The organism is Achromobacter sp. D7-1, assembly GCF_059760445.1.
In genome coordinates this window covers 57,489-112,427 of sequence record NZ_JCBAMT010000011.1, presented here as the reverse complement: position 1 = coordinate 112,427, position 54,939 = coordinate 57,489, and the positions used below count along the sequence as shown (strand labels likewise).

56 protein-coding genes (2 of these 56 running past the window's edge) are annotated in these 54,939 nt (G+C 65.6%); 26 read left to right on the top strand and 30 right to left on the bottom strand.

Features of this window, described 5'->3' with window-relative positions; translation table 11 throughout:
• The 7 genes from acpP to AC6LKD_RS07470 form a co-directional block, all read right to left on the bottom strand.
• On the bottom strand, positions 1-170 hold the 5' portion of the coding sequence (gene acpP, locus AC6LKD_RS07500) for an acyl carrier protein (protein ID WP_003813816.1). Its footprint begins 70 nt before the window's first position; only the first 170 of its 240 coding nucleotides appear in the window; it begins with the start codon at positions 168-170; its stop codon lies off the left edge, out of view.
• A 215-nt stretch (positions 171-385) separates the two neighbouring features.
• Positions 386-1,138, bottom strand: a complete 753-nt coding sequence (gene fabG / locus AC6LKD_RS07495; RefSeq protein WP_013392227.1) for a 3-oxoacyl-ACP reductase FabG — start codon at positions 1,136-1,138, stop codon at positions 386-388.
• Positions 1,139-1,142: 4 nt separating this feature from the next.
• Positions 1,143-2,078 (bottom strand): ACP S-malonyltransferase, encoded by a 936-nt coding sequence (gene fabD / locus AC6LKD_RS07490; RefSeq protein ID WP_498115685.1) that lies wholly within the window; start codon positions 2,076-2,078, stop codon positions 1,143-1,145.
• Between the two features lie 97 nt (positions 2,079-2,175).
• On the bottom strand, positions 2,176-3,162 hold the full coding sequence (locus tag AC6LKD_RS07485; protein ID WP_013392225.1) for a beta-ketoacyl-ACP synthase III: 987 nt from the start codon (positions 3,160-3,162) through the stop codon (positions 2,176-2,178).
• Positions 3,162-4,229, bottom strand: coding sequence for a phosphate acyltransferase PlsX (plsX, locus tag AC6LKD_RS07480; protein WP_013392224.1), 1,068 nt, complete (start codon positions 4,227-4,229; stop codon positions 3,162-3,164). The genes AC6LKD_RS07485 and plsX overlap by 1 nt, the downstream gene beginning before the upstream one ends.
• 59 nt (positions 4,230-4,288) lie before the next feature.
• Entirely contained in the window at positions 4,289-4,471 is a 183-nt protein-coding gene (gene rpmF, locus AC6LKD_RS07475) for a 50S ribosomal protein L32 (protein ID WP_013392223.1), read from the bottom strand.
• Positions 4,472-4,523: 52 nt separating this feature from the next.
• Positions 4,524-5,072, bottom strand: a complete 549-nt coding sequence (locus tag AC6LKD_RS07470) for a YceD family protein (protein WP_013392222.1) — start codon at positions 5,070-5,072, stop codon at positions 4,524-4,526.
• 181 nt (positions 5,073-5,253) lie between these two features.
• On the opposite strand from AC6LKD_RS07470, the gene AC6LKD_RS07465 reads away from it, so the two are divergent.
• Genes AC6LKD_RS07465 through AC6LKD_RS07455 form a run of 3 tightly spaced genes read left to right on the top strand, consistent with a single transcriptional unit; the run spans position 5,254 to position 7,352 of the window.
• Positions 5,254-5,856, top strand: a complete 603-nt coding sequence (locus tag AC6LKD_RS07465) for a Maf-like protein (RefSeq protein WP_013392221.1) — start codon at positions 5,254-5,256, stop codon at positions 5,854-5,856.
• Complete coding sequence (locus AC6LKD_RS07460; protein WP_498115683.1) at positions 5,853-6,563, top strand: SAM-dependent methyltransferase; 711 nt, start codon at positions 5,853-5,855, stop codon at positions 6,561-6,563. The genes AC6LKD_RS07465 and AC6LKD_RS07460 overlap by 4 nt, the downstream gene beginning before the upstream one ends.
• A 3-nt stretch (positions 6,564-6,566) precedes the next feature.
• Positions 6,567-7,352 carry an N-acetylmuramoyl-L-alanine amidase gene (locus tag AC6LKD_RS07455; RefSeq protein WP_498115681.1) on the top strand — a complete coding sequence of 262 codons (786 nt, stop codon included), beginning with the start codon at positions 6,567-6,569 and terminating at the stop codon, positions 7,350-7,352.
• A 12-nt stretch (positions 7,353-7,364) separates the two neighbouring features.
• Here AC6LKD_RS07455 and msrQ read toward each other — a convergent pair whose 3' ends face one another.
• The 4 genes from msrQ to AC6LKD_RS07435 all read right to left on the bottom strand — a co-directional run bounded on the left by msrQ (position 7,365) and on the right by AC6LKD_RS07435 (position 10,773).
• Positions 7,365-8,015 (bottom strand): protein-methionine-sulfoxide reductase heme-binding subunit MsrQ, encoded by a 651-nt coding sequence (msrQ, locus tag AC6LKD_RS07450; protein WP_013392218.1) that lies wholly within the window; start codon positions 8,013-8,015, stop codon positions 7,365-7,367.
• A gap of 9 nt (positions 8,016-8,024) precedes the next feature.
• The gene (gene msrP / locus AC6LKD_RS07445) at positions 8,025-8,987 is read right to left on the bottom strand and encodes a protein-methionine-sulfoxide reductase catalytic subunit MsrP (protein WP_013392217.1); all 963 of its coding nucleotides are present in this window, start codon (positions 8,985-8,987) and stop codon (positions 8,025-8,027) included.
• Positions 8,988-9,157: 170 nt separating this feature from the next.
• Positions 9,158-9,808 carry an HAD family hydrolase gene (locus tag AC6LKD_RS07440; protein WP_013392216.1) on the bottom strand — a complete coding sequence of 217 codons (651 nt, stop codon included), beginning with the start codon at positions 9,806-9,808 and terminating at the stop codon, positions 9,158-9,160.
• Positions 9,809-9,810: 2 nt separating this feature from the next.
• Positions 9,811-10,773 (bottom strand): RluA family pseudouridine synthase, encoded by a 963-nt coding sequence (locus tag AC6LKD_RS07435; protein WP_492274816.1) that lies wholly within the window; start codon positions 10,771-10,773, stop codon positions 9,811-9,813.
• Positions 10,774-11,295: 522 nt separating this feature from the next.
• Here AC6LKD_RS07435 and AC6LKD_RS07430 point away from each other — a divergent pair.
• Positions 11,296-14,379 (top strand): Rne/Rng family ribonuclease, encoded by a 3,084-nt coding sequence (locus AC6LKD_RS07430; RefSeq protein ID WP_498115679.1) that lies wholly within the window; start codon positions 11,296-11,298, stop codon positions 14,377-14,379.
• 168 nt (positions 14,380-14,547) lie between these two features.
• On the opposite strand, the gene AC6LKD_RS07425 is transcribed toward AC6LKD_RS07430, so the two are convergent.
• Positions 14,548-15,444, bottom strand: coding sequence for a LysR family transcriptional regulator (locus tag AC6LKD_RS07425; protein WP_498115678.1), 897 nt, complete (start codon positions 15,442-15,444; stop codon positions 14,548-14,550).
• 172 nt (positions 15,445-15,616) lie between these two features.
• Between AC6LKD_RS07425 and AC6LKD_RS07420 the strand changes: the two genes are divergently transcribed.
• Positions 15,617-16,552 carry a dihydrodipicolinate synthase family protein gene (locus tag AC6LKD_RS07420; protein ID WP_498115677.1) on the top strand — a complete coding sequence of 312 codons (936 nt, stop codon included), beginning with the start codon at positions 15,617-15,619 and terminating at the stop codon, positions 16,550-16,552.
• Between the two features lie 134 nt (positions 16,553-16,686).
• Here AC6LKD_RS07420 and AC6LKD_RS07415 read toward each other — a convergent pair whose 3' ends face one another.
• From AC6LKD_RS07415 to argE, 7 genes are all read right to left on the bottom strand, one after another.
• Positions 16,687-18,234 (bottom strand): UxaA family hydrolase, encoded by a 1,548-nt coding sequence (locus tag AC6LKD_RS07415; protein ID WP_013392211.1) that lies wholly within the window; start codon positions 18,232-18,234, stop codon positions 16,687-16,689.
• Between the two features lie 63 nt (positions 18,235-18,297).
• Positions 18,298-19,314, bottom strand: a complete 1,017-nt coding sequence (locus tag AC6LKD_RS07410; protein WP_498115676.1) for a Bug family tripartite tricarboxylate transporter substrate binding protein — start codon at positions 19,312-19,314, stop codon at positions 18,298-18,300.
• A 294-nt stretch (positions 19,315-19,608) separates the two neighbouring features.
• Entirely contained in the window at positions 19,609-20,157 is a 549-nt protein-coding gene (locus tag AC6LKD_RS07405) for an acyloxyacyl hydrolase (protein WP_013392209.1), read from the bottom strand.
• A 241-nt stretch (positions 20,158-20,398) separates the two neighbouring features.
• Positions 20,399-21,274, bottom strand: a complete 876-nt coding sequence (gene accD / locus AC6LKD_RS07400) for an acetyl-CoA carboxylase, carboxyltransferase subunit beta (RefSeq protein WP_013392208.1) — start codon at positions 21,272-21,274, stop codon at positions 20,399-20,401.
• A gap of 35 nt (positions 21,275-21,309) precedes the next feature.
• Complete coding sequence (trpA, locus tag AC6LKD_RS07395) at positions 21,310-22,173, bottom strand: tryptophan synthase subunit alpha (RefSeq protein WP_207470093.1); 864 nt, start codon at positions 22,171-22,173, stop codon at positions 21,310-21,312.
• A 10-nt stretch (positions 22,174-22,183) separates the two neighbouring features.
• Positions 22,184-23,383 carry a tryptophan synthase subunit beta gene (trpB, locus tag AC6LKD_RS07390; protein WP_013392206.1) on the bottom strand — a complete coding sequence of 400 codons (1,200 nt, stop codon included), beginning with the start codon at positions 23,381-23,383 and terminating at the stop codon, positions 22,184-22,186.
• A gap of 130 nt (positions 23,384-23,513) precedes the next feature.
• Complete coding sequence (argE, locus tag AC6LKD_RS07385) at positions 23,514-24,665, bottom strand: acetylornithine deacetylase (protein ID WP_013392205.1); 1,152 nt, start codon at positions 24,663-24,665, stop codon at positions 23,514-23,516.
• 121 nt (positions 24,666-24,786) lie between these two features.
• Here argE and AC6LKD_RS07380 point away from each other — a divergent pair, with 121 nt between their 5' ends.
• On the top strand, positions 24,787-26,100 hold the full coding sequence (locus tag AC6LKD_RS07380; RefSeq protein ID WP_492274819.1) for an MFS transporter: 1,314 nt from the start codon (positions 24,787-24,789) through the stop codon (positions 26,098-26,100).
• Between the two features lie 40 nt (positions 26,101-26,140).
• Here the strand turns inward: AC6LKD_RS07380 and AC6LKD_RS07375 are convergent, their stop codons facing one another.
• Positions 26,141-28,408 (bottom strand): RelA/SpoT family protein, encoded by a 2,268-nt coding sequence (locus AC6LKD_RS07375; RefSeq protein ID WP_498115674.1) that lies wholly within the window; start codon positions 28,406-28,408, stop codon positions 26,141-26,143.
• A 105-nt stretch (positions 28,409-28,513) separates the two neighbouring features.
• Between AC6LKD_RS07375 and AC6LKD_RS07370 the strand changes: the two genes are divergently transcribed.
• Together AC6LKD_RS07370 and AC6LKD_RS07365 are read left to right on the top strand one after the other, a co-directional pair.
• Positions 28,514-29,347, top strand: a complete 834-nt coding sequence (locus AC6LKD_RS07370) for a M90 family metallopeptidase (RefSeq protein ID WP_492274821.1) — start codon at positions 28,514-28,516, stop codon at positions 29,345-29,347.
• Positions 29,344-29,853, top strand: a complete 510-nt coding sequence (locus AC6LKD_RS07365; protein ID WP_013392201.1) for an NAD(P)H-dependent oxidoreductase — start codon at positions 29,344-29,346, stop codon at positions 29,851-29,853. Before AC6LKD_RS07370 ends, AC6LKD_RS07365 begins: the two co-directional genes overlap by 4 nt.
• Before the next feature lie 89 nt (positions 29,854-29,942).
• Here AC6LKD_RS07365 and AC6LKD_RS07360 read toward each other — a convergent pair whose 3' ends face one another.
• A complete protein-coding gene (locus tag AC6LKD_RS07360) occupies positions 29,943-30,293 on the bottom strand; it encodes a RidA family protein (RefSeq protein ID WP_013392200.1) in 351 nt (116 codons plus the stop codon).
• 72 nt (positions 30,294-30,365) lie between these two features.
• Entirely contained in the window at positions 30,366-31,541 is a 1,176-nt protein-coding gene (pncB, locus tag AC6LKD_RS07355; RefSeq protein WP_041652688.1) for a nicotinate phosphoribosyltransferase, read from the bottom strand.
• A gap of 156 nt (positions 31,542-31,697) precedes the next feature.
• Here pncB and fdxA point away from each other — a divergent pair, with 156 nt between their 5' ends.
• From fdxA to AC6LKD_RS07285, 14 genes are all read left to right on the top strand, one after another.
• Positions 31,698-32,021 (top strand): ferredoxin FdxA, encoded by a 324-nt coding sequence (gene fdxA, locus AC6LKD_RS07350; RefSeq protein ID WP_013392198.1) that lies wholly within the window; start codon positions 31,698-31,700, stop codon positions 32,019-32,021.
• Positions 32,022-32,070: 49 nt separating this feature from the next.
• Positions 32,071-32,871, top strand: a complete 801-nt coding sequence (locus AC6LKD_RS07345) for a ferredoxin--NADP reductase (RefSeq protein ID WP_013392197.1) — start codon at positions 32,071-32,073, stop codon at positions 32,869-32,871.
• 212 nt (positions 32,872-33,083) lie between these two features.
• Positions 33,084-34,310: a polyhydroxyalkanoate depolymerase gene (locus AC6LKD_RS07340; protein WP_013392196.1), complete on the top strand. Its 1,227-nt coding sequence runs from the start codon at positions 33,084-33,086 to the stop codon at positions 34,308-34,310.
• A gap of 174 nt (positions 34,311-34,484) precedes the next feature.
• The gene (gene rsxB / locus AC6LKD_RS07335; RefSeq protein WP_498115671.1) at positions 34,485-35,129 is read left to right on the top strand and encodes an electron transport complex subunit RsxB; all 645 of its coding nucleotides are present in this window, start codon (positions 34,485-34,487) and stop codon (positions 35,127-35,129) included.
• Complete coding sequence (gene nth, locus AC6LKD_RS07330; protein ID WP_013392194.1) at positions 35,126-35,761, top strand: endonuclease III; 636 nt, start codon at positions 35,126-35,128, stop codon at positions 35,759-35,761. The genes rsxB and nth overlap by 4 nt, the downstream gene beginning before the upstream one ends.
• A gap of 358 nt (positions 35,762-36,119) precedes the next feature.
• On the top strand, positions 36,120-36,893 hold the full coding sequence (locus AC6LKD_RS07325; protein ID WP_013392193.1) for an ABC transporter ATP-binding protein: 774 nt from the start codon (positions 36,120-36,122) through the stop codon (positions 36,891-36,893).
• Entirely contained in the window at positions 36,890-37,600 is a 711-nt protein-coding gene (locus AC6LKD_RS07320) for an ABC transporter ATP-binding protein (protein WP_013392192.1), read from the top strand. The genes AC6LKD_RS07325 and AC6LKD_RS07320 overlap by 4 nt, the downstream gene beginning before the upstream one ends.
• A 62-nt stretch (positions 37,601-37,662) precedes the next feature.
• Complete coding sequence (locus AC6LKD_RS07315) at positions 37,663-38,877, top strand: ABC transporter substrate-binding protein (protein ID WP_013392191.1); 1,215 nt, start codon at positions 37,663-37,665, stop codon at positions 38,875-38,877.
• 148 nt (positions 38,878-39,025) lie between these two features.
• Positions 39,026-39,913 carry a branched-chain amino acid ABC transporter permease gene (locus AC6LKD_RS07310; RefSeq protein ID WP_013392190.1) on the top strand — a complete coding sequence of 296 codons (888 nt, stop codon included), beginning with the start codon at positions 39,026-39,028 and terminating at the stop codon, positions 39,911-39,913.
• Complete coding sequence (locus tag AC6LKD_RS07305; RefSeq protein ID WP_013392189.1) at positions 39,910-40,893, top strand: branched-chain amino acid ABC transporter permease; 984 nt, start codon at positions 39,910-39,912, stop codon at positions 40,891-40,893. Before AC6LKD_RS07310 ends, AC6LKD_RS07305 begins: the two co-directional genes overlap by 4 nt.
• A 108-nt stretch (positions 40,894-41,001) precedes the next feature.
• On the top strand, positions 41,002-42,027 hold the full coding sequence (locus tag AC6LKD_RS07300) for an ABC transporter substrate-binding protein (protein WP_492274960.1): 1,026 nt from the start codon (positions 41,002-41,004) through the stop codon (positions 42,025-42,027).
• An 86-nt stretch (positions 42,028-42,113) separates the two neighbouring features.
• Positions 42,114-42,959, top strand: a complete 846-nt coding sequence (locus tag AC6LKD_RS07295) for a branched-chain amino acid aminotransferase (protein ID WP_498115669.1) — start codon at positions 42,114-42,116, stop codon at positions 42,957-42,959.
• Between the two features lie 73 nt (positions 42,960-43,032).
• A complete protein-coding gene (locus AC6LKD_RS07290) occupies positions 43,033-45,177 on the top strand; it encodes a phosphocholine-specific phospholipase C (protein WP_498115667.1) in 2,145 nt (714 codons plus the stop codon).
• Entirely contained in the window at positions 45,174-45,572 is a 399-nt protein-coding gene (locus AC6LKD_RS07285; RefSeq protein ID WP_242702628.1) for an ASCH domain-containing protein, read from the top strand. The genes AC6LKD_RS07290 and AC6LKD_RS07285 overlap by 4 nt, the downstream gene beginning before the upstream one ends.
• A 51-nt stretch (positions 45,573-45,623) precedes the next feature.
• On the opposite strand, the gene AC6LKD_RS07280 is transcribed toward AC6LKD_RS07285, so the two are convergent.
• The 7 genes from AC6LKD_RS07280 to AC6LKD_RS07250 form a co-directional block, all read right to left on the bottom strand.
• Positions 45,624-46,376 carry an ABC transporter ATP-binding protein gene (locus tag AC6LKD_RS07280; protein WP_013392184.1) on the bottom strand — a complete coding sequence of 251 codons (753 nt, stop codon included), beginning with the start codon at positions 46,374-46,376 and terminating at the stop codon, positions 45,624-45,626.
• Complete coding sequence (locus tag AC6LKD_RS07275) at positions 46,376-48,211, bottom strand: branched-chain amino acid ABC transporter ATP-binding protein/permease (protein WP_013392183.1); 1,836 nt, start codon at positions 48,209-48,211, stop codon at positions 46,376-46,378. Before AC6LKD_RS07275 ends, AC6LKD_RS07280 begins: the two co-directional genes overlap by 1 nt.
• A gap of 5 nt (positions 48,212-48,216) precedes the next feature.
• On the bottom strand, positions 48,217-49,254 hold the full coding sequence (locus tag AC6LKD_RS07270) for a branched-chain amino acid ABC transporter permease (protein ID WP_013392182.1): 1,038 nt from the start codon (positions 49,252-49,254) through the stop codon (positions 48,217-48,219).
• 150 nt (positions 49,255-49,404) lie between these two features.
• Entirely contained in the window at positions 49,405-50,568 is a 1,164-nt protein-coding gene (locus AC6LKD_RS07265; RefSeq protein ID WP_013392181.1) for an ABC transporter substrate-binding protein, read from the bottom strand.
• 243 nt (positions 50,569-50,811) lie between these two features.
• Positions 50,812-51,369, bottom strand: coding sequence for a biotin transporter BioY (locus AC6LKD_RS07260; protein WP_013392180.1), 558 nt, complete (start codon positions 51,367-51,369; stop codon positions 50,812-50,814).
• A gap of 40 nt (positions 51,370-51,409) precedes the next feature.
• Entirely contained in the window at positions 51,410-52,006 is a 597-nt protein-coding gene (locus tag AC6LKD_RS07255) for an energy-coupling factor transporter transmembrane component T family protein (RefSeq protein ID WP_013392179.1), read from the bottom strand.
• The gene (locus AC6LKD_RS07250; RefSeq protein WP_013392178.1) at positions 52,003-52,680 is read right to left on the bottom strand and encodes an energy-coupling factor ABC transporter ATP-binding protein; all 678 of its coding nucleotides are present in this window, start codon (positions 52,678-52,680) and stop codon (positions 52,003-52,005) included. Before AC6LKD_RS07250 ends, AC6LKD_RS07255 begins: the two co-directional genes overlap by 4 nt.
• A gap of 52 nt (positions 52,681-52,732) precedes the next feature.
• On the opposite strand from AC6LKD_RS07250, the gene msrB reads away from it, so the two are divergent.
• The 4 genes from msrB to AC6LKD_RS07230 are packed head-to-tail and all read left to right on the top strand — an operon-like array spanning position 52,733 to position 54,833.
• The gene (gene msrB / locus AC6LKD_RS07245; protein WP_013392177.1) at positions 52,733-53,131 is read left to right on the top strand and encodes a peptide-methionine (R)-S-oxide reductase MsrB; all 399 of its coding nucleotides are present in this window, start codon (positions 52,733-52,735) and stop codon (positions 53,129-53,131) included.
• Positions 53,132-53,710: a septation protein A gene (locus AC6LKD_RS07240; protein WP_013392176.1), complete on the top strand. Its 579-nt coding sequence runs from the start codon at positions 53,132-53,134 to the stop codon at positions 53,708-53,710.
• 59 nt (positions 53,711-53,769) lie between these two features.
• Positions 53,770-54,039 (top strand): BolA family protein, encoded by a 270-nt coding sequence (locus AC6LKD_RS07235; RefSeq protein WP_013392175.1) that lies wholly within the window; start codon positions 53,770-53,772, stop codon positions 54,037-54,039.
• 17 nt (positions 54,040-54,056) lie between these two features.
• Positions 54,057-54,833, top strand: a complete 777-nt coding sequence (locus AC6LKD_RS07230; protein ID WP_013392174.1) for a peptidylprolyl isomerase — start codon at positions 54,057-54,059, stop codon at positions 54,831-54,833.
• Positions 54,834-54,916: 83 nt separating this feature from the next.
• On the opposite strand, the gene AC6LKD_RS07225 is transcribed toward AC6LKD_RS07230, so the two are convergent.
• On the bottom strand, positions 54,917-54,939 hold the 3' portion of the coding sequence (locus AC6LKD_RS07225) for an alpha/beta fold hydrolase (protein ID WP_498115664.1). The gene runs 967 nt beyond the window's last position; only the last 23 of its 990 coding nucleotides appear in the window; its start codon lies beyond the right edge, outside the window — the gene reads right to left on this strand; it ends in the stop codon at positions 54,917-54,919.

The following is a 54,939-nucleotide window of genomic DNA, read 5'->3' as shown; positions in this document are numbered from 1 at the left end:
TCGGGGATCTCGGTCTCGAATTCGTCTTCGAGCGCCATGACCAGTTCGACCATGTCGAGCGAATCGGCACCGAGGTCGTCAAGGAAGGAGGATTCGTTCTTGATCTCGGCTTCGTTGACGCCAAGTTGTTCAGCGACGATCTTCTTGACGCGCTGTTCGATGCTTTCCATGCAGATCTCCAAATGGGAAAAATCCCGCGAATTATAGCCAAGCGCTGAGTTTTGCGACGCCTGGCCGTGAGAAAAATAACACCGCGCACTTGATCTGTCGCCGGGAGTGGCGCAGGAAACCGGTGTGCGGCGTTTCCGGTTGAATCTCGCGTTGCCGCGCCGATCGAGTCCGGCGGCGGCGCGGCGGAACTGGCCGCCTACGCGCGATTCGTGACTTATTGCATGTACATCCCGCCGTTGACGTGCAGGGTGGTGCCGGTAATGTAACCCGCCTGCGGTCCGGACAAAAACGCCACTGCGTGGGCGATGTCGGCGGGCGAACCCAGGCGGCCGAGCGGAATCTGCTGCAACAGAGCCGCAGTCTGATTTTCGCCCAACGCGCGCGTCATGTCGGTATCGATGAAACCGGGGGCGACGCAGTTCACGGTGATGTTGCGGCTGCCCAGCTCGCGCGCCAGGGCGCGCGACATGCCAGCCACGCCGGCCTTGGCGGCCGCGTAGTTGGCCTGGCCGGGGTTGCCGCTGGAACCTACCACCGACGTGACGTTGATGATGCGTCCCCAGCGGGCCTTCATCATGTTGCGCAGCACGGCGCGCGACAGGCGGAAAACCGAAGCCAGATTGGTGTCGATGACCGCCAACCAGTCCTCGTCCTTCATGCGCATTGCCAGCGTATCACGGGTGATGCCGGCGTTATTGACGAGGATATGGGGACCACCGCCTTCCTTGCCCAGCGCATCGATCAGCGCATCGCAGGCAGCGGCGTCGGTCACGTCCAGCACCACGCCGCGGCCGCCCAACGGCGCCAGCGCTTCGGTAATGGCGGCAGCGCCCGATTCGGAGGTGGCGGTGCCGACGACCGTGGCGCCGCGCGCAGCCAGTTCCTGGGCAATGGCGCGGCCGATGCCGCGCGTGGCGCCGGTCACCAGCGCGATCTTGCCCTGCAGTTCGATCGAGGTGTTGTCCATGTTCTTAATTTCCGTTGACGGCGGCCAACGCGGCTTCAAGCGAAGCAGGATCGGTAATGGCCATGCCCGTGAGTTCGGGGTCGATGCGCTTGGTCAGGCCGGCCAGCACCTTGCCGGGACCGCATTCGATGATGTGCGTGACGCCCTGCGCCTTCATCTCGCGCAGGGTTTCAACCCAGCGCACAGGATGCCATGCCTGGCGCACCAGCGCATCCCGGATTGCCCCGGGTTCGACAGGCGAAGCCACGTCGACGTTGTTGATCACTTGCACTTGCGGCGCGGACACCGTCACGCCAGCCAGCGCGCCGGCCAGCACTTCGGCGGCGGGCTTGAGCAGGCTGGAATGGAACGGTGCGGACACCGGCAGCAGCAGCGCGCGCTTGGCGCCCGCCGCCTTGGCCAGTTCGCAGGCGCGTTCGACCGCGGCCTTGTGGCCTGCGATCACGACCTGCGCGGGCGCGTTGAAGTTCACGGCCTCGACGACCTCGCCCTGGGCAGCAGCCTCGCAGGCAGCGCGCACGGCGTCGTCGTCCAGGCCCAGGATGGCGGCCATGGCGCCGGTGCCCACCGGTACGGCAGCCTGCATGGCATCAGCGCGCACTCGCACCAGGCGCACGGCATCTTCGAGCGCGAGCGAGCCCGCGGCCGTCAATGCGGCGTACTCGCCCAGGCTGTGGCCGGCCACGACATCGGGCTTGCGGCCGCCCGCGGCACACCAGGCCGCGTACATCGCGACACCGGCGGTCAGCATGGCGGGCTGGGTATTGGTGGTCAGGTTGAGCTGTTCTGCGGGACCTTGCGCGATCAGCGCGCCCAGATCCTGCCCCAGCGCCTGGCTGGCCCGCGCCACGGTGTCCGTGACGGCCGCGACGCCGGACCAGGCGTCCAGCATGCCGACAGCTTGGGAACCTTGGCCAGGAAAGACAAAAGCGATTTTCATGATGGACCGTATGGATTGATTCAGTGTCTGTGTGGAATGCCAGGCACATCGTTCCGGCGGCCGCGGCGCATGCGCCACGCCACGCCGGAGCGCGCCCTTACATGCGGGCCAGTACCGAGCCCCAGGTGAATCCGCCGCCCACGCCTTGCATCAGGATCAACTGGCCCGGCTTGACGCGGCCGTCGCGGCGCGCGGCATCCAGGGCCAGCGGCACGCTGGCCGCCGAGGTGTTGGCGTGGCTGTCGACGGTGACGACGACCTTCTCGACCGGCACGGCAAGCTTGCGCGCCAGGAAATTCAGGATGCGCACGTTGGCCTGGTGCGGGATCAGCCAATCGACGTCGGCGATCTCGACGCCCGCTTCGGCGCAGGTATCGCGCGCGGAACGGTCCAGCACCGTGACGGCCTGCTTGAACACAGCCTGTCCGTCCATGCGCAGGAACGGATCGCCGGTCACGTCGCCATAGGCGACGTTGCCCGCGGCGTTCAGGATCTTGGCCTGGCTGCCGTCGGCGTGCAATTGCGCGGCCAGGATGCCGGGCTTGTCGGAAGCCTTGAGCACCACGGCGCCGGCGCCGTCACCGAACAGCACGCAGGTGCCGCGATCGTTCCAGTCCAGGATGCGCGAGAAGACTTCGGCGCCGATGACCAGCGCGCAGCGCGCGCGGCCGGCGCGGATGAAGCTGTCGGCGGTGGTCATGGCGTAGACGAAACCGCTGCACACGGCCTGCACGTCAAATGCCGCCGAACCCTTGGCGCCGAGATTGGCCTGCACGATGCAGGCGGTGCTCGGGAACACGAAATCAGGAGTTGACGTGGCCAGCACGATCAGGTCGACCTCGGACGCGTCCACGCCCGCGTCGGCCAGCGCGCGGCGCGAGGCCTCGGTGGCAAGCTGGCTGGTGGTCACGCCGCGTTCGGCCAGGTGGCGCTGGCGGATGCCGGTGCGCTCGACGATCCATTCGTCGGAAGTGGCGATGTCGCGCGTCGCCAGTTCCGCCGCCAGTTCGTCATTCGAAACCACGCGTTCCGGCAGGAAGCTGCCGGTGCCCGCGATCACGGAATATTTCATTGCGGTATCCATCAAGCGGTGTCCCCAGCCACGTTCGGCGGCGATGCCGTTGGGCCCTCGCCAGACTGAACGCGCTTGGTAATCTGAGCGACCGTCTCGGCGGTGCGCTCCAGCAGTTTACTCACTACGGCTTCGCGGGCGCGCTGCAACGCAAATCCATAGGCGTAGACGTCCGCGGAACCATGGCTCTTGATGACCACGCCGCGCAGGCCCAACAAGGCGGCGCCGTTATAGCGGCGGTTGTCGACGCGGGTGCGCAGGCGGTTGAGCACCGGCTTGGCCACCGCGCCGGCCAGCAGCGTGATCAGATTGCGTTTGAACTCTTCGCGAATGACGCTGGACAACATCTTCGCCAGCCCTTCGACGGACTTGAGCACGACGTTGCCGACGAAACCGTCGCAGACGACGACGTCGACCGTGCCCTTGAATATGTCATTGCCTTCCACGTTGCCGTAGAAGTTGAGCGGGCTGCTTCGAAGAAGCTCAGCGGCTTCCTTGACGACTTCGTTGCCCTTGATGACCTCTTCGCCGATATTGAGCAAGCCCACGGAGGGACGCTCGCGATGGTCCACCGCCTGCGACAGCGCGGCGCCCATGATGGCGAATTGGAGCAGGTGCTCGGCCGTGCAGTCCACATTCGCACCCAGGTCCAGCACCGTGGTGGCGCGGCCCGTCTGGTTCGGAATGGACGTGGCGATCGCGGGGCGGTCTATGCCGTCCAGCGTCTTGAGCACATAGCGTGAAATGGCCATCCACGCGCCGGTATTGCCCGCGGAAACGCAGGCGTCGGCGCGCCCGTCCTTGACGGACTGGGCGGCCAGGCGCATGGAGGAGTCTTTTTTGCGGCGCAGGGCGACCTCAACCGGGTCGTCCATGGTGACGACTTCGGAAGCCGCCACGATTTCAATGCGATCGCGCGCTACCCCACGGTGCTCGGAGAGCGCCGCTTCAATAGCGTCGGGAAGCCCGACCAGCAATAGCCGGGTATCCGGAAATTGCCGGGCGAACTCGATCGCAGCCGGAATCGTGACGGGCAGACCGAAGTCTCCGCCCATACAGTCTATGGCGATGCGTATCACGGGTGCCAGGTATCAGCGCTCAGCCGAAATGGTCCGAGTACGAGTTCGGCCCGGGGGCCTTATTCGTCGGCCTTGGTCTTCAGGACCTTGCGGCCGCGGTAGAAGCCGTTGGGGCTGATGTGGTGACGCAGATGCGCTTCGCCCGTGTTGGGTTCGATCGCCGTCGGCGGGTTCACCAGAAAATCGTGCGAGCGGTGCATACCGCGCTTGGACGGGGACTTCTTGTTTTGTTGAACGGCCATGATGACTCCTAGAAACGGGGCGCATTGTACGCGATGCGGCCCGATGTTGATCTCAATCTTTGTGCTTCAGTTGTTCCAGCACCGCAAACGGCGACGGACGCTTGACAGCGGGCTCCTCGGGAGAAGCTTCGCTGACCTTGGCCAGCGCGCCCGGGCATACATCATGCTTGGGCACATACGGAACGCTCAGAATGAGCTCATCTTCGATCTGGGCCAGCAGATCAAAATGATGCGAACCCACCACCTTTTCAGGCAGGTTGGACACAAAACCATTTCCTTCTTCGTCCTCGTCGTCCTCGCCGGATGACTCCCCATAGGAAGCATCGTCGTCGAGATCGGCTTCGGACTTGACCAGCTGCAAGAGGACTTCGCTGTCGATCGGATACACAAACGGTTCATTGCACCGCTGGCACACCAGAACCGGATTCGCCTGAACATGGACATGCAGCAGCGGCCGGCCCAGCAAGAGGCCGGATTTACCCATTTCGCCGCGCACGGACCACGTCACCAGCCCGGCCTCGCCCAGCGGTTGTTCGGGTAGCCCGTCAACCGCGCGCGTAAACCGCACAAGAGGTATGGTTCCTTGCGCTTCCTTGCCCATGTGGGCAAATGCGTATGCATCGATGCGCTTGATGTTCAGTCCTTTGCATTCGCGGGGTTGTGCATGCGCCTGTATGCAGTGGGTTTAACCACCCGCCGCAGCGGGCTTAACGCCCAGCCATGCAAAAATCCCGCAAAACGTTAGATAATACTGTGACTTACGCATTAACGTCAAATATCGCATGCCTTCAAAGCCTAGCCTGATCCTCGCGTCCAGCTCGCGTTACCGCAAAGAACTGCTGTCCCGCCTGCGCCTGCCCTTCACGGCGATTTCCCCCGATGTAGACGAAACGCCACAGTCCGGCGAAACGCCGGAAGCCCTGGCGCTGCGCCTGTCCGTGGCCAAGGCCATGGCGGTCGCAGCCAAGCATCCCGGCAGCATCGTGATCGGCTCGGACCAGGTGGCCACCGTGGACGGACAGCCCATAGGCAAGCCGGGGGATTTCCCGCGCGCCCTGGCGCAATTGCGGGCCTTGTCGGGTCAAATCGTGGAATTCCACAGCGCCCTGGCCGTCACCGACGGCCAACGGGTGGAAAAAGCCGACATTGTCACGCGCTGCCGTTTCCGCCATTTGACGGACGGCGCCATCGAGGCCTATCTGCGCGCCGAGGAACCCTACGATACCGCAGGCAGCGCCAAGGCGGAAAGCCTGGGCATCGCGCTTATGGAGAGCATCCAGAGCGACGACCCCACCGCCATCATCGGCCTGCCGCTGATCGCACTAACTCGCATGCTGACGCAGTTCGGCCTGGATCCGCTGGACGCCCCTGGAGCCGCCGCATGAGCGGCGCGCTGCACCTGATCCCGGTCGGCCTGGGCGAAGCCCCGCCCGAGCGCTGGCTACCCGCCGAGGTCCGCACCCTGGCGGGCCGGCTGGACACCTATATCGCCGAAAACGCCAAGACCGCCCGCGCCTTCCTCAAGCTGATCGGCACCGTCCGGCCGCTGCAGGAAATCACCATCCACACCCTGAACGACAAGGTCGACGCCGCCCAGATCAAGGCCTGGCTGGAGCCTGCGCTCAAGGGCGCGGAAATCGGCCTGGTTTCCGAGGCCGGCTGCCCCGCCGTCGCGGATCCGGGCGCCAAAGTCGCGGACGCCGCCCATCGGCTCGGCATAATCGTCAAGCCTTGGGTCGGCCCTTCCTCCATCCTGCTGGGCCTGATGGCCAGCGGACTGGACGGTCAGCGCTTCGCCTTCCATGGCTATGCGCCGGTAGACCCGGCGGAACGCGCCAAGCAGCTGCGCGCCTGGGAACAGCACTCGGCCAAGCACAACCAGACCCAACTGCTGATCGAAACCCCCTATCGCAACGCCGCCATGTTCGCCACGCTGCTGGCCAGCCTGAAAGGCGACACCAAGCTGTGCGTGGCGCGCTCGGTCACGACCGTCGACGAATGGATCGTCACCCGCAGCGTGGCCGACTGGAAAAAGCAGCCAGCGCCCCAGCTCGACAAGCTGCCCACGCTGTTCCTCTTCCTGGCGCGCTGACCCATGCGCCGCCTGATTCTTGCGCCGCTTGCCGCGGCCATCCTGGCAGGGTGCGCCGCGCGCGGCCCCGCCGGCCTGGACCTGGACACTTCGGTCACCGCGGTCAGCCAGGCCAGCCGGGTACGCAGCATCGTGCTGCACTACACCAGCGTCGACGACGCCCGTTCGATGGAATTGCTCTCCAAGGGCAAGGTCAGCTCCCATTATCTGGTCAACGACGCTGGACGCGTTTACCGGCTGGTGGACGAGAGCCGCGCCGCCTGGCACGCCGGCACCAGCTCCTGGTACGGCAACATCGCCATGAACAGCACGTCCATTGGCATAGAAATCGTCAATCCAGGCTGGACGGAGGGCACGGACGGCAAGCCCGTCTGGCACCCCTATAACGACCGGCAATTGCGCGCGCTGACCATACTCGTACGCGATATTGCGCAGCGCCACGGCATCGCGCCCGAAAACATCGTGGGCCACAGCGACATCGCCCCGCAGCGCAAGGTCGACCCTGGCCCCCTTTTCCCCTGGAAAGCCCTGGCCGCGACGGGAATCGGGCGCTGGTATGACGAAACCGGCGCCGCCGAGCACCTTGCGCGGCTGCAGATCCAGGGCGTCCCCGACGTGGCGTGGTTCCAGAAGCAGTTGACGCGGTTGGGCTACGCCTGCCCACAGGACGGCACGCTGGATCCAGCCACGATCGGCGCACTGGCGGCCTTCCAGATGCACTACCGGCCAGCGCTGTACGACGGCCAGCCCGACGCCGAAACCGCCGCCATCATGCTGGCGATGTTGTAGAACCGGCCAGCCTCAGCGCCGCGCGCGTAGCCACGCGAACAGCCGCCAGCCCAGCAGCAGGGCCAGCACGGCGGCGTAGAGCGCGGGTTGAGTCAGGTCGTTCTTGCCTGCCTTGTGCCACCAGTAATGCAGCACCGCCAGCAGCCCGATGGCATAGATGGCGCGATGCAGGCTCTGCCAGCGCTTGCCCAGCTTGCGCATGGCCCATTGCGTCGAGGTGGCCGCCAGCGCGGCCATCAGCACGAACGCCGCGAATCCCACCATGATGAAGGGACGTTCGCCGATATCCCGCAGCATGCCCGCCGGATCGAAACCGCGGTCCCACCAGACCCAGGCCATGAAATGCATGGACCCATAGAAGAACGCGAACAGGCCGCACATGCGGCGCAAGCGCACCAGGGCGGGCTGGCCGGTCAGCCGGCGCAGCGGCGTGATGGCCAGCGTCACGAGCAGGCAGACCAAGGTCCAGGTGCCCGAGGAACGGGTCAGGAACTCGACGGGATTCGCCGTCAGCCCGTTGTTCACGCCCAGCCAGATCCAGCGCGCGAAAGGCGTCAGCCCAAGCAGGAACAGGAACGGCTTGAAACGCCCTACCGCCTTGGCAGAAAGCTGTGTCTTGCGTGGCGGCGCAGCGGGAACCGCCTGCGGAGTGCCATCAGGCATACGAACGCCTCAATAGTTCGCCTTTAGATCCATGCCCTGGTAGAGCGCCGCCACCTGCTCGCCATAACCATTGAACATCAAGGTCTTGCGCTTGGGCGAGAACAGGCCGTCCTCGCCGATACGGCGCTCGGTGGCCTGACTCCAGCGTGGATGGGGCACGTCCGGGTTCACATTGGCGTAGAAGCCATACTCCTGCGGCGCGGCCTTGATCCAGGACGACACGGGCAGCTTTTCCACCAGACGGATCTTCACCAGGGACTTGGCCGACTTGAAACCGTACTTCCAGGGCACGGCCAAACGGAGCGGCGCACCGTTCTGGTTCGGCAGCACGCGGCCGTAGACGCCGAACACCAGCATGGCCAGGGGATTCATGGCCTCATCGATACGCAGGCCCTCCACGTAGGGCCAATCCAGGACGCCGGAGCGCACGCCGGGCATGTTCTCGCGCTGCACGGCGGTCACGAATTCCACGTACTTGGCGTTGCCCGTGGGTTCCGTCTGCTTGAGCAGCGCCGACAGCGAATACCCCACCCAGGGGATCACCATGGACCAGCCCTCGACGCAGCGCAGCCGATAGACGCGATCTTCCATCGGCGCCAGCTTCAGCAGTTCCTCTATGGAAAACGTGCGCGGCTTGCCGACTTCGCCCTCGACACTCACGCTCCAGGGACGGGTCTGCAATTTGCCGGCGTTGGCGGCTGGATCATCCTTATCCATGCCGAACTCGTAATAGTTGTTGTACGAGGTGATGTCGGCCAGCGAGGTCTGCTTGTCCATGACGCTCAGGGCGGCGTTGGCCTTGCCCGGCAGCGCGCCGGCCTCCTGGGCATGCGCGCTGCGCGTGGCCCAGCCTGGCAGGCCCGCGGCGGCGGCAACCACCCCGGCGCGCAACATCAGTTCGCGGCGCGAACGCCAGACGGCCTCGGAGGTGATCTCGGACGGAAGAAAATCGTCGGGCTTGCGTATCAGCATCATGGTCTCCGGTGTAGCGCCCGCAGGATCATGGGCGCGCCCTGCGCAAGCCATGGACGCCGCGCCGCCCCATGATATTCCGCGGCAGGCGGCGCTTGCGGGTATTTCCTATAGACCCGAGCCGGCGGCAGGCGTTCCGCGCCCGGGGAAACCCGGGCGACAGACAGCGGCTAGACCCGCGGCAACAGCCACTCGCGCACCTTCGGCACGCTGTCGAGCACAGCTTGGGGCGAGCAACCCTCAAGTTCCTTCAGGGTATGCGCGCCATAGGTCACGCCCAGGCCGTGCACGCCGGCATTGATCGCCATCTGCAGATCGTGCGAGGTGTCACCCACCATCACCACGCGATCCGGATCCACGTCCAACTCCTGCATCAGTTCATGCAGCATGGCGGGATGCGGCTTGCTGAAAGTCTCGTCAGCGGTACGGGTGGCGTCGAACAGCGGCCCCAGGCCAGTTGCGGCCAGCGCGCGGGTCAGGCCCACGCGGCTCTTGCCGGTCGCCACCGCCAGGCGCACGTTCTGCCCCGCCAGTTCGGCCAGCAGTTCCTGCACACCCTCGAACAGGCGCAACTCCGGGTCGCGCAGCAGGTAATGCGTGCGGTAGCGCTCCAGGAAGCGCGGCAGCATCGCCTGCGTCAGGTCCGGCACCGCGCGGCGCAAGGCGCTTTCCAGGGACAGGCCTATCACCCAGCTGGCGTCGGATGCCGACGGCACCGCCAGTTCCAGGTCGCGGCAGGCGCCCTGGATGGCTGCCACGATGCTGTGCGTGGAATCCATCAGGGTGCCATCCCAGTCAAAAACGACCAGCGAATACGACATAATCAGACCGACTCCAGTTGTTTCAGTATTTGCCGGCAGGCGGGGGGCAGCTCGGCGGTAAGCGTGAGGGGCTCGCCCGTCACCGGGTGGGCCAAGGTCAATTGATGGGCATGCAGGAACATCCTGCCAAAGCCCATGCGAGCGAACTCCGCCCGCACCTCATCGTGACCGTATTTATCGTCACCGACGATGGGAAAGCCGCTGGCGGCCAGATGCACCCGGATCTGGTGGGTACGGCCGGTGCGCAATTCAGCGTCGACCAGACTATAGCCACCCAGCCGCTGCTTGAGTGTGACGATGGTGTGCGCCGACTGGCCGTCTGGATCGACCTTTACCCGGCGTTCGCCGGACTGGGTGGTCCACTTGGACAGGCCCAGCTTGATGTGCTGGCGGTCATTGACCCAATCGCCCTCGACCAGGGCCAGGTAGTGCTTATCCCCTTTTCCTTCGCGCAGCATGGCGTGCAGCGCCAGCAAGGCGCTGCGCTTCTTGGCCACCATCAAGAGGCCAGAGGTTTCCCGGTCCAGGCGGTGGACCAGCTCCAGGAATTTTGCGCCGGGCCGGGCTGCCCGCAATTGCTCGATCACGCCAAAGGACACGCCGCTGCCGCCATGGACCGCCACGCCAGCGGGCTTGTCCACCACCAGCAGGGCCTCGTCCTCGAACACCACCGGGAACTCTGCGCCGGGCACCGGACGGGGCTTGCCGGGATCGGGCAAGCGCAAGGGCGGAATACGCACCACATCGCCTTCGGCGACCCTGTAGTCGGCCGAAGTACGTCCCTTATTTATCCGCACCTCGCCGCCGCGGATGGCCTTGTATATGTGGGTTTTGGGGACGCCCTTGCACAGTCTGGCCAGAAAGTTGTCCAGGCGCTGGCCGGCCTGCTCGGCGTCGACCTCCACCATGCGGACGGCGGGGGGAGCTTTAGAGAGGGTTTTCGAGGAGGAAGTTTCTTTGCGCATTGCGGAAAGCGACATATAATCGGGACAGCCTAAAGGGGCTGAACTAGCCGCCTGACGTAGAGATGCAACGTTACGCAACTCCGTCGAGCGCGCGGGCCGCCATTGTACTGCCTGCTCATTCAACCCCTGGGGTCATTTGGTCGCCGGCGCAACCGCGCCCTGCCGGATAGTGGTGTGGCATTCATTTTGCCCGCTGTCCCAGCAGGTCCGTTGCATGCCGCAAGCGGCTCTGAAGCACCGCAAGAATCGTCGCATATTTAAAGCACCAGCTGCGCGTGGGCAACCAATCCGACCGCAACTGCCGTTCACAGCACTTTTCCGTCAAACCACATTCAGTGAAGCTGACCCTCCTGCTGACAGAACCCCGAGCCCCACGGCTCGACGTGCCCGCCTGACCCGCGGCGGATACGCCTGGGCGCCGCCCAGGTACGGTCCGCATTTCTTGCCCGCTTCAGCCGCAGCCCGAGTGACCCGAGGTCACGCGCCGATATCGGCGCGTCATGACAACGGAGAACCCCTCTCATGAAGCGCATGCTGTTCAATGCGACGCATCAGGAAGAATTACGCGTCGCTATCGTCGATGGGCAAAAACTCATCGACCTCGACATCGAGACTGCCGGCCGCGAACAACGCAAAGGCAACATCTACAAAGGTGTCATCACCCGGATCGAACCCGGCCTCGAGGCTTGCTTCGTCAACTACGGCGAAGACCGCCACGGCTTCCTGCCCTTCAAGGAAGTAGCCCGCAGCTTCTTCAAGGAAGGCGTGGACGTCCGCAGCGCCCGCATCCAGGACGCCCTGCGCGAAGGCCAGGAACTGATCGTCCAGGTTGAAAAGGAAGAGCGCGGCAACAAGGGCGCCGCCCTGACCACGTTCATCTCGCTGGCTGGCCGCTACCTGGTCCTGATGCCCAACAACCCCCGCGGCGGCGGTGTTTCGCGCCGCGTCGAGGGCGAGGACCGCCAGGAACTGCGCGACACCATGGAGCAGCTCGATCTGCCCCAGGGCATGAGCATCATCGCCCGTACCGCCGGCATCGGCCGCAACGTCGAAGAACTCCAGTGGGACCTGTCCTATCTGTTGCAGCTCTGGACGGCCATCGATGGCGCCGCGCGCGACAACTCCGCGCCCATCCTGATCTACCTGGAATCCAGCCTGGTCATCCGGGCCATCCGCGACTACTTCTCCCCGGAAATCGGTGAGATCCTCATCGATACCGACGAGATCGCCGATCAGGCCACGGCCTTTATGAGCGTGGTGATGCCGGACAACGTCCAGCGCGTCAAACGCTACCGCGACGATATCCCGCTGTTCTCCCGCTTCCAGATCGAACACCAGATCGAAACGGCCTACTCGCGCACGGTGACGCTGCCTTCGGGCGGCGCCATCGTCATCGACCACACCGAAGCCCTGGTTTCCGTGGACGTCAACTCGGCCCGCTCCACGCGCGGCGCCGACATCGAGGAAACCGCGCTGCGCACCAACTCGGAAGCCGCCGACGAAGTGGCCCGCCAGTTGCGTTTGCGCGACCTGGGCGGCCTGATCGTCATCGACTTCATCGACATGGAGGACAGCAAGAACCAGCGCGCCGTCGAACAGCGCCTGCGTGACGCCCTCCATTTCGACCGCGCCCGCGTCCAGATGGGCAAGATTTCGCGCTTCGGCCTGATGGAACTGTCGCGCCAGCGCCTGCGCCCGGCCCTGAACGAAGGCTCGCACATCACCTGCCCGCGCTGCAACGGCACCGGCGTGATCCGCGACGCCGAGTCCAGCGCCCTGCACGTGCTGCGCCTGCTGCAAGAAGAAGCCATGAAGGAAAACACCGCCGCCGTGCACGCCCAAGTGCCGGTCGACGTGGCTACCTACCTGCTGAACGAAAAGCGCGCCGACATCACCAAGATGGAAGCCCGCCTCAAGGTCAACCTGATGCTGATCCCCAACAAGCATCTGGAAACGCCGCACCACCACATCGAGCGCCTGCGCCACGACGATCCGCGCCTGGAAGAACTGAAGACCAGCTTCGAACTGGTTGAAGCTCCGGCCACGGACGCCCCCTGGCAGCCGCGCGAGCACGAGATCAAGTCCCGTCCGGAAGCGCTGGTCAAGGGCATCACGCCTTCGCAGCCCGCTCCGGTTTCAACCCCGGCTCCCGCCGCGGCGGCTCCCGCTCCGGCAGCAGCCGGCGGCCTGGGCGGCCTGTTCAAGCGCCTGTTCGGCTGGCTGGGAGGCAGCTCCGAGGCGGCCAAGCCCGCTCCCGCCGCCCAGGAAGACAGCGCCAAGCGCGCCAGCTCCGGCCGCGGCAAGGGCCGCAGCGGCCATGACGGCCAGGAACGCCGTGGCGAACGCCATGGTTCGGACCGCAACCGCAACCGCCGCGGCGAGTCGCGCACCGAAGGCGCCGAAGGCAGCGAGGGCGGCCGCCATCACGTGCGCGGCAACCGCCGCCCCGAAGGCGAACGCCAGGAACGCGGCGATCGCCACAACCGCAACGAAGCCCGCGGCGAACGCGACACCCAGGCCACGCAAGCGGCCCTGGCGTCCAATCGTCCCGAGCAAGCCGGGGAAGCCGGCGGCGAAGATGCCGGCGCCGGTCGCAACCGCCGTCGCGGCCGCGGCCGCAACCGCCGCGAGGAAGGCCAGTCCGACGCGCCGATGAGCGAACAGGAAAGCATGGTCGCCGCCCTGGCGCAGACGGTTGCCACCGCTCTGCCCGAGACCAAGCCTGCCCCTGAAGCTGCCGAGCTGGTCGCCGAAACCTCCGAAACCGTCGAACAGGCCGCCGATGGCGTGCCCGGCATCGAAGGCGCCGAAGGCGCGGCCGATCCCGAGCGCAAGCGCCGCCGCCGCCGCAGCCGCCGTGGCCGCCGCAGCCCGGACGAAGCAGGTCTGGCCGGCAGCGATGAGCAGCTCGAAGATGGCGCCGACGATGACGGCGCCGAGCAATCGGAAGACTCCGCTGCCCAGCCCGCCGTGAGCGCCGCGCAAGCCGTGGAGCCGGCCCCGGTCCAGCAGGTCGCAGCCGCTCCGGCCCAGCCTCAGCAAGTCGAAGCCGCTCCGGTGCAAGTCCAAGAGGCTGCAGCCGCACCGGCTGAACCCGCCAAGGTTGCCGCCACTCCGGTTGCAGCCCAACAGGTCGAACCCGTGCAAGCCGCTGAAGCCGTGGCCCAGCCCGTGCAGACGGTGGCCCCCGAGGTAACGCAGCCGGTTTCCGTGCAAGCCGCGAGCGAGGCTTCCGCCCCCGCAGCGTCCGAACAGACACCGGTGGAAGCCGCTGCCGTCGAACCCGTGCTCACGCCCGCCCCTGCCGCCCCCGTCGCCCCTGCCGCGCCGGTGGTCCAGGAAACGGCGGCCCCGGCGCCTGCCGCCGCGCCCGTAGCCAGCCAGCCCATCGTGGTGCCGGCAGTTGCTCCGTCGGCCAAGGCCCAAGCCCTGCATGACGTGGTCAACGCTGCTGGCCTGCAGTGGGTGGAAACCGATCCGGACCGCCACGCACAGACCCAGCTGCGCATCGCCGCGGCGCATACGCCGGTCCGCCTGGGCCGCGAGCGCAAGCCGGTCGCGTCCGTTTCCAACGAGCCGCTGGTTCAGGTCGAAACGCGCCACTAAGCCGCAAGCCCGCAAAGGCTTGCGACGCGCAATACCCCGCACCCCGGGAGCTGGATCTCGATCCAGTTTCCGGGGTGTTTTTCATGGTGGACCCGATGCGCGGTCATGCTGACGCGGCCCATCCCCGGTGCGCCAGGCCCCATGCGACTCGCCGGCGCCCCGCGCCTCTCAATCGCCTTCTATCCGCTCCGCAGGCAGGTTCAAGGCCAGCCCGGCTTCTTCCACGAACGCTTCCGCCAGCGCCGAATGCGGCATGTGCCGGGCCCAGAGGATCCCCATGCGGCGCAGCGGCGCCCGCCCCGGCAGCGGCACGCGCTTGACGCGCCGGCTGTCCAGCCAATCCGGCGCCCAGTCGGGCACCAGCGACACCCCCAATCCTTCCGACACCATGCAGGCGATGCCCATCAGGCCGTCGACCTCCAGGCGCTCGCGCGGCACGATGCCGTGCTGGCGCAGGTACTGGTCCGCCAGGCGGCCTCCCCAGACGTTGCGGTCGTAGCGGATGAAGGGCTGCGTGCTCATCAGCTCGTGGGCGTCGTTGCTCGCGGTGTCGGGCGGCGCCAGCACCACCAGCGGCTCTTCCGCCACCAGTTTCCAGGCATAGCCCTTGGACAGGTTGAACTGGGGTTTGACGATGAAGGCCGCGTCCAGGTCGCCGTTGATCACCCGGTGATACAGGTGATTGGACGTGCCCGGCTCGATGAAGACGGCAAGTTTTGGCAGGCGCCGGTACAGGCGCGCCAGCACGATGGGCATGATGCCCGTGAGCGCCGACACCGATACGCCCAGGCGCAGTTCGCCCAAAGGCGCATCGTCGCTGGCGCTGGCGCGCAGATCCCGCACCTCGCGCAGCACGCCGCGGGCGCGCTCCAGCACTTTCAGGCCCGCCTCGGTAGCCTTGACGCTGCGGCCGACGCGCTTGATGAGCGTGGCGCCCAATTCCTCTTCCAGGGTGCGCACCCGTGCCGCGATGGCGGCAGGCGTCAGGTCCAGCCGGCGCGCCGCCTCCGCCAGTGATCCGCATTCGACCACTGACACAAAACTCTGCACATATCGCGTATCCAAAACGTCCCCTTTTTTCTGTATGCTCGGTTTGCGCCAGGGCAAACCACAACAATTTTATGGATTGAAGCAATTAAACAGCAGATGTTCATCGGCTGGTTCGGTGCCAGAATCAGACGTTGCCGTCGCGCCGCCTGGCGCGCCCTTTTCATTCATCAGACAACGAGTAGAGACAATGAGCACCCAAGCCAGCATTCCCGGCGTTTTTTCTCCGGTCCTGACGCCATTCGACGCAGCCTATCGCCCGGCCTTGGGACGCTACGTGAAGCACTGCCGCTGGCTGCGCGAGCAATCCGTCGGCCTGGCCATATTCGGCACCAACTCAGAAGCCAACTCGCTGGCCCTGTCTGAAAAACGCAGCCTGCTGGACGCGCTGCTGGAAGCTGGCGTGGAGCCGTCCGCACTAATGCCCGGCACCGGCGCCTGCGCGCTGCCCGACGCGATCGAGCTGACCCGCCACGCCGTGCGCAGCGGCAGCATGGGCGTGCTGGTCCTGCCGCCCTTCTACTACAAGGGCGTAAGCGACGAGGGCCTGTTCCGCTACTACGCCGAACTGATCGAAGGCGTGGGCGACGACCGGCTGCGCATGTACCTGTACCACATCCCGCCCGTGAGCCAGGTGCCGCTCAGCCTGGACCTGATAGACCGCCTGCTGGACCGCTACCCCGGCCAGGTCGCGGGCGTGAAGGACAGCGGCGGCGACTGGAACAACACGGCGGCCATGATCGAACGTTTTGCGCCGCGCGGCTTCCGGGTCTACGCGGGCAGCGAGGCTTTCCTGCTGCAGACGCTGCGCGCCGGCGGCGTGGGCTGCATCACGGCCACCGGCAACGTCAACCCGGGCCCGATCGTCGCGCTGCAACAGCGTTGGCAGGAAGCCGACGCCGACGCCCGCCAGGCCGGACTGAACGCGACCCGCAACGTGTTCGGCAAATTCCCCATGATCCCCGCGATGAAGGCCGCCATCGCCTGGAAGTCCGGCGACCCCGCCTGGGCGACGGTACGCCCGCCCCTGGTGGAACTGAACGCCGAACAGCGCACCGCCTTGCAGGCCGCCCTGGATGACAACGGCTTCGACATGCCGGGCGCGCAAACGCTGGCGGACAACTAATCGCCAGTCCCGCAGGCGCGCCGCCGCCTGCGGAATCGCACAACACAGCGGCACATCCGCGGCAAAAAAAAGCCCCCGCGCACGGTCCTGGATGGCCGTCCGCGGGGGCGTTTTTGCGTATGCGGCTGCGCGCCTCAGCTCACCACGCCGATGTTCCAGGGCACGAACTCGTGGTCGCCCAGCCCCAGCAGCTCGCTCTTGCTGCGCGTGCCGGAAGCCACCAGCAGGATTTCCTCGAAGATGCGCTGCGCAACTTCCTGCAACGTCGCGGTGCCGTCCAGGATGGCGCCGCAATTGACGTCCATGTCTTCCGTCAGCCTTTCATACATCGGCGTGTTGGTCGCCAGCTTGATCGACGGCACGGGCTTGGCGCCGAACATCGAGCCGCGTCCGGTCGTGAAACAGATCATGTTGGCCCCGCCGGCAATCTGCCCGGTCGCCGAGACAGGATCGAAGCCGGGCGTATCCATGAATACCATGCCGGGTTGGCGCACCGGCTCCGCGTATCGGTAGACCTCCATCAGCGCGGTGGTGCCGCCCTTCATCGAAGAACCCAGCGATTTCTCGAAGATATTGGCGAGGCCGCCCATCTGGTTGCCCGGGCTGACCTTGCCGTTGATCTGCACGTCGCGCCCGGGCGAATACTCTTCCTTCCACCAGCGGATACGCTGCACCAGCTTCTCGCCGACCTCGCGGTTGCGGGCACGCGACGTCAGCGTGTGCTCCACGCCGTAGATCTCCGGCGTTTCGGACAGGATGGCGGTGCCGCCGTGGCGCACCAGGATGTCCATGGCCGCGCCCAGCGCCGGATTGGCGGTGATGGACGAAAAGCCGTCCGACCCGCCGCATTGCAGCCCCACCGTCAGGTGCCGCGCCGGCAACGGCACGCGCTCGACCTCATTGGCCTGCGGCAGCAGGGCTTGCACTGCGGCGACGCCGGCCTCGATGGTTTTACGCGTGCCGCCGGTCTCCTGCATGATGAAGGTCTTCAGTCGCGCGCCCGCCTCCAGGCCCTGATCCTTGAGCAAGGCATCCAGCTGGTTGCGCTCGCAGCCCAGCCCGACGATCAGCACAGCGGCGAAGTTGGCATGGCAGGCATAGCCGCCCATCGTCCGGCGCAACAGGTCCATGGGTTCGCCCGACATCTCCATGCCGCAACCCATGCCATGGCTCAGCGCCACCACGCCATCCACGTTGGGATAGGCCGCCATCAGTTCCGGGGTGAAAGCCTCGGCAATACGATGCACCACCGTCGCCGAACAGTTGACCGTCGCCATGACGCCTATGTAATTGCGCGTGGCCACCTGCCCATTGGCGCGCACGATGCCGAGAAAGCGCGCCTGCTCGGACTCGGGCAAGACCGGCGTAGGCACGTAGTCGCGGGCGTGCGCGTAGTCGCGGTCGAACTCCTGGAAGTCCATATTGTGCGAGTGGACGTAGGTGCCCGCCGGAATGTCGCTGGCCGCAAAACCGATGCAGACGTTGTACTTGAGGATGGGCTCGCCGGCGCGCAGGTCGCGCGCCGCGATTTTGTGGCCGGCCGGAATCTGGCTGCGGCTGACGATGCCCTCGGAAGGCACGGCCGCGCCTATGCCGATGGGCACGCGCGCCACCACCACGTTGTCCGCGGAGTGCAGGCGGATGACGGGGCCGGCAGCGCGCTTTTCGCTTAAGTCGATCATATTTTGGTCTCGCAGGAATGAAGGGAACGCCCGGCCGCGGATGCCCTGGCGCGGGCAGGCCGGCTATTCGGGTTTGATGCCTATGTCGCGGATCAGCACGGACCAGCGCGGCAACTCCGCCCCCACGAAGCGTGTGAAGGTCTCGGAATCGCTACCCACCACCGTGAAACCCTGCTCGCTCAGCTTGGCCTGCATGTCACTCTGTTGCAGGGCCGCGCGGATGGAATCGGCAAGCTTGCCCACCACGGGCTTGGGCGTATTGGCCGGCGCAAACACGCCGTACCAGGTCGACACTTCAAAGTCCTTGAAGCCCGATTCAGCCAGGGTCGGAATCTGCGGCGCCTTGGGATCGCGCTTCAGGCTGGTAATGGCCAGCGGCCGGACCTTGCCCGAATTGATGTGCGGCAAGGCCACAGGAAGATTGGCGAACATGTACGGCACGTGCCCGCCCAGCACATCCGCCATGGCGGCCGATTCGCCCTTGTAGGGCACGTGCGTCACCTTGGTGCCCACCATGTGCGCGTACAGTTCCCCGGCAATGTGCTGCGGACCGCCCTGGCCCGACGAGGCGTAGCTCATGGCGCCGTCGCCCGCCTTGCGGATGTGCTCGGTGAGCTCCTGCACGGTCTTCGCGTCCACCAACGCCGGATTGACCACCAGGATCAGAGGCATGGTCACCACCTGCGACACCGGCGCGAAGTCCTTTTCAGGCTTGAACGGCAGGGACGGGAACAAGGAAGGGGCGACCACCATGGTGGACTGCGAGCCCAGGAACAGCGAATAGCCGTCGGCAGGCGAACGGGCCACGTTGTCGGCGGCGATGGTGCCGGTGGCGCCGGCCCGGTTCTCCACCACCACCTGCTGCCCCAGGCTTTCGGCCATCTTGGCGCCCACCAGGCGCGCCACGATGTCCGCGCCGCCTCCCGGCGCAAAACCCACGACCATGCGCAGCGGCTTGTTGGGAAACTCCTCGGCCGATGCGGCGGATGCGGCGGATGCGCCGCAGGACAGCGCGAGGGCCAGGCCAATAGCGGTGGCCATGCGCGTCAGCGGACGCGCGGGCGTACAGGGGTAGTTCATGCGTTGGTCTCCGTTTGCCGTCGTCGCGTCCCCTCTCCTGGCGCGGCCATGCGTGCTGCGGAGAATCAGGGGCCGCGCGGCGGCTCATTGTGTGTTGTGCGGTGCCTGGGCATTCTGGCCATTGCACTCCTTACCAACAAGTATGTGTACGCAGCATCAGAACATAATATTTTTGTTGTTTTAGATTGAGCGGGAAGCAACTCAGCGCGGCAGCCCAAAAAAAAATCCACCCCTGAGGGTGGATCTTTCTGTTTGGCGCGCCCTGGGGCCGCGCCAGGCTCGCGCAAGGCGGAATCAGAACTGATAGGTGTAGGTCAGCTGCACCACGTCCAGGCCCGGGTTCGGGCGCTTGATGCTGGCATTGGAGAAGTGCGAATAGCGCAGGCCGATGCGATTGTTCGGCGTCACCAGAAAGCCCATGCCGATGTGGTCGCCAAACTGGAAGGCGGTGCTGATGTTCTCGTCGGCGAAGCGCGTGCTGGAGAACAGCGTGGCGCCGATACCCGCTTCGATGTAGAAGCGTTCGCCAGTCCACCAGCGGAACATCGGGATGGCGTTGAGCTGCCAGACATGGCTGGGCGAACGCGAACCACTAGCCTTCCAGTACGACACGCCGAGTTCAGGCGTCAGGTCCAGGCGACCCCAGTTGCCGCCGAACTGGTAGGTCCAGACAGATGGCGTTTCGTAGTTCAGCGTCAGGCGCTGATAGTGGTCTCCAATGCCGTAATGCATGCTGACGCCGCCCTGGGTGCCTTCGGACGATTGGGCGCTTGCCAGCGACGCGGTTGCAGCCAGGGCAAGTCCCACAAGGCCGGTAAGCATCTTCTTCTTGGTCAACTGCATTGGAAAACTCCGTAGATTTCAAACCTAGTACGCAACATAGCAAAATCCGGGCCGGACGACTCGATTTCTGTCGCAGGCAGGCAACATCGCGGATGGAAAAGACTGTTCCGAATAACGTCCTTCAGATGCCTCCTGACAAACTCCCTAAACGAGAATGCCGCCGGGAGCCCGAGGCTGCCGGCGGCATCCGATCACCGCCCATCCAGTCCGCCCAAAAAGGCCGGCAGGATGGAGGCAAGATTCAGGCCGTCACCACATCCGCGGGCTGATTGGTCAGCAAGGCCAGCAGGCGGGCGATTTCCTCGCGCAGCTGGCGGCGGTCCACGACCATGTCGATGGCGCCCTTCTGCAGCAGGAACTCGGCGCGCTGGAAGCCTTCCGGCAGCTTTTCGCGCACGGTCTGTTCGATCACGCGCGGGCCGGCAAAGCCGATCAGCGCCTTGGGCTCGGCGATGACCACGTCGCCCATGAAGGCAAAGCTGGCCGACACGCCGCCCATGGTGGGGTCGGTCAACACGCTGATGAACGGCAGGCCGGCCGCCGACAGGCGGGTCAGCATGGCGTTGGTCTTGGCCATCTGCATCAGCGACAGCAGGCTTTCCTGCATGCGCGCGCCGCCCGAGGCGGCCACGCAGATGAACGGCGTCCGGTTGTCCAGGGCGGCCTGGGCGCCGCGCGCAAAGCGCTCGCCCACCACCGAGCCCATGGAGCCGCCCATGAATTCGAATTCAAAGCAGGCCAGGGTTGCGGACACGCCGCGGATCGAGCCGCTCATGACCACCATGGCGTCGGTTTCACCGGTTTGCTTGACCGCTTCCTGCAGACGCTCGGGATACTTGCGCGTGTCCTTGAACTTCAGCGTGTCGACCGAACGCGTGGTCTGGCCGATTTCGACCCGGCCCTCGACATCCAGCAGCGAATCGATGCGGGCGCGAGCCCCGATGCGCATGTGGTGGTCGCACTTGGGGCAGACGTGCAGGTTGGCCGCCAAGTCTTCGCTGTACAGCACCGATTCGCACGACGGGCATTTCACCCAAAGGCCTTCGGGAACGCGGCGCGGGCCGCTTTCGCTGGTTTTGTTGATGCGAGGAGGCAGGAGTTTTTCGATCCAGCTCATTGATTATTCATCCCGTATGAGGTCACGCCCGCCACTCAGGCCGACGCGCTTGCTCGTTTTACTTGATCCAGCGCTTGCCGGATGGTGCGCAGCCAGCCGCTGGCGGCGGTGACTGCGGCGTCGGTTTTCTGGGCCGCGGGGGCGTCCGCCGCCGCCTGCTCCATGGTTTCAATCAGTTTGCTGCCGATCACGACGGCGTCGGCCGCGCGCGCCACGCGCTGGGCGCTTTCGGCGTCGCGGATGCCGAAGCCCACGCCTACCGGAATATCGCGCACGTGGCGGCGGATCACGGCCAAACGCTCGGCCACGTCATCGGTATTGAGCGAGCCCGAACCCGTGACGCCCTTGAGCGACACGTAGTACACGTAGCCGCGGGCGACCGCGGCTACGGCCTTGATGCGCGCTTCCGTGGACGTGGGCGCCAAAAGGAAGATCGGGGCGATGCCATGCTCGCCCAGCGTGGCCGCGAACTCGACGACTTCTTCGGGCGGATAATCCACCACCAGCACGCCGTCCACGCCAGCCTGCTCGGCGCGGCGCGCGAACTCGGCCTGGCCCATGCGTTCTATCGGGTTGGCGTAACCCATCAGCACCACCGGCGTGGCGGCGTCGCGCTGACGGAACTCGGCCACCAGGTCCAGCACGCGGGCCAGGCCCACGCCCTGCGCGATGGCGCGGTCGGCGGCGCGCTGGATCACCGGGCCGTCGGCCATGGGATCGGAGAACGGTACGCCCAGTTCGATGACGTCGGCGCCGGCCTCGACCAGCGCGTGCATCAGGGGAACGGTGGCGGCGGGCGAGGGATCGCCCGCGGCAATGTAGGGAATCAGCGCCGCGGCGCGGCCGGATTCGGCGGTGCGCGCAAAAGCGGCGGCGATGCGGTCGGTGCGAGTGGTCATGGACAGGGCCTCAGAGCTCGATGCCGGCCTGTTCGGCCACGGTATGCATGTCTTTGTCGCCACGGCCCGACAAGTTGACCAGGATGACGGCGTCGCGCGGCAGCGTGGCGGCCATCTTCACGGCTTGCGCGATGGCGTGCGACGATTCCAGCGCAGGCATGATGCCTTCGATGCGGCAGCAATCGTGGAAGGCCTTGAGGGCTTCCGCGTCGGTGATGCCGACGTATTCGGCGCGGCCGGAGTCCTTCAGCCAGGCATGTTCCGGACCGACGCCGGGATAGTCCAGGCCGGCGGAGACCGAATGGGTTTCCTGGACCTGGCCGTCGGCGTCCTGCATGACGTAGGTGCGGTTGCCATGCAGCACGCCCACCTGGCCCGCGGCCAGGGAAGCGGCGTGGCGGCCGCTGTCCATGCCCTCGCCCGCCGCCTCGACGCCGATCAGGCGCACGTTTTCGTAGGGAATATAGGGATGGAAGATGCCCATGGCGTTGGAGCCGCCGCCCACCGCCGCCACGACGTAGTCGGGCTGGCGGCCAGCGGCTTCAGGCATCTGCGTCAGGCATTCGTTGCCGATGACGGTCTGGAAATCGCGCACCATGCGGGGATAGGGGTCGGGGCCCGCCACCGTGCCGATGATGTAGAAGGTGTTTTCAATGTTGGTGACCCAGTCGCGCATGGCTTCGTTGAGCGCGTCCTTCAGGGTGCGCGAGCCGGAGTTGACCGGCACCACCGTGGCGCCCAGCAGCTTCATGCGGTAGACGTTCGACGCCTGGCGGCGGACGTCTTCGCTGCCCATGTAGACCACGCATTCCATGCCGTAGCGGGCCGCCACCGTGGCGGTGGCCACGCCGTGCTGGCCAGCGCCGGTTTCGGCGATGACGCGGGGCTTGCCCATGCGCTTGGCCAGCAATGCCTGGCCGATGCAGTTGTTGACCTTGTGGGCGCCGGTATGGTTCAGGTCTTCGCGCTTGAACCAGATCTGGGCGCCGCCCACCATTTCCGACCAGCGGCGGGCATGGTAGACCGGGCTCGGACGGCCCACGAAATGCTTGAGTTCGTAGTTGAACTCTTCCTGGAAGGCGGGGTCGACACGGTAATGGTCATAGGCCGCGCGCAGCTCGTCGAGCGCGTGCATCAGCGTTTCCGCCACGAAAACACCGCCATAAGGGCCGAAATGGCCCTGGGCATCCGGAAAGTCGTAAGGTTTCACCAAGCATCTCCCCCGGGTATCGCGGCGGCCACTGCCGGCCGCAAATCCGGTTTGCAACCCGTCATTTTACCTGACGCCGGCAGCGGCCGGGCGCTACGCCCTGGCCGCCCCGGCAATCGTCGGCTTGCCGTCAGAGCGACTGCCCCAGGCGGCGCAGGAAGGTGTCGCAGGCGGCCAACTGGTCCAGCGCGACGTACTCGTCAGGCTTGTGGGCCTGTTCGATATGGCCGGGGCCGCAGACCACCGTGGGAATGCCGATGCCCTGGAACAGGCCGGCCTCGGTGCCGTAGGCGACCTTGCGGGTGGCGCGGTCTTCGGTCAGGGCGCGCACCAGCTGGGTGATGGCGGCCTCCTCGGAAGCCTCAAGCGCGGGAGCCGCCGCGCCAGTCTCGATTTCGATGCTGGCGCCGTCGAACTCGGCCTGCATGCGCGGCAGGAGCTCTTCGCGCACGTATTTTTCGACTTCTGCCTGAATCTGGTCGGGCTGCATGCCCGGCAGGTTGCGGAACTCGTAGGTGAATTCGCACAGTTCGGGGATGGTGTTGACCGCGATGCCGCCCCGGATCTGGTTGGTGGTCATCGTGGAAAATGGCACGTCGTAGAACTGGTCGTAGGGGCCATTGGCCTTGAAGCTGTCGGCCAGGTCGCGGATACGGCAGATCAGGCGCGCGGCGTATTCAATGGCGTTGCAGCCGCGCGGGGTCAGCGACGAGTGCGCCGCCTTGCCGTGCACCTTGCAGCGGAACAGATTGATGCCCTTGTGCGCCACCACCACCTGCATGCCGGTGGGCTCGCCCACCACGCAGCCTTCGGGGCGGATGCCGCGCTCGTGCAGATCGGCCAGCATATAAGGCGCGCCGGCGCAGCCGACTTCCTCGTCGTACGAGAACGCCAGGTGCATCGGCTTCTTGCGCGGCATGGCCAGGAATTCCGGCACCAGCGCCAGCGAGCTGGCGATGAAGCCCTTCATGTCGCAGCTGCCGCGCCCATAGAGCAGCCCGTCTTTTTCGATGAGCTTGAACGGATCCGTGCTCCAGTCCTGGCCATCCACGGGCACCACGTCGGTGTGGCCGGACAGCACAATGCCGCCCTGCATTCCGCCATCCTGGGCGGGCAAGGTGGCGAACAGGTTGGCCTTGGTGCGCTCCGGATTGTGCGCCAGCCATGCGTCGACGCCCTGGCCCTTGAGCCAATCCCGGACGGTTTCGATCAGGGCAAGATTGGAATTGCGGCTGGTGGTGTCAAAGCCAACCAGCGTTTCCAGCCAGGTGCGCGCGTTCATGTCACTACTCTCTTGGGGAAAAAGAGGAGTGTAAGGCCAGCGCGCATCCGCGTCTCGAACGAACCCCGGCACACAAGCGCCTAGAATGTCGCCCGGTTAGGCAAACCCCCAAGGAGAAACCGTGCAGCACAAAGCAGTTCCCACGCGCAACATCGTGGCGGCAGTCATAGGCAACGCCCTCGAATGGTATGACTTCCTGGTGTTCGCGTTCATGACGCCGATCATCTCGAAGCTGTTCTTCCCGACCGACCCCAGCGTACCCGGCAGCGAGCTGAACGCGATCCTGATGACCACCGCCATCTTCGGCGTCGGCTTCTTCATGCGTCCGGTCGGCGGCATCATCCTCGGCCTGTATGGCGACAAGAAGGGCCGCAAGGCGGCCATGGTCATGGTGACCTCGCTGATGGCCGTGTCGATCGCCCTGATCACCGTCGCCCCCACCTACCACGCGGCCGGCATCCTGGCGCCGATCTTCATCCTGATCGCGCGCCTGCTGCAGGGCTTCTCCGCCGGCGGCGAATTCGGCACCTCGACCGCGCTGCTGATCGAAATGGCGCCCAACGGCAAGCGCGGCTTCTATGGTTCCTGGCAGATGGCCGGCCAGATGCTGGCCCTGCTGATCGGCGCGGCCTGCGGCACGCTCATCACCGAATTCTTCACGCCCCAGGAAATCGCCGATTGGGCCTGGCGCCTGCCGTTCGCCTTCGGCCTGGTAATTGTCCCCATCGCCATCTATATCCGCCGCAACGTCGATGAAACCGACGCCTTCAAGCAGCTCAAGGAAGAAGAGCGCCAGGCCGCCGCGCGCGGCGAAGTGCAGCGCCTGAGTCTGGGCCAGATGCTGAAGACGCATACCCGCGAAACCCTGATCGGCGTGGGCCTGGTCGTGACCGCGACGGTGTCCATCTACATCACCTTCACGTATCTGGTGACCTACTCCACGCAGATCCTGAAGCTGCCGCTGAACCAGACCTTCCTGGTGCAGATGGCGGGCGCGGCGCTGATGGTGTTGCTGACGCCCTTCATGGGCGCCTGGTCCGACCGCGTCGGCCGCCGCCCCATCGTGATCGGCTCGCTCATCGGCTACCTGATCGTGCTGTACCCGCTGTACTACTGGCTGTCGGACGCGCCGTCCATCGGCCGCCTGCTGGCCGTGCAGGTCGTGGTCTGCCTGTTCGTGTCCGCATTCTTCGGCGTGTTCAGCACGGTGATGGCGGAGCTATTCCCGGCGCGCGTGCGTTCGGTGGGCCTGTCCCTGGCCTACAACGTGGCCGTGATGATTTTCGGCGGCTTCGCGCAGTTCATCGTGACCTGGCTGATCAAGACCACCGGTTCGCCGATGGCGCCCGCCTACTATGTGATGTTCGGCGTGGCGCTGGGCCTGATCGCCGCGTTCTACATGCGCGACCGCGCGCACGAGCAGCTGGACGACTGAGTCCCGCTTGCGCCCGGGCCACCCGGCCCGGGTTTCCCGCCTAGCGACGCGTCGCCGACGACACGCCCTGCACTTCGGCCAGGGCGTCCAGCGCGCGCGACAGCGATTCCCCGCCGCGCACTTCCACCGTGAACACCATATGAGCCAGCGACTGCTTGCTCTGCGTGTTCACGCCCACCACGTTCAGGCGCAGCCGCGCGAAGACCTCGGACAGGTCGCGCAGCAAGCCGGAACGGTCGTGCGCGCGCACGCTGATGTCCACCGGATAGAAGGTATCGGCCGTCTCGCCCCAGGCCACTTCGATCACGCGCTCGGGTTCGCGCGCGGCCAGCGCCAGATAACTGTGGCAGTCGCTGCGGTGAATGGACACGCCGCGCCCGCGCGTAACGAAGCCAGCAATGAGGTCCGGCGGCGCCGGACGGCAGCAACGCGCCAGCTGCGTCAACAGCGATCCCACGCCCACCACCAGCACGCCGCTCTTGCCGCTTTTCTCGGCGCTGCCGGCGCTGGCATGGCGCAAGGCGGCCGGCTGCGGTTCGACGGCCGGCCCGGGCTGCTGGAACAGCGTATCGATCTGCCGCAGGCTGAATTCTTCCTTGGCCGCCGCCACGTACAAATCGTCGGCACGGGCGAATCCCAGGTTCTGCGCCAACTGCTCCAGATTGACGGCGGTCTTGCCCAGGCGCTGCAATTCCTTTTCGACCAGGGCCTGGCCCTGGGTGATGCGCTGCTGCAGTTCGATCGCGTTGAACCACATGCGCACCTTGGCACGGGCCCGCGGGCTGGCCAGGAAGCCCAGCTGCGGATTGAGCCAGTCGCGCGACGGCCCGCCGGACTTGGCGGAGATGATCTCCACGGTCTGGCCGGTGGACAAATGGGTCTGCAAGGGCACCATCTGCCCATCGACCCGCGCGCCGCGGCAGCGGTGGCCGAGATCGGTATGAAGGTGATAGGCGAAATCCACCGGCGTGGCGCCGGCCGGCAACTCGATCACGCGCGCCTGCGGCGTCAGCACGTAGATGCGCTCATCGGTATGGGGCGGCGGCGTCGCCGGGCCGCGCTGCTTGCCCGATACCGGCTTGGCGGGCGCGGGCTTGGCGGGTTCGCCGCCACCCTCGACATCACTGTTCCAGGCCAGCAGCTGGCGCATCCACGCCAACTGCCGGTCATATTCGCTGGAGGCCGCCACCTGGCCGCCCTTGGCGCCCGCTTCCTTGTAGCGCCAGTGCGCGGCCATGCCGTACTCGGCGAACTGGTGCATTTCGCGCGTGCGGATCTGCACCTCGAACGGACGGCCGTCGTCGTCGGCCACCACCGTGTGCAGCGACCGGTAGCCGTTGGGCTTGGGCCGCGAAATATAGTCGTCGAATTCTTCTGAGATCGGCGTCCACATTTCGTGCACCATGCCCAGCGCCGTATAGCAGCCGCGCACGTCGTCCACGATGATGCGCAGCGCGCGCAGGTCGTACATCTGCGAGAAATCCAGCCGCTTCACCCGCATCTTGTTCCAGATGCTGTAGATGTGCTTGGGCCGGCCGCTGACCTCGGCTTCGACCCCCGCCTTGGCCAATCCGGTCTGCAGGCGCTCGATCGCGCCGGCGATGAAAGCCTCGCGCTCCACCCGCTTTTCTTCCAGCAGGCGAGCGATCTGCTTGTACTTTTCAGGCTCCAGGAAGCGGAACGCCAGGTCTTCCATTTCCCACTTGATCTGCCAGATCCCCAGGCGGTTGGCCAGCGGCGCGTACAGGTCCAGGGTTTCCCGGGCGAAATCGGTGGAGCACGGCGCCTTGCTTTCCGCGTGCCAGCGCAAGGTGCGCAAGCGCGAAGCCAGCCGCATCAGCACGATGCGCAGGTCGGCCGCCATGGCCAGCAGCATCTTGCGCTGCATTTCCTTTTGCGAACCGCTTTCGGCCGCGGCGTCGCTCGCCTGCCGCGCCACCACGCCCAACCGCAGCAGCGCGCGCGTGCCCTGCACCAGCCGCGCGATCTCGGCGCCAAAAGTCGCCGCAACCGGGTCGTTGCGCAGTGACGGCGCGGGGGCCATCAGGTCGGTCGGCAAGGCGGCCAGCAGCGCCGCCGCGCGGGTGGCGGCATCGGTATGCAGGGCCGCCAGGATGCGGACCACGCCCGCGCCGTGCCCGGCCAGCGGCTCGCCGGTCAGCGCCTGTTGTCCTTCGAAACGCGGCTCGGCCCAGGCCACCGCCTGGTCGATCAGCGCCATGCCGTCGGCATCCAGGCCGGCGCCTACCTCCTGGCGCCAGGTAGCGTCGAAAGGCGTAGGCGCGTCGGGAACAGGCGGGGCGGACATGACGGACGGCAGGCGGATGTAGTTTGATATCCCGACACTCTACACTAGGGTTTGTAGACACCAAAAGCAGCCGCTAGCCCCGGCATATGGAAGGAACTGAAGCTTATGTTGCGCTGGCTCAAGGGCCGGGGCGCCCGCCCCTCCGCGGTGGCCGAAATGCAGGCCCGCATCTCGCCGGAACTGTGGCAACAGGTACTGGAGGCCCATCCGTTCCTGGCGGCCTTGAACACCGAAGAAGCGGCTCAGCTGCAGGCGCGTTCCGCCTGGTTGCTGGCCAGCAAGAACATCAATGGCGCGCAGGGACTGGAGGTCTCGGATTTCATGCGCCTGAGCATCGCGGCCCAGGCCAGCCTGCCCATCCTCAACCTCGCGCCCGAACTGTATGAAGGCTGGGACGAGATCATCGTGTACCCGGCCAGCTTCCGCATCCCGCGCTCCAGCCAGGACGATGACGGCGTGGTGCACGAATACATGGAGGACGCGGCCGGAGAAGCCTGGGAAGGCGGGCCGCTGGTGCTGTCCTGGGAAGACACCCAGCTCTCCGATGGCGGCTTCAACGTGGTCATCCACGAGTTCGCCCACAAGCTGGACCTGCGCTCGGGCTACGCCGACGGCATGCCCTCGCTGGCTGCGCACCCCGAACTCAAGCCCCAGGCCTGGCGCCGCATCCTGGACGACAGCCTGGACCGCTTCATCGCGGCCGTGGAGGCGGTCGAAGCCGCCATCCCGCACGATGTGGATCCGGAAAGCGAGGCCGCCGACGCCTGGTACGGCCAACTGCCCATGGACCCTTATGCCGCCACCGACGAGGCGGAATTCTTCGCGGTCAGCTCGGAACACTTCTTCGTGGATCCCCACCCCATGCACGAAGCGCTGCCGCAATGGTATGGGCTGCTGCGGGCTTACTACCGGCAGGATCCCCTGGAACGCTACGCATGAAACAGCTGCTGATCGTGTGGCATTCGCGCACCGGCGCCGCGCAACAGATGGCCGACGCTGCGGCGCGCGGAGCGCGGGCGGCCGCCGCCCAGCTGGAGCAGGCGACCGATCTGAACGTGGTCCTGCAACGAGCCGCGGACACCCAGGCCGAAGCGCTGCTCGCCAGTCAGGCCTATCTGTTCTGCGCCCCCGAGAACCTGGGCTCGCTGAGCGGCGAAATGAAAGAATTCTTCGACCGCAACTACTACGCGGTGCTGGACCGGATACAGGGGCTGCCCTACGCCTGCGCCATCAGCGCGGGCAGCGATGGCGCGGGCGCGGCGCGGCAGGTCGAGCGCATCTGCACCGGCTGGCGGCTCAGCGCCTTGGCGCCGCCGCTCATCGTCAACATGGGTGCGCAGACCGCGCAGCAGATCCTGGCGCCCAAGACCGTGGCCGGCGCGGATCTTGCAAGATGCGAGGAATTGGGCGGCCTGCTGGCCGCGACGCTGTTGCTCGGGCAGTAGCCGGCGCACGCGTGGGGAGAAAAGCAGGGGGCGGACGCGAAAGTCCGCCACCGGCCAGGCGCCGATAGCGCCCGGCGCGAGGAGGCGTCTTAGACGGCAGCCGTCACAACGATCTCGACCTTGAAGTCCGGATTGGCCAGGCGTGCTTCGACGGTGGCGCGCGGAGGCGAATTGCCGTCAGCGACCCAGGCGTCCCAGGCCTTGTTCATGCCATCGAATTCCTTCATGTTGGCCACATAGATCTGGGCCATCAGAATCTTGGTCTTGTCGGTGCCGGCTTCGGCCAGCAGGCGGTCGATCGTGGCGAGCACCTGTTCGGTCTGGCCGGTGATGTCCAGCGTGGAATCGTCCGGCACCTGGCCGGCCAGGTACGCGACGCCGTTGTACACGGCCATGTCGGACAGGCGCTTGGCCACGTGGAAGCGCTTGATGCTGCTCATGAATAGTCCCCTAGATTCGAGTGGGTTGGGTGGAACAATGCAGAAGAACCCGCAATTTACCCCGAGCCGCCCTCAGGCGGGAGGCAACTGGAACACCTGGCGCAGATAGGCCAGGTAAGCCGGATCGTCGCACATGGTCTTTTCCGGCGCGTCGGACACCTTGGCCACCGGCTGGCCATTGCAGCGGACCATCTTCATGACGATCTGCAAGGGTTCATGGCCCAGGTCGTTGGTCAGATTGGTGCCGATGCCGAAGGACACCTTGCAGCGCCCGGAAAACTGGCGGGCCAGTTCGATGGCGCGCGGGAAGGTCAGCGAATCCGAGAACACCAGCGTCTTGGCGCGCGGATCCACGCGGTTCTTGCGGTAGTGCTCGAGCAGGCGTTCGCCCCAGACGAAGGGATCGCCCGAGTCATGGCGCGCGCCATCGAACAGCTTGCAGAAATACATGTCGAAATCGCGCAGGAAGGCATCCATGCCGTAGACGTCCGACAGCGCGATGCCCAGGTCGCCGCGGTATTCCTTGGCCCAGACTTCCAGCGCGTACACCTGCGAATCGCGCAGGCGCGGACCCAGCGCCTGGCAGGCCTGCAGGTATTCGTGGCCCATGGTGCCCAGCGGCAGGACTTCGTGCTGCTTGGCCAGCAGCACATTGCTGGTGCCGGCGAAATGCTCGCCCATCTGCGCCTTCATGGTGGACACGATTTCCTCGTGCCAGACCTTGGAGAAGCGGCGGCGCGTGCCGTATTCGGCCACGCGGAAGTCAGCCAGCGCGGGATCGTCCAGCACCAGGTGCATCTTGGACTGCAAGCGCTTGCGGCCTTCTTCCCAATCGGGATTCTTGCGCGTGTTGCGGAAATAGACCTCGTTGACGATGGCCAGCACGGGGATCTCGAACAGGATCGTGTGCAGCCAGGGGCCCTTGACCTCGATGCTGATTTCGCCCGGCCCCTCGCCTTCCGCTATATGGATGCAGCGCTCCGGCAGGTGGAACAGTTCCAGGAAATCGATGAAGTCGCTTTTGATAAAGCGCAAGCCACCCAGATATTTAAGCTCGTCCTCGGTGAAGCGCAGTTGGCATAGCTGGCGCACTTCCTCGCGGATTTCATCCAGATAGGGACGCAGGTCGACCCCGGGCGTGCGGCATTTGTAACGGTACTCGACCTGGGCAGCTGGAAACTGATGCAGAACCACCTGCATCATGCTGAATTTATACAGATCGGTGTCGAGCAGCGAAGTGATTATCATGATGGCGCGTTTCGTTTCGCGACACCATAGCATAGAGCCCTGGCTGTTAAGGGCGAAGGGCCACTATGTCAATACGGGTATTGCCGGCACATCGGCGCGGCATTGGGTAAAATCCGCCCAACAAGACACAAAAGCCGCCGCTCCCGGAGTTCCTGAATGACCCACGTTGTCACCGAAAACTGTATCAAGTGCAAGTACACCGACTGCGTAGACGTGTGCCCGGTGGACTGTTTTCGTGAGGGTCCGAACTTCCTCGTGATCGATCCCGACGAATGCATCGACTGCGCCGTCTGCATCCCGGAATGCCCGGCCAATGCCATCTACGCCGAAGAAGATGTGCCGCAGGACCAAATGAATTTCATCGCGCTGAACGCCGAACTCTCTCCCGAATTCGCCAGCATCAGCCGCGCCAAGAAGCCCCTGCCCGACGCCGACGAATGGAACGGCAAGCAGGACAAGCTGCAATACCTCGAAAAATAATCCGCGAACGCCGGCCCCAGCCTGGCGGCCGGCCTCGCGCGATGTGCCGATGACCGACGACTCCAAATACACGCGCCAGACCGTAACCCACGTCCACACCTGGGTGCCTGACAAGCTGTTCTCCGTGCGCGTGACGCGCGACGACGCGTATACGTTCCTGCCGGGCCAGTTCGCCCGGGTCGGTCTGCCGGAAGCGGGCGCCGCCGGAGGCGAACCCACGTTGTGGCGCGCCTATTCCATGGTGTCGGCGCCGCACGAACCCTGGCTGGAGTTCTATTCCATCGTGGTCCCCGAAGGCCAGTTCAGTCCGCGCATGGCGCGGCTGCAGCCCGGCGACGACCTCTATGTGGAAAAGACGCCCTACGGCTTCCTGACCCTGGAGCGCTTTGCGCCCGGCGGCGATCTCTGGCTGCTGGCCTCGGGCACCGGCCTGTCGGCCTATCTTTCCATCCTGCGCGACCCCGCCGTCTGGCGCGCCTACCGCCGCATCATCCTGGTGCACGGCGTGCGCACCGCCGCGGAGCTCGCCTACCGCGGCGAAATCGAATCCTGGCGCGCCGAGCCGGCCCTGGCCGAATTCTTCGCGGCGGATCCGCAGAAGCTGGTCTACCTGCCCATCGCCACCCGCGAAGCCCTGCCCGGCATGCCGCAGGAACGCCTGACCACCTTGATCGCCGACGGCCGCCTGGAGCAACTGGCAGGCCAGCCGCTGGATCCCGACCAGGCCAAGATCATGCTTTGCGGCAACCCGGACATGCTGGCGGACGCCCGCAAGCTGCTGGGCGAACGCGGCTTCAAGCCCGGACGCCGCGGCGTCCCCGGCAACCTGGCAGTGGAAAACTACTGGTAGCTTCGGTTCGTCCGACTTAGTGCATAAACCCTCCTTTTGGTATGACAGCACGATGTAAAAAGCGCCCTAAACTGGTGCTCAATGGGCATTGGGTCGCTTTTTAGCAACAGATTTGCTTTTTTTGTCGGCGTTTCTTCAGGCTGTTTAGAAATATCGTTAGTGCCCGGAGCAATAATCGGGACACACGCACGACCCAGAAGGACTTTTCTCAAATGCTGTATCAATTGCACGAAATGCAGCGCGCCTTCCTGACTCCGTTTGCAGCATTCACGGACGCCGGTTCCCAGCTGTTTTCCAGTCCCTACAGCCCTCTCGCCTATACCCCGATCTCCCGCCAGATGGCAGCCGGGTATGAGCTGATGACCCGCATCGGCAAGGAATACCAGAAGCCTGCCTGGAACTTGCCCACCACCGAGATCAAGGGCAAGTCGGTCCGCGTCATCGAAGGCGTGGCCATGGACAAGCCGTTCTGCCGCCTGCTGCACTTCCAGCGCGACGTCCGCCACGCGGGCCAGGACGATCCCAAGGTCCTGCTGGTCGCGCCGCTGTCCGGCCACCACGCCACCCTGCTGCGCGATACCGTGCGCGCCCTGCTGCCGGCCCACGACGTCTATGTCACGGACTGGGTCGACGCCCGCATGGTGCCGCTGTCGGCCGGCCCGTTCCACTTGAACGACTACGTGCGCTACGTGCAGGACTTCATCCGCCACCTGGGCCCCGACGTGCACGTCATTTCCGTGTGCCAGCCCACGGTGCCGGTGTTGGCCGCCGTCTCGCTGATGGCCTCCGCCAACGATCCCTGCCAGCCGCGCAGCATGGTAATGATGGGCGGACCCATCGATCCGCGCCAGTCGCCCACGCAGGTGAACCGCCTGGCCACCACCAAGCCCTACTCCTGGTTCGAGAACCAGGTCATCCATCCGGTGCCGCCGCGCTATCCGGGCGCCGGCCGCAAGGTCTATCCAGGCTTTCTGCAGCACGCGGGCTTCATGGCCATGAACCCCGACCGCCACATGAAGTCGCATTACGACTTCTACCTGGACCTGCTGCGCGGCGACGACAGCGACGCCGAAGCGCACCGCCGCTTCTACGACGAATACAACGCCGTGCTGGATATGCCCGCCGAGTTCTACCTGGACACGATCCGCATGGTGTTCCAGGAGTTCCAGCTGCCCAACGGCACCTGGGAAGTGGACGGCAAGCTGGTGCGCCCGGCTGACATCAAGAAGGTCGCCCTCCTCACCATCGAAGGCGAGCTGGACGACATTTCGGGCCAGGGCCAGACGCGCGCCGCCATCAAGCTGTGCAAGAACATCCCGGCCGAGCGCAAGACGCACTACACGGCGCCGAACTGCGGCCATTACGGCATTTTCTCTGGCCGCCGCTGGCGCGAAATGATCTGTCCTAAAATTGCCGAATTCATCCGGCAATCTGCGTAGGATGGGTGCTGCGCGAGTCAAGCGGGACTAGAACCCGGACCTCCGACGCGCGCAACCCATCAAACAACGGTGGCTGGTAATACCACTGTTGTTTGATGGGTTGCGCGCGATCTGCATTCAGGCCCCCGGCTTCTGTCTTTTCGCGCCCCGCCCCACGGGTTCTTCTTCACATCCATGTCCTGTCGCTCACTAGCCGACCGCATCGATGCCTTGCTGCCTCAGACGCAATGCACCAAGTGCGGATACACCGGCTGCCGGCCCTATGCCGACGCCATCGCGGACGGCGCCGCCCCGATCAACCGTTGCCCGCCCGGAGGCGATGAAGGCATCGCCGCGCTGGCGGCCCTGCTCGACACCCCCGTCCTGCCCCTGGACGCCACGCGCGGCGAACCCGGGCCGCTGCTGGTCGCACGCATCGACGAAGCGCATTGCATCGGCTGTACGCTGTGCATCCAGGCCTGTCCGGTGGACGCCATCGTGGGCGCCAACAAGCACATGCATACCGTGCTGGCCGACTGGTGCACCGGCTGCGACCTGTGCGTGGCGCCCTGTCCTGTCGATTGCATCCAGATGGTGCCGGCGGGCCGCGCCTGGAGCGCGCAGGATGCCGCCATCAGCCGCCAGCGCCATCGCAGCCACCTGGCGCGGGTCGAGCGCCTGGCCGCGGACAATGCGCGCCTGATGGCGCCCGAACCGGCCGCTGCCATCAGCCCCCCCACGCCCGCCGTGGACGAGGCGCGCGACGAGGACCGCAAGCGTTCCGCCATTGAATCCGCGCTGGCCCGCGCCCGGGCCCGCCGCAACCCCACGCAATCATGAACGCAGCCAAACGCCGTGAGATCTTCGCCCGCCTGCAGGCCGCCAACCCGCACCCCACCACCGAGCTCGAGTACGACACGCCGTTCCAGCTGCTGATCGCGGTGCTGCTGTCGGCGCAGGCGACCGACAAATCGGTCAACATCGCCACGCGCAAGTTCTTCCCGGCTTACGGCACGCCGCAGGCCCTGCTGGCGCTGGGCGAAGCAGGCCTGGCCGACTACATCAAGACCATCGGGCTGTACCGCACCAAGGCGAAGAACACCATCGCCACCTGCAAGATCCTGATCGAGCAGCATGGCGGCGAAGTGCCGCAAACCCGCGAGGCGCTCGAAGCCCTGCCCGGCGTTGGACGCAAGACCGCCAACGTGGTGCTCAACACCGCGTTCGGCCAGCCCACGATGGCGGTCGACACGCACATCTTCCGCGTGTCGAACCGCACCGGCATCGCGCCCGGCAAGAACGTGCTGGAAGTCGAACAGAAACTCGAAAAGTTCGTGCCGCGCGAATACATGCAGGACGCGCATCACTGGCTGATCCTGCTGGGCCGCTACATCTGCGTGGCGCGCAAACCCAAATGCCCTCAATGCGGCATTTCCGATCTCTGCGAATTCAAGCAGAAAACGCCCGCCTGAACAGCGCATTGCGCTGGTGCGCCGACACGGCATCCGGCGCGCCGCAAACCGGGTTTTCCCTCGCTATGAAATCCATGACGCGTTGATGACGATCAACGCATATTTGCTGCATTGCATTTCCATTATGGAAAGGCTCTCTTCCCTTGTGGCGCAAGCATTGTCGGCCTGCCGACAATTGCCCATTCCGCACTGCAAAACCTATGACAAACCCTCATGGAATTTTGATAAATAGGTGCGCATACTCGCCGGCAACTCATAAGAAAACGGCGAGGCTTCGCCAGTTTTCCGGACCCTGCGGGGGCCTGGCGCAACGACGGCAGGTGGAGACCGAAATAAATACAACGCCGGTGCAGCGAACATGGACGACACGATCCTGGAGACAAAAGGCCTCACCAAGGAATTCCGCGGATTCGTCGCGGTCAATGGGGTCGATTTGCGTATCAAGCGGGGCGAGATTCATGCCTTGATCGGGCCTAACGGCGCGGGCAAGACCACTTGCTTCAACCTGCTTACCAAGTTTCTCTCTCCCACGTCGGGAACCATCAAGTTCAACGGTATCGACATTACCGGCGAGCGTCCCGCGCAGATCGCGCGGCGCGGCGTGATCCGCTCCTTCCAGATCTCGGCGGTGTTCCCGCACCTGACCGTGCTGGAAAACGTGCGCATCGGCCTGCAGCGCAAGACCGGCCTGTCGTTCCACTTCTGGAAAAGCGACAAGCAGCTGGCGGCGCTGAACGAGCCCGCCCGCGCGCTGCTGGAACAGGTCGACCTGGGCGCCTTCGCCGACGAGACCACCGTAAACCTGCCCTATGGCCGCAAGCGCGCGCTCGAAATCGCCACCACGCTGGCGATGGAACCCGAGCTGATGCTGCTGGACGAACCCACACAGGGCATGGGCCACGAGGACGTGGACCGCGTCACGCAGCTGATCAAGCGCGTCAGCGCCGGGCGCACCATCCTGATGGTGGAACACAACATGAATGTCGTGTCCTCCATCGCCAACACCATTACTGTGCTGGCGCGCGGCAGCGTGCTGGCCGAAGGATCGTACGCCGAAGTCTCCCGCCATCCGGCCGTGATGCAGGCTTACATGGGCACCACCGAGGGCGAACTTCAAGGAGCGCACGCATGAGCACCCCGGCACTGGAAATTTCGGGCCTGCAGGCCTGGTACGGGGAATCGCATATCCTGCACGGCGTGGATATGCGCGTTGGACAAGGCGAAGTGGTCACGCTGCTAGGACGCAATGGCGCCGGGCGCACCACGACCCTGCGGGCCATCCTCGGCCTGACGGGTTCGCGCAAGGGTTCGGTACGCATCCACGGCACCGAAGCCATCGACCTGCCCACCTACAAGATCGCCCACCTGGGCGTGGGCTATTGCCCCGAGGAACGCGGCATCTTCGCCAGCCTGTCCTGCGAAGAAAACCTGCTGCTGCCGCCGGTCGTCGGCTCGCTGGGCGGCGGCATGTCGCTGGCCGAAATCTACGACATGTTCCCCAACCTGCAGGAGCGCCGGAATTCTCCTGGCACGCGCCTGTCGGGCGGCGAACAACAGATGCTGGCCGTGGCGCGCATCCTGCGCACCGGCGCCAACCTGCTGCTGCTCGACGAAATCTCCGAAGGCCTCGCCCCTGTCATCGTGCAGGCGCTGGCGCGCATGATCACGGCGCTGAAGCAGCGCGGCTACACCATCGTCATGGTGGAGCAGAACTTCCGCTTTGCCGCGCCCTTGGCCGACCGCTTCTATGTCATGGAGCACGGCCAGATCGTCGAGCACTTCGAAGCCGCAGAACTTTCAGAAAAACAGGACACGCTCAACGAACTGCTGGGCGTCTAGAACCTGTGTCATCCGCCGGAAATCCGGCAACACTACACCGTAGGGAAGAGAGGAGTCATCCCATGAAGCTGCACACCATCACTGCTGCACTGGCCATGGCGGGCCTGGGATTTGCTGGGGCAACCGCCCACGCGCAAGGTATCTCCGACGATGTCATCCGCATCGGCTTCATCACTGACATGTCGGGCGTGTATTCCGACATCGACGGCAAGGCCGGTCTGGAAGCCGTGCGCATGGCAATCGAGGACGCCGGCGGTTCGATCAACGGCAAGAAGATCGAAGTCGTGTCGGCCGACCACCAGAACAAAGCCGACGTCGCCTCGGCGCGCGTGCGCGAATGGTTCGACGAGCAGAAGGTGGACGTCATCATCGCCGGCACCAACTCGTCGACCAGCCTGGCCATGGCCGGCGTGGCCGCCGCGAAGAAGAAGCCCTTCATGGCGATCGGCGCGGGCGCGTCGGACCTGACCAACGCCCAATGCTCGCCCTATACCGTGCACTACGCCTACGACACCGTGGCCCTGGCGCGCGGCACCGGTTCCGCCGTGGTGAAGGACGGCGGCAAGAGCTGGTTCTTCCTGACCGCGGACTACGCCTTCGGCCACGCGCTGGAACGTGACACCATGGCCGTGGTCAAGGCTGCTGGCGGCGAGGTCAAGGGCCAGGTGCGCGCGCCGCTGGGCGCGTCGGACTTCTCGTCCTTCCTGCTGCAGGCGCAAGCCTCCAAGGCGCAGATCCTGGGCCTGGCCAATGCCGGCGGCGACACCATCAACTCGATCAAGGCCGCCAATGAATTCGGCGTGACCAAGACCATGAAGATGGCCGGCCTGCTGGTCTTCATCAACGACGTGCACGCGCTGGGCCTGCAAGCCACCCAGGGCATGTACCTGACCGACGGCTGGTACTGGGACCAATCCGACGCCTCGCGCGCCTGGTCCAAGAAGTTCGAAGCCAAGGTCGGCCGCAAGCCTTCCATGCTGCAGGCGGGCGACTACTCGGCCACGGCCTTCTACCTGAACGCCATCAAGTCCACCGGCACGGACGACGGCGACGCCGTCATGAAGTGGATGAAGTCGAACAAGGTCAACGACTTCTTCGCGCAAGGCGGTTACGTGCGCGAAGACGGCCGCATGATCCACGACATGTACCTGATGCAGGTCAAGACGCCGGCCGAATCCAAGGCCCCGTGGGACTACTACAAGGTCGTGGCGACGCTCCCTGGCGACGAGGTCTACACCAAGTTGTCCGAGTCCACCTGCAAGCTGGTCAAGAAGTAAACCAGCCCCAGTGCCCCCAGACGCGACCCGGCGAATCTAAGCGCCGGGCCGCGTTTTTGACAGGGCCTTGTTTCGCGCCGGGTCGCATTCTGACCGGATCAGGTTTTGACTAGCTCGCTTCCATTCGTACGCGCAGGATTTTCACAAGATGACTGACATTTTCGGCATCCCCATACAGGCCTTGTTCGGCCAGCTGTTGCTAGGCCTGGTCAACGGCTCCTTCTACGCCATGCTGTCGCTCGGGCTGGCCGTCATCTTCGGGCTGCTGAACGTCATCAACTTCGCGCACGGCGCGCTCTACATGCTGGGCGCGTTCGTCGCCTGGATGGGGCTGTCGTACCTGGGGTTGAACTACTGGGTCATGCTGATCCTGGCGCCGCTGATCGTCGGGCTGTTCGGCATCATCATAGAAAAGCTGTTGCTGCGGCATCTGTACAAGCTCGATCACCTGTACGGCCTGCTGCTCACCTTCGGCCTGACGCTGCTCATAGAAGGCCTGTTCCGCAGCTTCTACGGCGTCTCGGGCCAACCTTATCCCACGCCCGACGCGCTGCGCGGGGCCACCAACCTGGGCTTCATGGTCCTGCCGAACTACCGCGGCTGGGTCGTGGTGGCCTCCCTGGTGGTGTGCCTGGCAACCTGGTTCGTCATTGAACGCACCCGCCTGGGCGCCCTGCTGCGCGCCGGCACCGAGAACCCGCGGCTGGTTGAGGCCTTTGGCGTCAACGTGCCGCGCATGATCACGCTGACCTATGGCTTCGGCGTGGCGCTGGCGGGCTTTGCTGGCGTGCTGGCCGCGCCCGTGCTGCAGATTTCTCCGTTGATGGGCTCCAACCTCATCATCGTCGTGTTCGCCGTGGTCGTGATCGGGGGCATGGGGTCCATCATGGGCGCCATCGTGACCGGTCTGGGCCTGGGCGTGATTGAAGGACTGACCAAGGTGTTCTGGCCCGAGGCCTCCAGCACGGTCGTGTTCATCATCATGGCCATCGTTCTGTTGATCCGCCCGGCCGGGCTGTTCGGAAAAGAAAAATGAATCGTCAATTCCTGGGCTATGCGGTACTGGCCGTCGTGGTGGCCATGCTCCCCTTTGTCGGGGTGTATCCGATCTTCGCCATGAAGATCATGTGCTACGCGCTCTTCGCGTGCGCATTCAACCTGCTGCTGGGTTTCACTGGTCTCCTGTCGTTCGGACATGCCGCCTTCCTGGGCAGCGCGGCCTACGCGACCGGCCACGCGCTCAAGGTGTGGGGCTTTCCCACCGAGATCGGCTTGCTGTTCGGCGTAGCCGTGGCGGCGCTGCTGGGCCTGGCGATGGGCGCCCTTGCCATCCGCCGCAGCGGCATCTACTTCGCCATGATCACCCTGGCGCTGTCGCAGATGGTGTTCTTCTTCTTCCTCCAGGCGAAGTTCACGGGCGGCGAGGACGGCCTGCAAAGCGTGCCGCGCGGCACCCTGTTCGGCTTGATCGACCTGTCCAAAGACCTGAACCTGTACTACGTGGTGATGGCCATCTTCATCATTGGCTACTTCATCATCTGGCGCACGGTGAACTCGCCCTTCGGCCAGGTGCTGCAGGCGCTGCGCGAGAATGAGCCGCGCGCCATCTCGCTGGGCTACGACGTCGACCGCTTCAAGCTGCTGGCCTTCGTGCTGTCGGCCGCGCTGGCTGGCCTGGCGGGCGCCACCAAGACCCTGGTCTTCGTGTCGGCCACCTTGTCCGACGCCACCTGGCAGATGTCCGGCCTGGTCATCCTGATGACGCTGATAGGCGGACTGGGCACCTTGACCGGCCCCATCCTCGGCGCCTTCATCGTGGTGCTGATGGAGAACAAGGTGGGCGACTTCGGCCAGATGATGGCCAACCTGACCGGCGTGGACTGGTTCCTGCGCCTGGGTGAATCGGTCACCATCGTGATCGGCCTGATCTTCGTGATCTGCGTGCTGGCCTTCCGCCGCGGCATCGTGGGCGAGATTGGCGCCCTGATCAACCGCCGGCGCAGCGCCCGCGCCTGATCCAGGCAACGCAAGTCGCACGGGGCCGCCATCCGCGGCCCCGTTTCATTTGGCGCGCCCGCTGGCACCCGTACAATGAACGGCACCCAACCCAACAGGTGCCTGACCATGCGCAACCCGCATCCGCTCGCCCCCGTCCTTGGCGCCCTGGCGCTGGCAGCCGCCCTCATCCCCGCCGCCGCGCAAGCCGCCGATCCTGCCGCTCCCGTCTGCGAAATCAACCGGCCGGTCCGCTTCAGCGGCCTGAACTGGGAATCCAACCTGGTCCTGGCCGGTATCGAACGCTATGTGCTGGAACATGGCTACGGCTGCAAGACCACGGTCGAGATCGGCGAGACCCTGCCCATGCTGGCCGCGCTACAACGCGGCGACGTCGACGTCACCCCGGAAGTCTGGCCCGGCCAGATCGAAGGCGCATGGAAGAAGGCTTTGGCCAGCGGCAAGGTGCTGGGCGTGGGCCACGTGTACGACGCCGGCGAAGGCTGGTACGTGCCGCGCTACACCGTCGAACGCCACCCCGATTTGAAATCCGCGGCCGACCTGGCGCGCTTCAAGGAAGTCTTCGCCGATCCCGAGGAGCCCGGGCGCGGCCGCATCTACGGCTGCCCCGCAGGCTGGGCCTGCGGCACCCTGAACGAGAACCTGCTGCGCGCCTTGAAGCTTGAAAAGGACTACGCGATGTTCGCGCCCGGTTCCGGCGCTGCGCAGAAGGCCGCCATCGTCTCCGCGTACAAGCGCAAGCGCGACATCGTCTTCTACTACTGGACGCCCACCTCCCTGGTCGGGGCGCTGGACCTGGTGAAGCTGGAACTGCCCGCCTTCGACCAGGCCGCCTACACCTGCATGACCGATCCCAAGTGCGCCCATCCCGTGGCCACCGAGTTCAAGCCCAACCCCGTGGTCACCGGCGTGAATGCGCAGTTCGCCAAGCAGGCGCCGCAGCTCGCCGAGTTCCTGGGCAAGCTGACCGTGCCCAGCGACGCCATCGACGCCACGCTGGGCTGGCTGGAAAACGAAGGCAAGGAACCCGAGGACGCCGCGCGCTATTTCCTCAAGCAGTATGGCCCCGTCTGGCGGCAATGGATGCCGGCGCAGGCGGCCGACCGCGTGCAGGCGGCGCTGGCTCGCGAATGACAACCGGAACCCGGCCGCCGCCTCATGTATCCTGACGTTTCGGCGCGCCGATAGCGCCAACCCGATTCAAGTGAAGGAAGACAACCATGGATGCCTTGTTCTGGCACAACGGTCACTGGACCACTGAAAACCCCAAACTGCTCGGCCCGGCCGACCACGCCTTCTGGATGGCCAGCATGGTGTTCGACGGCGCGCGCGCATTCCGCGGCCTGACGCCGGACCTGGACCTGCACTGCCAGCGCGTGGTGCGCTCGGCCGAAAAGATGCTGATGAAGCCCCAGCTCGGCTGGGAAGAAATCCAGCAGCTGTGCCTGCAAGCCGTCGCGAAATTCCCGCAAGGCACCGAGCTCTACATCAAGCCCATGTTCTATTGCGCCGACGGCTTCCTGCTGCCGGACGCCGACAAGACCCAATTCGTGCTGCATGTGTTCAAGGTGCCCATGCCAGGCGACCAGGGCTTCTCCGCCTGCTTCTCCAGCTTTGCGCGTTCCTGGCCCAATATGGCGCCGACCGACGCCAAGGCGTCCTGCCTCTACCCCAACGGCCAACGCGCCATCCGCGAAGCCGCCGAGAAGGGTTTCGACAACGCCATCATGCTGGACGGCGCGGGCAATATCGCCGAATTCGCCACCAGCAATCTGTGGATCGCGAAGGACGGCGTGGTGTCCACGCCGGCCGACAACGGCACCTTCCTCAATGGCATCACGCGCCGCCGCGTGCTGGCCCTGCTGAAGGCCGACGGCGTCGACGTGCAGGAACGCAGCCTGCCCCGCGCCGACATCGAACAAGCCGACGAAGTGTTCTCGTCCGGCAACTACGGCAAGGTGGTGCACGTGAATCGCGTGGAAGACCGCAAGCTGGAATACGGCCCGATGGCCCGCCGCGCGCATAAGCTGTACATGGACTACGCGGAAAGCACCGGCGCGAAGTAGGATCACCGCCGCCCTAGCCGCCCATCCAAACTGCCCGCCCCTGTGCGGGCAGTTTCGTTCTCAGGAATGCCTCATGCAGACCCGACGTGACTTTCTCCGCAGCGGCGCCTCGCTGGCCGGCGCCGGCAGCGCCCTGGCCCTGCTGCCCGCCTCCATCCGCCGCGCGCTCGCGATTCCCGCCGCGCGCCGCACGGGCACGATCCGCGACGTGGAGCACATCGTCGTCTTCATGCAGGAGAACCGCTCGTTCGACCATTATTTCGGCGGACTGGCGGGCGTGCGCGGGTTCGGCGACCGCTTTCCCATACCGGTGCCGGACAGCCCGGACGCGCACCGCCGCACCGTCTGGGCGCAGTACAACGACAAACCCGATGAAGGCGCGCCGCGCACGGTGCTGCCCTTCCACCTGGATACGCGCGAAGCTTTCGAGACCATGCGCGTAGCCAGCACGCCGCACACCTGGTCCAACGCCCAGGACGCGTGGGACGCGGGCCGCATGGGCAACTGGCCGGCCGCCAAGAAGAACCACTCGATGGCGTACTTCTCAGCCGAGGACATGCCCTTCCAGTACGCCATGGCGCGCGCCTTCACGGTCTGCGATGCCTACCACTGCTCGTTCACCGGCGGCACCAACACCAACCGGCTGTTCGTCTGGACGGGCACCAACGACGGCCTGGGCCGCGGCAACGGTCCGGCCTTGGGCAATACCTACAACAAGCTCGCCGGCGGCGATCCGGCGCGCGCCTATACCTGGACGACCTATCCCGAACGGCTGGAGGCGGCGGGCGTCAGTTGGCGCATCTACCAGAACATGGCGGACAACTATTCGTTGAACCCCACCGCCGGGTTCAAGGCCTACCGCGATGCCTATCAAGGCCTGCCCGGGTCAGTGGCCGCGTTGAAGGACAAGGCGCTCACCACCCGCGACCTGGACCTGCTGCGCCAGGACGTGCTGGACGGCACCCTGCCGCAAGTGTCCTGGATCTGTGCGACCAAGGCCGGCTCCGAGCACCCCAGCCCGTCCAGCCCGGCCCAGGGCGCCGACTACACGGCCCGCGTGCTGGATGCGCTGACGGCCAACCCCGAGGTCTGGAGCAAGACCGTCCTGCTGCTGATGTTCGACGAGAACGACGGCTTCTTCGACCATATGCCGCCGCCGGCGCCACCCTCGCGCGATACCTCGGGCGCGCTGGTCGGAGCCTCCACGGCGGATACCCGCGGCGAATATCATGAGATCGTCGCCGGCGCGGAAAAGGACGATACCCTCGCCCACCTGCACGGCGTCTACGGCCTGGGCCCTCGCGTGCCCATGTACGTGCTGTCGCCCTGGACCACGGGCGGCTGGGTCAATTCCCAGGTGTTCGACCACACTTCCGTGTTGCGCTTCATCGAGCAGCGCTTCGGCGTGGCCGAGCCCAATATCTCGCCGTGGCGCCGCGCCGTGTGCGGCGACCTGACCTCCATCTTCGATTTTTCCGCGCCGGACGGCGCGGGCCTGCCCAGCGGCTTGCCAGCCACGACCGAACGCGCCGGACTGGCATCGGCGCTGCCCGGCACGATCACGCCGCCCGCGCCGCTGCAGCCGGGACTGGCGCGGCAGCGGGCCGGCACGCGGCCATCGCGTCCGCTGCCCTACGCGCTGCAGGTCCATGCGGTTGCGAATGGCGAGAGCGTGACGCTGAGCTTCGAGAATACCGGCGCGGCTGGCGCAGTGCTGCATGTGTATGACCGGCTGCACCTGGAGCGCGGCCCGCGCCGCTACACCGTGGAAACGGGCAAGCGTCTCGCAGACGCATGGCAGACCGCTGCCGACAATGGCCGCTACGATCTGTGGGTGCTGGGGCCCAACGGCTTCCACCGCCATTGCACCGGCCGCGCCGACCTGCAACCGCTGGAAGTCACGGCCAGCTATCAGGGGCCGGGCGCGTCACTGCAACTGACGCTGCGCAATCCCGCCCCGCAGGCCCGTTCGTTCCGGGTGGAGGCCAACGCCTATGGCTATCCCCAGGAAGGCGACACGCCCATCGCTCCCGGCGAGGCGGTCAGCCTGGCCTGGGATCTGACCCGCAGCGCGGGCTGGTATGACCTGACGGTGCGCGACAACGGCGACTCGGCCTACACTCGCCGCCTGGCCGGCCGCATCGAAACCGGCGCCCCTTCCACTTCCGATCCCGCGATGGGACAGGAGCTGATACTGCAATGGACCCCGCTGGCATGAAACCGCCCGCCCCCTATGAAAACGCCGTGACCTTCCAGTTCGGCGATTCGCCCGAACTGGCCGACGAGTTGCTGGCGTTGGTGCTGGCCGGCACGAAGACTGCCACCTGCGGCGCGCTGCGCGACTTCAATGAACAGGAACCCGTGCCCCAGGCCGGCCGGCGCGACGTGGTGCTGGACGGCCTGGGCCGCCCCGCTTGCGTGATTGAGACGCTCAGCGTATTGATCCAGCGCTTCGACCAGGTCGATGAAGCGTTCGCGCTGGCCGAAGGGGAAGGCCCCTACGAGGCCTGGCGGGACGCGCACATCGCCTACTTCGGCCGCAACGGCGGCTATGCGCCGGACATGATGCTGGCGTGCGAACGCTTCCGCGTGGTCGAAGTCTTCGAACGATAAAAAAAAGCCGGACGCCTCGCGGCGTCCGGCTCTTCAGGCGCTTGGGGTCGATCAGCCTTGTTCGCCGCCCTTGCCCAAACCCAGATAGCTTTCGATGACCTTCGGGTCGCCGGCCAGCTCGCGCGCCGGGCCGTGCAGGATGACTTCGCCGGTTTCCAGTACGTAGCCGTAATCGGCCACTTGCAGCGCCGCGCGCGCATTCTGTTCGACCAGCAGGATCGCGACGCCGGTCTCGCGCAGGCGCGCGATGATGTGGAAGATCTCGCGCACGATGCGCGGCGCCAGGCCCAGGCTGGGCTCGTCGAGCATCAACAGGTTGGGCTTGGCCATCAGCGCGCGGCCGACGGCCAGCATCTGGCGTTCGCCGCCCGACAGGGTGCCGGCCTGCTGCGCACGGCGCTCGCGCAGCCGCGGGAACAGGTCGAACACTTCGTTCAGCGTGTCGCGCCAGCCGCTTTCGCGGGCGCGGTAGCGACGGAAGCCGCCCAGCAGCAGGTTGTCTTCCACCGACATGGTGCCGAACAGTTCGCGGCGCTCGGGCACCAGCGACATGCCGGCCGCGACGCGGCGTTCGACCTGCCAGCCCGACACGTCGGTGCCGGCGTACTGCACGGTGCCGGCCGCGTGGCCGGTCTGCGGCAGCGCACCCATCATGGCGTTCAGCATGGTGGACTTGCCGGCGCCGTTGGCGCCGATCACGGTAACGATGCTGCCAGCGGGCACGGTGAGCGAGGCGCCCACCAGCGCGCCCACCTTGCCGTAGCGGGCGGACAGGTTGGTGACTTCGAGTACGGGAGCGCTCATCACACGCCTCCTGCCGACACGGGTTTGGCCTGGTCCGCTTCGGGCAGGTCGTCATCGATGCCGCCCAGGTAGGCTTCCAGCACCGCCGGGTTCTTTTGCACGTCGGCCGGCACGCCTTCAGCCAGCTTGGTGCCGAAATCCATCACCACGAGGTGGTTGGTCAGACGCATCACAAAATCCATATCGTGTTCGACGAGCAGAATGCTCATGCCCTCGGCTCGCAACTGTTCCAGCACGCGTGCCAGGTCCTGCTTTTCCTTGTAGCGCAGGCCGGCGGCGGGTTCGTCCAGCAGCAGCAATACCGGGTCGGAGGCCAGGGCGCGCGCGATTTCCAGGATGCGTTGCTGGCCCAGCGCCAGGTTGCCCGCCTGCTCGTACAGGTACTCGCCCAGGCCGACGCGCTTGATCTGCTCCGCGGCTTCGTGCAACAGCTGCGCCTCGCGGGCGCGATCCGAATGCAAGGCGCCCGCCAGCACGCCGACGTCCGAGCGCAGGTGCGCGCCCAGCGCCACGTTCTCCAGCACCGTCATGCCGGGCAGCAGTTGCACGTGCTGGAAGGTGCGGCCCACGCCCAGCTTGGCAATCTCGCGCGCCGAACGGCTGTCGATGCGCTGGCCCATGAAGGTGACCTTGCCGCGCGTCACCGGCAGCACGCCGCTGATCAGGTTGAAGGTCGTGCTCTTGCCGGCGCCGTTCGGGCCGATCAGGCCCATGATTTCGCCTGAGGCGACCTTGAAGGAAATGTCATTGACGGCGACCAGGCCGCCGAATTCCTTGCGGATGGCATCGACTTCGAGCACCACCTGGCCCGCTTGCGGACGCGCGCGCGTCGGCAGGGCCGGCGCCGGCGCGGGCGGCGCCAGGTTGCGACGCGAACCGTCGGCGCCGGTGATGCTGCCCCACCAGCCCGCCAGGATCGGCCACAGGCCATTGCGGGCGTATTGCAGCATCAGGATCAGCAGCACGCCGAAGACGATCATCTCGAAGTTGGCGTTGGTATCGAGCAGCTTGGGCAACAGGTTCTGCAACTGGTCCTTCAGCACCAGGATGACGCTGGAGCCCAGCAAGGCGCCCCAGACGTAGCCGGCGCCACCGACCACCGCCATGAACAAGTATTCGATGCCGTAGTTGATGCCGAACGGGCTGGGGCTGACGGCGCGCTGCATGTGCGCATAGAGCCAGCCAGACACGCAGGCCAGCAATGCCGCCCAGACGAAGATCACGACCTTGTAGGCAGCGGTGTTCACGCCCATGGATTCGGCCATGCCGGCGCCGCTCTTGAGCGCGCGGATGGCGCGCCCGGGACGCGAGTTCAGCAGGTTGCGGGTCGCCCACAGCGCCAGCAGCACGAACACCCAGATCAGGTAATAGATGTGGCGGCCGCTGGCCAGCGACATGCCGAAGATGCTGATGGGCTCGATGCCGGCGATGCCGTCATGCTTGCCCAGCCAGTCGATGTTGCCGAACAGGAAGTACAGCGACAGGCCCCAGGCGATGGTGCCCAGCGGCAGGTAGTGGCCCGACAGGCGCAGGGTGATGGCGCCCAGCAGGTAGGCCACGACGGCCGTCAGGACCAGCCCGGCCGGCAGCGCCAGCCAGGGCGAGACATCGTATTGCGTGGTCAGGAAGGCGGTGGTGTAGGCGCCCAGGCCCACGAACGCGGCCTGGCCGAACGAGGTCAGGCCGCCCACGCCGGTCAGGAGCACCAGTCCCAGCACCACCAGGCTGGCCAGCCCGATGTAGTTGAGTTGCGTCACCCAGAATTCGGGCGTGGCCGACACCAGCGGCAGGCCCGCCAGGACGACGAGAAAGAGGACGAGCAAAATGCGGTTCATGACGTTTATTCCTCTTCGTCCACGTGATGGGTGCTGAACGAACGCCACACCAGAACCGGGATAATCAGGGTGAAGACAATCACTTCCTTATAGGCGCTGGCCCAGAAGGACGAGAAGGATTCCAGCACGCCCACCAGCAGCGAGCCCGCGGCGGCCACCGGGTAGCTGGCCAGACCGCCGATGATGGCGCCGACGAAGCCCTTCAGGCCGATCAGGAAGCCGGTGTCGTAATACACCGTGGTGATGGGCGCGATCAGCATGCCGGACATGGCGCCGATGGCGACAGCCAGCGTGAAGGTCAGGCTGCCGGACATGGTGGTGCTGATGCCGACCAGGCGGGCGCCGCGGCGATTGACCGCCGTGGCGCGCAGCGCGCGGCCATACAGCGTCTTGCCGAAGAACAGCCACAGGCCGATGATCAGGATGGCGCAGGTCGCCACCACGAACAGGCTTTGCGCCGACCAGGTCATGAAGCCCAGGTCGATCTGTCCGCTGACGAAGGCGGGAGTGCGCCAGCCTTCGGCGCCAAAGAACACCAGCGCCAGGCCGGTGAGCGCGAAGTGCACGGCCACGGAAACGATCAGCAGCACCAGCACGGTGGCTTCGGCCAGCGGCTGGTAGACGATGCGGTAGACCATCGGACCCATCGGGATCACCAGCAGCAGCGTCAGCAGCATGTTCAGCCACAGCGAATTGCCGGGCGCGGTGTAGGTCACGGTCAGCCACAGCAGCGCCAGCGGCAGGACCACACAGGTGGCGATGGCCTTGGGCAAGGCGGCCGCGCTGCGGGTGCGCAGCGCGCGCAGCAGCTCGAGCGCCAGGCAGACGACGCCCAACAGCGGCAGGAGATAGGCGGTGCCCGGCACTTTGCCGTCCACCAGCATGGCCAGGGTCAGGGCGCCGAACGCCACGAACTCGCCCTGGGGAATGAAAATGACGCGCGTAACGGCGAATACCAGCACCAGAGCCATGCCCAGGAGGGCATAGATGGCGCCGTTGACGACACCGTCTTGCAGCAGGATCAGCGCAATTGTGGAATCCATCTAACAACCTTATTTATTCTGGTGTTCCGGCCGCACCCGGGACACTGATACGACACACCGGCCGGAAAGGCCGGTGCGAAGCATTGCTGGGGTGCCGCGCGGCGGGCGCCGCCGCGCTTTATGCACCCTTGGATCGGGCGATCCTGGGGATTACAGGCCGGGCTGGTAGACCCACTTGCCGCCTTCCACCTTGACCATCACGCGCGAGCGCTCGTCAAAGCCGGCGTGGTCCGTCGGCGACATGTTGAACACGCCTTGCGAGGCGGCCAGGTCCTTCACGCCTTCCAGGGCGTCGCGCATGGCGGCGCGGAACTCCGGCGTGCCGGGCTTGGCGCCCGACTTCAACGCCACCGGCAGTGCGGCCACGACCAACTGGCCGGCGTCCCACATGTGGCCGCCGAACGTGTTGGTGGAACCGGCGCCGTTGGCCTTTTCGTAGGCTTCCACATAGGCCAGGGCCGATTTCTTGACCTGGTTGCTGTCCGGCAACTGAGCCGCGACCAGCAGCGGGCCGGCGGGCAGCAGCATGCCGTCGCAGTCCTTGCCGCAAACGCGCAGCACGTCGTTGTTGGCGGCGCCGTGGGTCTGGTAGATGGTGCCGCCGTAGTTGCGGGCCTTCAGTTCCTTCTGCGGCAGGGCCGAGGGGGTGCCGGCGCCGGCGATCAGGATGGCGTCGGGCTTGGCGCCGACCAGCTTGAGCACTTGGCCCGTCACGCTGGTGTCGGTGCGGCTGTACTTCTCGATGGCGACGATTTCGATGCCCTTGGCCTTGGCGGCCTTTTGCATCACGTCCAGCCAGCCGTCGCCGTAGGCGTCGGCAAAGCCGATGAAGCCCAGGGTCTTGACCTTGGACTTGGCCATGGCGTCAGCCAGGGCGCCGGCCATCAGCGCGTCGTTCTGCGGGGTCTTGAAGACCCAGCGGCGCTTGTCGTCCACGGGCTCGACGATCTTGGCGCTGGCGGCCACGCTGATCATCGGCACCTTGGCTTCGGCGGCCACGTCGACCATGGCCAGCGAGCCCGGCGTGACCGAGGTGCCGATCAGCACGTCGACCTTGTCGTCGGTGGCCAGCTTGCGCGAGTTCTTGACGGCTTGCGTCGTGTCGGTAGCGTCGTCCAGGACGATCCATTCGATCTTCTGGCCGGCCACTTCCTTGGGCAGGAGGGCCACGGTGTTGCGCTCGGGGATACCCAGCGACGCGGCGGGGCCGGTGCTGGACACGGTCACGCCAACCTTGACCTGGGCGCTCGCCAGTAGCGGCAGGGCCAGGGCAATGGCGGCAGCCGCCGCGGACAAGCCGAAGTGCTTGCGCATATTTTTGTCTCCTGTGGTGGCTCTTGGGCGCCTCGGTCGAGGCTAAGGCGAGCCTAGTTAAAGTTATACAGAAAAAAATATTATAGGGTTAAAACAGTATCAGATGACGATGCGCAACTCCGGTAATTCCCTGATGTGCTACCCGAAACACGTTTTAGCAAACGCATTCGTTAATGGCGAACTTGTACTAGATAAGTTCGCCAGCCGTCAGTTGGGGGATTCCCTTGGAAAGCGGCGCGCGTCTCAGCGCCCCAACATCGGCCACACGCGCTCAACCCGCGACGCTACCCAGGCCGCGACCACGGCCTTGGCCAAGTCGCCGGGCAGGAATACGGCTACCGCCATCGCCGCCTTGGCCAGGCCCATCTTCGTCACCGCGGCCAGCCATGGCACGCCGCAGGCGTAGACCACGGCGATGCCGCCGACCACGCATGCGACCACATAGCCGGCGAACTTCGCCCAGCCGCCGACGGCGCGTCCCGCGAGGCTGCGCGCCAGCCAGCCCGTCACGAAGGCGCCCACTACCAAGCCGACAAGGAAGCCGCCCGTTGGCCCAAAGAAGGCGCCCAGCCCTCCCCGGCCGCCCGGCAGCACGGGCAGCCCGACCGCCGCCAGCGCCAGGTACAGCAGGCAGGCCAGCGCGCCGCGGACGGGTCCGAGCATCGCGCCCGCCAGCATGGCCCCCAGGGTCTGCAGCGTCACCGGCACCGGGATGGCCGGCAGCGGAATCGGCGGAATCAGACTCAGGACCACGATCAGCGCCGCGAACAGCGCAATCAGCACGGTATTACTGGATTTCACGGTTTTTCCCCTTTGGGAGATGGAACAGGGCGCGCAGCCCTCAGTGGCTGCGCGCGTCTATTGCTTCGGATACTTCCTGCGCCCTTTTCAGCGTCAGCACGATCAGGGGCACGATCAGCGCCACCGGATTGGCGCCCAGCCCGCGGGCCGCCTGCGCTTCGCGGATTTCCTGGAAATTGCGCCAGATCTCGGGCACGAAACGCAGGGCCAGCGCCAGGGCCAGCGCGACCTTGCCGGCATCCACCAGCCGCATGCGTTCAAGCGGCATCAGCGCCTTTTCGCAGACGGCGATCAGATCGGACGTGCGGGTGGCGAGCGTGACAGCCAATGCCAGCCCGACCATCGCAGCGACGCGCAGCAGCACGGCCAGCGCCTCCATCCCGCCCTGGAACCAGGCGGTGAACGCGCCCACGGCCAATAGCACCCATGCCAATCCTTTTACCTGGCGCCAGACCGTGGCTGCGGCCACGCCCGTGGACCAGACCAGCGCGGCCGCCGCCAGGAAGGCTGGCGCCAGCCAACGCGGGTCACGCAACAGGAACAGGCCCGCGCCCGCCGCCATCAGGGCCAACAGCTTCAGCCACGCCGGCAGCCGGTGCAGGAAGGAGTCGCCCGCGACGTACAGCGGTTCCATCATGCGCAGTGCTCCCGGTACCAGCGCAGCGCGGCGGCCGGCTTGTCGTCGGCCGCGATATTGCCGTCGCGCACCACCACGACCCGGTCGAAATCCTCCAGCAGCTCCAGATCGTGGCTGACGACGATGGCGTCATGGGGCAGGCCCGCAATGGCATCGCGCACACGATTACGGTTGCGCAGATCCAGCTGGGTAGTGGGTTCGTCGAACACGATCAGCGCCGGCTCCATCACCAGCACCGCGGCCAGCGCCACCAGTTGGCGTTCGCCGCCGGACAGCGTGTGGCTGGTCCGGTCCGCCAGATGGCCCACGCCCAGGTGGCCCAATTGGGCGTCGATGCGGGCTTCGCGTTGCTGCCGGTCCGGGGCCAGATGCTTCAGGCCGAACGCCAGGTCCTCGCGGACGATGGGGAAGACAATCTGATTTTCGGGATTCTGGAATACGAAACCGACCTGACGACGGACAGCCTTCAGGTCGCGGCGGGTGTCCAGCCCGCCCACCCTGACGCTGCCAGCGGAAGGCAGCACCAAGCCGTTGATCAGCCGCGCCAGCGTGCTCTTGCCGGCGCCATTGGGACCGACGATGCCGATGCGGCGTTCGGCCAGCGTCAGGCTCACCCCATTCAGCACTTGCGCCTGGGGCGTGGAAACAACCGCCTGGTCAAACTCGATTAACATGGGGCGGGATTATGCCCGAACCATTTCGGGCATCGGGACTCCAAGAGCTCATATGGACAAAGTACGAAAATCCGACGCCGAATGGCGTGCCCAGCTTTCCCCCGAAGAATACGTCGTCACCCGTGAAAAGGGTACCGAACGGGCCTTCACCGGGCGCTACTGGAATACGTTCAGCCACGGCATCTACCGCTGCGTGGGCTGTGGCACGGCGCTGTTCGCTTCCGACACCAAATTCGATGCCGGCTGCGGCTGGCCCAGCTATTTCCAGGCGCTGGATCCGGAACTGGTGCGCGAAGAACGCGACACCACCCACGGCATGGTCCGCACCGAAGTGCTGTGCAACGTCTGCGACTCGCACCTGGGACACGTCTTCCCCGACGGCCCCGAGCCCACCGGACTGCGCTATTGCATCAATTCCCTGTCGATGACGTTTGAACCCATAGAAGACTGAATGAAGAAGTTCCTGTTCGACCTGTTTCCGCTGTTCCTGTTCTTCATTGCCTATCGGTACACGGACATTTTCATCGCCACGGGCGTCGCCATGGCCGCGGCCGTGCTGCAGATCGTCTGGCTGAAGGCGACGGGCCGCGCCACCGAGGCCATGCACTGGATCAACCTGACCGTCATCCTGGTATTCGGCGGGGCCACGATCTGGCTGCACAGCGACGTCTTCATCAAGTGGAAGCCCACGGTGCTGTATTGGCTATTCGGCGGCGCGCTGGTGTTTGCGCGCCTGCTGTTCGGCCGCAACCTGATCCGCCGCCTGATGGAAAAGCAGATCCAGCTGCCTGACGCCGCCTGGGAGCGGCTGAACCTGGTCTGGGCCGGCTTCTTCCTGATCGCGGGCGCGCTCAACCTGTACGTGGCGTTTTCCGGCCATTTCACCGAATCTCAATGGGTCAGCTTCAAGGCCTTCGGCCTGATGGGCCTGATGGTGGTCTTCGTGATCGGCCAGTCGATCTGGCTGGGCAAGCACATCCAGACGGAGGATCAGGCCCCCTCCTCCGACACCCCGCCCCGCCAGCCCTGAAGCCGTCCGATTCCCCGGCCCGCGCCCCCTGCCCGCGCCGGAACTAAACCTATACCTCCATGTCAGACACCACCGACCGCATTTCCCTGATCCGGGAGCGGCTAGCCGTCCTGGAACCCGTCAGCCTGGACATCCTGGACGACTCGCATTTGCATGCCGGCCACGAAGGCAGTAAAAACGGCGCCGGCCACTATCGCGTGATCATCGTAGCGCCTTGCTTTGCGGGGCTCTCGGCCGTTGCGCGGCATAGGCTGGTGTATCATCATTTGCAAGATTTGATCCCCTATCCGATTCATGCGCTTGCGCTAGATGCCCAGGCTCCCAAATAGAAAGTAAAAGGATATTCATGAAACGCATCGTCATGCTGGCTGCAGCCTGCGTCATCGCCGTGCCGGCTTTCGCTCAGAACGTGGCTACCGTCAACGGCAAGGCCATTCCGCAAAAGAGCCTGGATCAATTCGTCAAGCTGCTGGTCAGCCAGGGCGCCACCGATTCGCCGCAACTGCGCGAACAGGTCAAGCAGGAAATGATCAACCGCCAGATCTTCGTGCAAGCCGCCGAAGCCAGCGGCATCGCCAAGCAGGCCGACGTCCAGACCGAAGTCGAGCTGGCCCGCCAAGGCATCCTGGTCCGCGCCCTGATGGCCGACTACCTGGCCAAGCACCCGGTGTCGGACGCCAAGGTCACGGCTGAGTACGAGAAGATCAAGAAGGAACAGGCCGGCAAGATGGAATACAAGGTCCGCCACATCCTCGTCGAAGACGAGAAGACGGCGAACGACCTGCTGGCCCAGATCAAGAGCAACAAGAGCAAGTTCAACGACTTGGCCAAGAAGAATTCCAAGGACCCCGGCAGCGCCGAAAAGGGTGGCGACCTGGGTTGGGCTCCCCCGACCAACTACGTCCAGCCGTTCGCGCAAGCCGTGACGCAGCTGAAGAAGGGCGAACTGGTCGACAAGCCGGTGCAAACCCAGTTCGGCTGGCACATCATCATGGTCGACGACACCCGTCCGGTGGAATTCCCGCCGCTCGACCAGGTGCGCCCGCAGCTGGAAGAAATGCTGCGCCAGCAAACCCTGGCCGACTACCAGAAGGAACTGCGCGAAAAGGCCAAGATCCAGTAAGCCTTGCCGCACAGATGAAAAATGCCCGCGCAAGCGGGCATTTTTTCGCCTGCATTTCCTGGGCCGGGCCGGCTCCCCGCCCGCTAGGCCAGCGCCTGCCTCAGAT

What these genes read in the sequence shown, in the direction of transcription:
- fabG (WP_013392227.1), bottom strand. Translation starts at nt 1,138, where the DNA reads ATGGACAACACCTCGATCGAACTGCAGGGCAAGATCGCGCTGGTGACC.
- fabD (WP_498115685.1), bottom strand. Translation starts at nt 2,078, where the DNA reads ATGAAAATCGCTTTTGTCTTTCCTGGCCAAGGTTCCCAAGCTGTCGGC.
- AC6LKD_RS07485 (WP_013392225.1), bottom strand. Translation starts at nt 3,162, where the DNA reads ATGGATACCGCAATGAAATATTCCGTGATCGCGGGCACCGGCAGCTTC.
- rpmF (WP_013392223.1), bottom strand. Translation starts at nt 4,471, where the DNA reads ATGGCCGTTCAACAAAACAAGAAGTCCCCGTCCAAGCGCGGTATGCAC.
- AC6LKD_RS07470 (WP_013392222.1), bottom strand. Translation starts at nt 5,072, where the DNA reads ATGGGCAAGGAAGCGCAAGGAACCATACCTCTTGTGCGGTTTACGCGC.
- AC6LKD_RS07465 (WP_013392221.1), top strand. Translation starts at nt 5,254, where the DNA reads ATGCCTTCAAAGCCTAGCCTGATCCTCGCGTCCAGCTCGCGTTACCGC.
- AC6LKD_RS07460 (WP_498115683.1), top strand. Translation starts at nt 5,853, where the DNA reads ATGAGCGGCGCGCTGCACCTGATCCCGGTCGGCCTGGGCGAAGCCCCG.
- AC6LKD_RS07455 (WP_498115681.1), top strand. Translation starts at nt 6,567, where the DNA reads ATGCGCCGCCTGATTCTTGCGCCGCTTGCCGCGGCCATCCTGGCAGGG.
- msrQ (WP_013392218.1), bottom strand. Translation starts at nt 8,015, where the DNA reads ATGCCTGATGGCACTCCGCAGGCGGTTCCCGCTGCGCCGCCACGCAAG.
- msrP (WP_013392217.1), bottom strand. Translation starts at nt 8,987, where the DNA reads ATGCTGATACGCAAGCCCGACGATTTTCTTCCGTCCGAGATCACCTCC.
- AC6LKD_RS07440 (WP_013392216.1), bottom strand. Translation starts at nt 9,808, where the DNA reads ATGTCGTATTCGCTGGTCGTTTTTGACTGGGATGGCACCCTGATGGAT.
- AC6LKD_RS07435 (WP_492274816.1), bottom strand. Translation starts at nt 10,773, where the DNA reads ATGCGCAAAGAAACTTCCTCCTCGAAAACCCTCTCTAAAGCTCCCCCC.
- AC6LKD_RS07430 (WP_498115679.1), top strand. Translation starts at nt 11,296, where the DNA reads ATGAAGCGCATGCTGTTCAATGCGACGCATCAGGAAGAATTACGCGTC.
- AC6LKD_RS07420 (WP_498115677.1), top strand. Translation starts at nt 15,617, where the DNA reads ATGAGCACCCAAGCCAGCATTCCCGGCGTTTTTTCTCCGGTCCTGACG.
- AC6LKD_RS07415 (WP_013392211.1), bottom strand. Translation starts at nt 18,234, where the DNA reads ATGATCGACTTAAGCGAAAAGCGCGCTGCCGGCCCCGTCATCCGCCTG.
- AC6LKD_RS07410 (WP_498115676.1), bottom strand. Translation starts at nt 19,314, where the DNA reads ATGAACTACCCCTGTACGCCCGCGCGTCCGCTGACGCGCATGGCCACC.
- AC6LKD_RS07405 (WP_013392209.1), bottom strand. Translation starts at nt 20,157, where the DNA reads ATGCAGTTGACCAAGAAGAAGATGCTTACCGGCCTTGTGGGACTTGCC.
- accD (WP_013392208.1), bottom strand. Translation starts at nt 21,274, where the DNA reads ATGAGCTGGATCGAAAAACTCCTGCCTCCTCGCATCAACAAAACCAGC.
- trpA (WP_207470093.1), bottom strand. Translation starts at nt 22,173, where the DNA reads ATGACCACTCGCACCGACCGCATCGCCGCCGCTTTTGCGCGCACCGCC.
- argE (WP_013392205.1), bottom strand. Translation starts at nt 24,665, where the DNA reads ATGAACGCGCGCACCTGGCTGGAAACGCTGGTTGGCTTTGACACCACC.
- AC6LKD_RS07375 (WP_498115674.1), bottom strand. Translation starts at nt 28,408, where the DNA reads ATGTCCGCCCCGCCTGTTCCCGACGCGCCTACGCCTTTCGACGCTACC.
- AC6LKD_RS07370 (WP_492274821.1), top strand. Translation starts at nt 28,514, where the DNA reads ATGTTGCGCTGGCTCAAGGGCCGGGGCGCCCGCCCCTCCGCGGTGGCC.
- AC6LKD_RS07365 (WP_013392201.1), top strand. Translation starts at nt 29,344, where the DNA reads ATGAAACAGCTGCTGATCGTGTGGCATTCGCGCACCGGCGCCGCGCAA.
- AC6LKD_RS07360 (WP_013392200.1), bottom strand. Translation starts at nt 30,293, where the DNA reads ATGAGCAGCATCAAGCGCTTCCACGTGGCCAAGCGCCTGTCCGACATG.
- pncB (WP_041652688.1), bottom strand. Translation starts at nt 31,541, where the DNA reads ATGATAATCACTTCGCTGCTCGACACCGATCTGTATAAATTCAGCATG.
- fdxA (WP_013392198.1), top strand. Translation starts at nt 31,698, where the DNA reads ATGACCCACGTTGTCACCGAAAACTGTATCAAGTGCAAGTACACCGAC.
- AC6LKD_RS07345 (WP_013392197.1), top strand. Translation starts at nt 32,071, where the DNA reads ATGACCGACGACTCCAAATACACGCGCCAGACCGTAACCCACGTCCAC.
- AC6LKD_RS07340 (WP_013392196.1), top strand. Translation starts at nt 33,084, where the DNA reads ATGCTGTATCAATTGCACGAAATGCAGCGCGCCTTCCTGACTCCGTTT.
- rsxB (WP_498115671.1), top strand. Translation starts at nt 34,485, where the DNA reads ATGTCCTGTCGCTCACTAGCCGACCGCATCGATGCCTTGCTGCCTCAG.
- nth (WP_013392194.1), top strand. Translation starts at nt 35,126, where the DNA reads ATGAACGCAGCCAAACGCCGTGAGATCTTCGCCCGCCTGCAGGCCGCC.
- AC6LKD_RS07325 (WP_013392193.1), top strand. Translation starts at nt 36,120, where the DNA reads ATGGACGACACGATCCTGGAGACAAAAGGCCTCACCAAGGAATTCCGC.
- AC6LKD_RS07320 (WP_013392192.1), top strand. Translation starts at nt 36,890, where the DNA reads ATGAGCACCCCGGCACTGGAAATTTCGGGCCTGCAGGCCTGGTACGGG.
- AC6LKD_RS07315 (WP_013392191.1), top strand. Translation starts at nt 37,663, where the DNA reads ATGAAGCTGCACACCATCACTGCTGCACTGGCCATGGCGGGCCTGGGA.
- AC6LKD_RS07310 (WP_013392190.1), top strand. Translation starts at nt 39,026, where the DNA reads ATGACTGACATTTTCGGCATCCCCATACAGGCCTTGTTCGGCCAGCTG.
- AC6LKD_RS07305 (WP_013392189.1), top strand. Translation starts at nt 39,910, where the DNA reads ATGAATCGTCAATTCCTGGGCTATGCGGTACTGGCCGTCGTGGTGGCC.
- AC6LKD_RS07300 (WP_492274960.1), top strand. Translation starts at nt 41,002, where the DNA reads ATGCGCAACCCGCATCCGCTCGCCCCCGTCCTTGGCGCCCTGGCGCTG.
- AC6LKD_RS07295 (WP_498115669.1), top strand. Translation starts at nt 42,114, where the DNA reads ATGGATGCCTTGTTCTGGCACAACGGTCACTGGACCACTGAAAACCCC.
- AC6LKD_RS07290 (WP_498115667.1), top strand. Translation starts at nt 43,033, where the DNA reads ATGCAGACCCGACGTGACTTTCTCCGCAGCGGCGCCTCGCTGGCCGGC.
- AC6LKD_RS07285 (WP_242702628.1), top strand. Translation starts at nt 45,174, where the DNA reads ATGAAACCGCCCGCCCCCTATGAAAACGCCGTGACCTTCCAGTTCGGC.
- AC6LKD_RS07280 (WP_013392184.1), bottom strand. Translation starts at nt 46,376, where the DNA reads ATGAGCGCTCCCGTACTCGAAGTCACCAACCTGTCCGCCCGCTACGGC.
- AC6LKD_RS07275 (WP_013392183.1), bottom strand. Translation starts at nt 48,211, where the DNA reads ATGAACCGCATTTTGCTCGTCCTCTTTCTCGTCGTCCTGGCGGGCCTG.
- AC6LKD_RS07270 (WP_013392182.1), bottom strand. Translation starts at nt 49,254, where the DNA reads ATGGATTCCACAATTGCGCTGATCCTGCTGCAAGACGGTGTCGTCAAC.
- AC6LKD_RS07265 (WP_013392181.1), bottom strand. Translation starts at nt 50,568, where the DNA reads ATGCGCAAGCACTTCGGCTTGTCCGCGGCGGCTGCCGCCATTGCCCTG.
- AC6LKD_RS07255 (WP_013392179.1), bottom strand. Translation starts at nt 52,006, where the DNA reads ATGATGGAACCGCTGTACGTCGCGGGCGACTCCTTCCTGCACCGGCTG.
- AC6LKD_RS07250 (WP_013392178.1), bottom strand. Translation starts at nt 52,680, where the DNA reads ATGTTAATCGAGTTTGACCAGGCGGTTGTTTCCACGCCCCAGGCGCAA.
- msrB (WP_013392177.1), top strand. Translation starts at nt 52,733, where the DNA reads ATGGACAAAGTACGAAAATCCGACGCCGAATGGCGTGCCCAGCTTTCC.
- AC6LKD_RS07240 (WP_013392176.1), top strand. Translation starts at nt 53,132, where the DNA reads ATGAAGAAGTTCCTGTTCGACCTGTTTCCGCTGTTCCTGTTCTTCATT.
- AC6LKD_RS07235 (WP_013392175.1), top strand. Translation starts at nt 53,770, where the DNA reads ATGTCAGACACCACCGACCGCATTTCCCTGATCCGGGAGCGGCTAGCC.
- AC6LKD_RS07230 (WP_013392174.1), top strand. Translation starts at nt 54,057, where the DNA reads ATGAAACGCATCGTCATGCTGGCTGCAGCCTGCGTCATCGCCGTGCCG.